The organism is Aurantimonas sp. E1-2-R+4, assembly GCF_036549515.1.
Lineage (GTDB): Bacteria > Pseudomonadota > Alphaproteobacteria > Rhizobiales > Rhizobiaceae > Aurantimonas > Aurantimonas coralicida_A.
The window spans coordinates 57213-99568 of record NZ_JAZHLK010000010.1; the positions used below are offsets into that span (position 1 = coordinate 57213).

Genomic DNA, 42356 nt, shown 5'->3' on the forward strand with positions numbered 1-42356 from the left:
TCGAGGCCGCCTCCATCAGCACGTCGTAGGAAGAGACGTCACGATCGTCCTTTTCGATCCCGAGCCCGGTCGAGGCATTGCCCTGCGGATCGAGATCGATGAGCAGCGTCCGCTTTCCGATCGCGGCAAGCGCGGTGGCGAGGTTGATGGCGGTCGTGGTCTTGCCGACACCGCCTTTTTGATTGGCTATGGTGATGATCCGCATCGGCTGCCCGCTTATCGCATCCATCGGTCGCCTCCCGCATCGTTACGATGGCTGCTCTCGCCAGCCCTCGCGGCTTGACCGAAGCCCCACCGGGTAGAGGGCCCGGCCCCGCGGGAGCATGGCGTAGCCTAACGCCGCGCGATGTTACCGATGTCGAGGATGACCGAACCATCCTCGAGGTTCGATCCATGCTTTACCACGGTGAATCGCCAATGGGCAGCCGCTTGGTTAATTTCCTGTTCATGACTGCGGCCCTTTTGAAAAAAGCACCGCGCCGACGTCCGGATATGAGGCGCCACCATCGCCAACAGCTCGGGGAGCGGCGCCAGGGCGCGCGCGGTCACCAGATCCGCCGCTGCCAGCGCCGCGCCGCAATCCTCGATTCTGGCGGCGTGAACCGTTCCGGCGAGGCCGAGCCCGCGCTGGACGGCGCGCAGAAAAGCGACTTTCTTGGCGTTGCTCTCGATCAGATCGACGCCGCCGCCTTGGTCCGCCCGCGCCGCGGCCACGACGAGACCAGGCAGACCTGCGCCGGACCCCAGGTCGACGCAGCGCTGAAACGGCGGCAGGAGGCGCTCCAGCACCAGCGAATCAGCGATGTGGCGTGACCAGACATCGCCGATCGTTGCCGGAGCGACGAGATTGATGTGCCGCTGCCAATCGGTCAGCAGGGCGACATATTGGTCCAGGCGCGCCAGCGTTTCACGTGAAACATCGTGGGTTTCGAGAAAATGAGCGCGGCCCTCCGCCTGTTGCGCCGCCACCTCGGCGGGCCGCGGCGCGGCTTTGCGCTTTGGTTTGGCCGCGGGCTGGCGCTCAGGCGGAATAGGCTTTCGCTCACGCCGCACGAACGACCTCGCTCCGCCGCATGGCGACGAGAATCAGAGCGAGAGCGGCCGGCGTCATCCCGTCGATCCGCTCCGCCTCGGCGATCGATGCCGGTCGGCGCGCGCTCAGCTTTTGCCGCAATTCGTTGGACAAGCCGATGAGAGCAGAAAAATCGAGGGCGTCCGGAATCGTCCGGTTCTCGTCCCGGCGCAGGCGCTCCTGATCCCGCCGCTGGCGATCCAGATAGACATCGTAGCCAGCTTCGATCTCGATCCGCTCACGGATTGGCCCACCGATATCCTTGAACTCCGGCCAGATGGCGGTCAGCCGGTCCAGATTGATCTCGGTTTGCGAGAGCAGCTGCCAGGCCGTACGCCGGCGCCCGTCCTGATTGACTGATAGCCCATGTCGCTGGGCTTCGGACGGCGTCAGCTGGGCCGCTTCCAGCAGCGCGCGCGCCTTGGCGAGCGCCGCCTCGCTTTCCTCAAAGGTTTGGCGGCGTTCCGCGTCGACGATGCCGAGCGACAGGCCGAGCGGCGTCAACCGGCGGTCGGCATTGTCGGCCCGGAGCGACAGGCGGAATTCGGCCCGCGAGGTGAACATCCGATAGGGCTCGGACACCCCGGTGCGGGTGAGATCGTCGATCATTACGCCGATATAGGCGTCGGCCCGGCCGATACCGACGGGCTCCGCGCCGCCGGCCAGCCGCGCCGCATTGATCCCGGCCACGATCCCCTGCGCCGCGGCTTCCTCGTAGCCCGTCGTGCCGTTGATCTGGCCGGCGAGGAACAGGCCTTCGGCGCGCCGGACCGCAAGGTGGCGATCGAGCTCGCGCGGATCGACATGATCATATTCGATGGCGTAGCCAGGCTTCAGCACCGTCACCCGCTCTAACCCCGGAATCGAGCGCAGGAATTGCAACTGCACGTCCTCGGGCAGGGAGGTCGACACACCGTTCGGGTAGATCGTATCGTCGTCGAGCCCTTCCGGCTCGAGGAAGATCTGGTGGCCGTCGCGGTCGCCGAACTTGACGATCTTGTCCTCGATCGAGGGACAATAGCGCGGCCCCGCCCCCTCGATGCGGCCGGAATAGAGGGCCGAACGGCCAATATTCTCACGGATGATCCGGTGGGTTTCCGGCGTCGTCCGGGTAATCCCGCAATCGATCTGCCGGTTGGTGATCGCCTTGGTCAGATAAGAAAACGGAACCGGGTCGGCGTCCGGGCTCTGCCGGTCGAGCCCGCTCCAGTCGATCGTGCGGCCGTCGAGCCGCGCCGGCGTGCCGGTCTTCAGCCGGCCCAGCGTCAGGCCAAGCCGCTTCAGTGTTCCCGAAAGGCCCGTCGATGGGTCCTCGCCCATGCGCCCGGCCGGGATCGTCCGATCGCCGATATGGATCAGACCCGACAGGAATGTCCCGGTCGTCAGCACCACAGCCCGGCACTGGATGACGTGGCCGTCGCCAAAAACGACCCCTGTCACCCGGTTCCGCTCGTCCAGGACAAGGTCGGCGACATCGCCTTCGACCACGTCGAGATCGGCATGGGAGGCAATCGCCGCCTGCATCGCCTCGCGGTAGAGCCGCCGGTCGGCCTGAGTCCGGGGTCCGCGCACGGCTGGCCCCTTGCGCCGGTTGAGCAGCCGGAACTGGATGCCGGCCGCGTCGGCAACCCGGCCCATCAACCCGCCCAACGCGTCGATCTCGCACACGAGATGGCCCTTGCCGATGCCGCCGATCGCCGGATTGCAGCTCATCGCGCCGATCGTATCGAAGCGGTGGGTGACCAGCGCGGTTTGCGCGCCTGCCCGCGCCGAGGCGCTCGCTGCCTCGCAGCCGGCATGGCCGCCGCCAATGATGACGACGTCGTAGTCGGAGGCGGCGGCGGGGAGGGACGGATCGCGCATGGGTCTCGGATACCGGTTGAGCAGGGCGGTGGTGCCAACCGTGAAAACGGATTCGGCATCGACAGGCAAACCATTTTTTCAATGAAGCTAAGCCTATAAAGGCTCAATCGCTCGGAGACAACGCAAGCGGAAATGCGCCGACAGGCCCGCCTTTCCTCATTTGCCGATGCAGAACTCGGAAAAGATAACGTCCAGAAGGTCCTCGACGCCGACCTGGCCGGTCAGCGCGCCGAGACGGTTGCCGGCGCGCCGCAGGGTTTCCGCACCCACTTCCGGCGGCATGTCCGGCTTCGACACGAACTGTTCGAGAATGCGCAAGGCATCGGCGACCAGCTCCTTGTGACGGGTCCGCATCGGCACCGCCTCGTCGGGATCGCCGGCAGCTTCAGCCGCCAAGGCGGCGACACGCGCGACAAGGGCAGACATTCCCTCGCCGGTCTTGGTGGAAATGGCAAAGTCGAAGGCGAAATCGTCCCATTCGCCGCCAAACCGTGCCGCAAGACCCTGCGGCTCCGGCCGGTCGGCCTTGGTGCGAACGGTGAGGATATGCCTTTGCGGCCGGGACATCCCCGCCGCGTCGTCGTCCAGAGGCGCATCCGATGCGGCGAGCATCATCGGGTGTTTCACGTGAGTCAAAAGTTCCGAGAACCGTGCGAAGCGCCCATGTCCGGATTGGGTATCGACCAGCGCCAGGACCAGATCGGCCGAATCCATAACGGCCCGCGCCCGTTCGACGCCGATCGCTTCCACCGCATCAGAGGTATCGCGGATCCCGGCCGTGTCGGAGAAACGCACCGGGACGCCGTCGAGATCGAGGGTCGCCTCGATCACGTCGCGCGTCGTACCGGGAATTTCGGTGACGATCGCAACCTCCCGATCGGCCAGCGCATTGAGCAGGCTGGACTTTCCGGCGTTCGGCGCACCGACGATCGCCACCCGATAGCCTTCGCGCAGGATTTCGCCGCGGTCCGCCTTGGCGAGATGGGTCCGCATCTCATCGACGAGCGCCGCGATCTTCGCCGCCACGCCGCCGGCAACGTCGTCGCCCACATCCCCCTCGTCGGCGAAGTCGAACGAGGCTTCGATCATTGCTCGCGCTTGGGTCAGCCGCCGCATCCAGTCCTCGTAGATCGCGCGCAGCGCCCCACCCGCCTGCGCCACCGCCATGCGGCGCTGCGCCTCGGTCTCGGCCGAGATGAGATCGGCCAGCCCCTCGGCCTCGGTCAGGTCGATGCGGCCATTCTCGAAGGCGCGTCGGGTGAACTCGCCGGCAAGGGCGAGTCGCACGTCGGGAAGCGCCGTCGCAGCGTCGAGAAAGGCAGCGACGACCGCACGCCCACCATGCAGGTGAAACTCGGCGAGATCCTCGCCGGTGACGCTGCTCGGCGATGGAAAGAACAAGGCGATGCCTCGGTCGATGGTCGCGCCGGCCGCACCGCGGAACCGGCGAAGGCTGGCGCGGCGTTCATTCGGGATTCCGCCGGCAAGGCGCTCCATGACAATCCGCGCGGACGGTCCGCTGACGCGCACAACTGCGACGCCGGACGGCAGGGCGCCGGAGGACAGCGCGGCAATGGTATCGGAGGGGATCAAACGAGCGGCTCGGGGTTTTTCGGGATTGTCGAGGGGGACAAAACCAGCTTCCACCAGTGTTCGCAACCCGCAGGCGCCGAGACATTCCGAAGCGCGTTTTGGCGGTGACACACCATTGAACGGGAAGTCGCCCTCGAAATCGTCGAGAGCTTGCCTTAGGTTTCCGGGTTTGAGGGGCGAATCGACGGGATTTCCATGAGCGACGCGCGCGACAACCGGCTCGGCGATGCCGTCAGCCCGTATCTCCTGCAGCATCGGGACAACCCGGTCGATTGGCGGGAATGGTCCGACGCCACGCTGGCCGAGGCGCACGCGCTCGACCGGCCGATCCTCTTGTCGGTCGGCTACGCGGCCTGTCACTGGTGCCATGTCATGGCACATGAGAGTTTCGAGGACGCGGGCGTAGCGGCGGCGATGAACCGCGACTTCGTCAATGTGAAAGTGGATCGCGAAGAGCGGCCGGACATCGACCATCTCTACATGACCGCGCTGCAGGCGATGGGCGAACAGGGCGGCTGGCCGATGACCATGTTCCTGACGCCGGAGGGCCAGCCGTTCTTCGGCGGCACCTATTTTCCCAAGGACGCCCGCTATGGCCGTCCCGGCTTTGTCCAGGTGCTGGAGGCCATCGCCAAGGCCTGGCGCGAGAAGCGCGCGGATCTGACGACAAGTGCGGGCGCGATCTCCGGGCGGCTGAGCGAATTCCTGTCGCGTTCGGCGGCACCGGGACCGCTGGCCGACCTCGATCTGGCGGGCCCGGCGGAGCGCATCGGCCAGATGATCGATCCGGCCCAAGGCGGGCTTCGCGGCGCGCCGAAGTTTCCCAACGCGCCGTTTATGGAAATCCTGGCGCGGTCGGCTTTTGAGACCGGCTCCCCGGAACATCGCCAGGCCTTTCTCAAAACCGTCGGTGCGCTCTCGCTCGGTGGCATCTACGACCATCTCGGCGGCGGCCTGCATCGCTATTCGACTGACGACCGCTGGCTGGTGCCGCATTTCGAGAAGATGCTCTACGACAATGCCCAGTTCCTGCGTCATCTCGGCTGGGCCTACAGGATGACCGGCGACGACCTGTTTCGATCCCGTATCGACGAGACGATCGGCTGGCTTCGGCGTGAGATGCGTCTCGACGGCGGTGGGCTCGCGGCATCGCTCGATGCCGACAGTCCAAACGCCGACGGCCATTCGGAGGAGGGCGCCTTCTATGTCTGGTCGGCGGCTCAGATCGACGGTCTGCTCGGTGATCGCGCTGCGCCGTTCAAAGCCGCCTTCGACGTCGACGAGGCCGGCAACTGGGAGGGTCATTCGATCCTGCATCGCGTGCATCCAGGTGCCGCGTCGAGTGACCCGGACTTTGCCGCAGAACGCCAGATTCTCCTCGAGAAAAGAGCCGACCGGCCTCGGCCCGGCCGCGACGACAAGGTGCTCGCCGACTGGAACGGTCTGATGATCCGGGCACTGGCCGAAATCGGTGGCGCTTTCGGGAACGACGATGCGCTGGCCCTGGCGGGCGATGCCTTCGATTTCGTCGTCCAGGAAATGATCGTCGACGGTCGCCTGCGCCATGCCGCGCGAGCCGGACGAACGACCGGTCTGGCGCTGTCCTCTGACTATGGCGCCTTGATCCAGGCCGCGGTCGCGTTGTTCGCGGCAACCCTCGACGCGCGTTATCTCGATCGCGCCCGCTGGTTCGCCGACGAGCTCGAACGCTGGCACACCGATAGCGACGGCGGACATTATCTGAACGCTTCCGACGCCTCGGATGTCATGATTCGCCTGCGCGGCGACCAGGACGACGCGATTCCCGGCGGCACCGCGCTTGTCATCGAAGGGCTTGCGATGCTCGCCCAGGCCAGCGGCGCGATCGAGATCGGCGAACGCGCCGAGCGGGCGGCCCTGCTAGCCGCCGGGCGCGTCGGCCAGGAAGCCACCGGCTTTCCCGGCATTGTCGCGGCCACGGGCCGGCTACGCCGCGGCAGCGAACTCTGCGTGATCGGCATGCCAGACGATCCGGGATTCCCCGAGATGCTCGCAAAGGCGCATCACAGCGTCGACCTCGATCGCCTCGATCTGATCCTGGCCGATCCCGATCGGCTGCCGGAGCAACTACCGACCGCCGCGATGCGGCCCTTGCGCCGGCCGGCCGCCTATTTGTGCGAGGGTCGCGTCTGTCGGCCGCCGGTCTACGATGACGCGGCGCTGGCGAAAGCGTTGAGCGGCGACAGCGATTAATACGAGGGCTCCGCTGGCGCGGTCTATGTCACCCGGCCGACGGTCGCACCGGTAGCACTGCGCAATTGCAGCGGCACTACCTCGAAGACGTGCCGCGGCGTCCCCGCGGCGGCCCAGACGGTGGCGTGCTGGAACAAATCCTCATCCATCAGTGTGGCAAGCTTGCTTGAGGCCCCCAGCGGCGAGACACCGCCGATGGCAAAGCCGGTCGCCTGACGGACGAAGTCGGCGTCGGGCCGCTCGAGCGCCTCGCCGAAATGAGCCGCCATCGAAGCCTCGTCGACCCGGTTGGCCCCCGACACCAGCAGCAGATAGGCTTGGCCGGTCGCGGCGCCCCTAAACACCAGGGATTTGACGATCTGGCCGACACTGGCGCCGACGGCCTCCGCTGCTTCCTGCGCGGAGCGGGCCGATTTCGCGGTTTCCACGACGGCAATCTTGAGGCCCTTGGCCTCGGCATCGGCCTCGACCCGCGCCACCGCGTCCGGTTTCTCTGTCATCCCCGATCCCTCCCCGGTTGCTCGCTGCAGGCTTCCCCTTCCGTGCCGTCGCAGTCAAGCCGAGGCTCAGCGCAACGAAAAACGGCGGCCCGAAAGGACCGCCGTTTCACGTGAGTCACGCCATTCGCGTCCGGCGGACAGGAACGCGATCAGGTATTCATCGAATCGAAGAAATCGGCGTTGCTCTTGGTCTGCTTGAGCTTGTCGTTCAGGAATTCGATCGCGTCGGTCGTGCCCATTGGCGACAGGATCCGGCGCAGGACGAAAATCTTCTGCAGATCGCCCTTCGGGACCAGCAAGTCTTCCTTACGGGTGCCGGACTTCAGGATGTCCATCGCCGGGTAGATACGCTTGTCGGCGACCTTGCGGTCGAGGACGATCTCCGAGTTGCCGGTGCCCTTGAATTCTTCGAAGATCACCTCGTCCATGCGGCTGCCGGTATCGATCAGCGCCGTCGCGATGATGGTCAGCGAGCCACCCTCCTCGATATTGCGCGCCGCGCCGAAGAAGCGTTTCGGCCGCTGCAGGGCGTTGGCGTCGACGCCGCCGGTCAGCACCTTGCCCGACGAGGGAACGGTGGTGTTGTAGGCGCGGCCGAGGCGGGTGATCGAATCCAGGAGGATGACGACGTCGCGGCCGTGTTCGACCAGGCGCTTGGCCTTTTCGATCACCATTTCGGCGACCTGGACGTGGCGCTGCGCCGGCTCGTCGAAGGTCGACGACACCACCTCGCCCTTCACCGAACGCTGCATGTCGGTCACTTCCTCGGGCCGCTCATCGATCAACAGAACGATCAGATAGCATTCCGGATGGTTCGCGGTAATCGAATGGGCGATGTTTTGCAGAAGTACCGTCTTGCCGGTACGCGGCTGCGCGACGATCAACGCGCGCTGGCCCTTGCCGAGCGGCGCGACGAGATCGATGACCCGGGCCGACATATCCTTCTTGGAGGTTGGATCGTCGAGCTCCATCTTGAACCGCTCGGTCGGATAGAGCGGCGTCAGATTGTCGAAGTGGCTCTTGTGGCGGATTTTCTCGGGATCGTCGAAATTGATCGTGTTGACCTTGAGCAGCGCGAAATAGCGCTCGCCGTCCTTGGGACTGCGGATCGGTCCCTCGACCGTATCGCCGGTCTTCAGCTGGAATTTGCGGATCTGCGATGGCGAAACATAGATGTCGTCCGGGCCTGGCAAGTAATTTGCCTCGGGCGAACGCAGAAAAGCGAAGCCATCCTGGAGAATTTCGACGACGCCCTCGCCGATGATTTCGACTTCCTGGGCCGCGAGTTGCTTGAGGATCGCGAACAGCAACTCCTGCTTGCGCAGAACGGAGGCGTTCTCGACCTCGTTCTCTTCGGCAAACGCGATCAATTCGGGTGCGCTTTTGTTCTTCAGGTCCTGAAGTTTCATTCGGAAATAGGCTCTTTTGGGGTTCGTGCCGACGGATCGCGTCGAAACAGATGAAGGCGACAATGGGGAAACGCTGGGGGCCGGAAACGCTAAACGGTTCTGCGGCAGGGACGAGGCGACCACAAACGGTCACGCTACGCCCGAGAAAGGCGGGATAGTCCTGTGTGATATAGCGGTGGTTGCGAGACCGCGCAAGAGGCGCGTTGGCGCCCCACGCGAAAGCCTCCTATCGCGGTTACCGCCCCGTTTCACAACCGCCGGTCGCGGTCGTCTAATCTTGCCTGTCGAACCCGAGCGCTTCAAGGGCGTGACTCACAACCGCTTCGGGCGGGACGCCGACGGATACCGTCACGCCATCCTCGTCGGCTTGCAGCGGTTCCAGATCGTCGAACTGCGACTGGAGCAGCGATTTCGGCATGTAGTGGCCAGTGCGGCGACCGATGCGCTCGCCGACACTATCCTGATCAGCAATGAGCGAGACGAAGCGCACGTTCGGGGTCGCCTCGCGCAGAACATCCCGATAGCGCCGTTTCAAGGCCGAGCAGGCGACAACGCTCGAAACGCCATGGCTGGCCTGATCGGCGATCCAGTCGCGAATGGCCGACAACCAAGGCGCCCGGTCGTCATCGTTCAACGGCTCGCCAGATTCCATCTTGGCGATGTTCTGGGCCGAGTGAAACTCGTCCGCCTCGGCGAAGGGCCAGCCAAGACGTTCCGCAAGCAGCTTTGCCGTCGTGGTCTTGCCGACGCCCGACGGACCCATGACCACAAGAGCGGTCGTTTTTTGATCCATCTGCCCGGCTTCCTCTCCTCCAAGCTGTCGTCAGCGATTAGAACGGCTTCACCACGACCAGAATGATGATCAAGATCAGGATGACCGCCGGCACTTCGTTCATCAGCCGCCAGAACTTGCCGGATTTGGTGTTCGCGTCCCGCTCGAACCGCTTGAACGAGGCGGACAGATAGCCGTGCAGGCCGGACATCACCAGGACGAGGGCGATCTTGGCATGAATCCAGCCGCCCTGGAACTCGAACACCTTCCAGGCGAGCCACAGGCCGAGCACCCAGGTCAGGATCATCGAAGGCGTCATGATGCCCTTGAGCAGCCGCCGTTCCATCACCTTGAAGGTCTCGGACTGGGGCGTGCCCGGTCCCGCTTCCGCGTGGTAGACGAATAGCCGCGGCAGATAGAGCATGCCGGCCATCCAGGCGATGATGACGAAGATGTGGAGCGCCTTGATCCAGAGCTGCCATTCGACCGGCACCAGGACGAACAGGGCTGCGACAAGCGCCAGTGCGACGACAGCGACGACGGCGGTCCGCCCGCCATTGGCCGACTTCGTCGCGGACTTGCTCGATGGTGGGGTGTTCTGGTTCATGGCTTGGTGGTCCTGATGCGATCGAGAAGGGCTTCGACATGGGCGATCGGCGCCTCGGGCGTGATGCCGTGGCCGAGATTGAAGATCAACGGCCCATCACCGAGGTTGTCGAGAATCCGGTCGACGCCGTCTTCCAGCGCCTTGCCGCCGGCGATCAGCCGCAGCGGGTCGAGATTGCCCTGGATGGCGCCAGCTTTCTGCAATTCCTTCGCCTGCGACACCGGCACCGACCAATCGAGGCCGACCGCATCGACGCCGGTCTTTTCACGATAGGTGTTCAAAAGCGATCCCGCGCCCTTGGCGAAGCCGATGATCTTCGCGCCCGGCACCGCGGCACGGACCTTTTCCACCATCCGGGCAACTGGCCGCACGGCATAGGCTTCGAACGACGCCTCGTCGAGAACGCCGGCCCAGGAATCGAAGATCTGGACGCAGTCGGCACCCGCCTGCAACTGGCGGATCAGGTAGTCGGCGCTCATCTCCGCCAGCAGATACAGCAGCGTCTCCATCTCGGCCGGGTTGCGATAGGCGAACAACCGCGCCGGGGCCTGATCCGGCGTCCCATGGCCGGCGATCATATAGGTCGCCACGGTCCAGGGCGCGCCGCAAAAGCCGATCAGCGTCGTCTCGTCGGGCAGTTCCTGGCGTAGCCGACCGACCGTCGCGATCACCGGGGCCAGATGAGTCTCGCCGCGCGATGGATCGAGATTAGCGATCTCGTCGGGGCGGATCGGCGTCAGCTTCGGGCCTTCGCCCTGGACGAAATGTAGACCGCGATCAAGCGCGTCCGGGATCACGAGAATGTCGGAAAACAGGATCGCCGCGTCGAAGCCGAAGCGCCGGATCGGCTGCAAGGTGACCTCGGTCGCAAGATCCGGATTGTAGCAGAGATCGAGGAACCCTCCGGCCTTTTCCCGGGTTGCTCGATATTCGGGAAGGTAGCGGCCGGCCTGTCTCATGAGCCACACTGGAGGGGGAAAGACGCTTTCGCCTTCCAGGACCCGGACGAGCTTGCGCTTCTGCATCAGGTTTGGGCTCCTAATAAAAAAGAAAGATTTCAAGAGAAATCGTTATTTTGATTCTATGAGTCGGTGGATAGCCGGAATTCACAAGCGGCGGTAGATGGCGGCCGTTTCACGCTCGTCCACAGCCCGAATGAGCGGTTTTGGCCCAACGGTGTGAGAAACGTTAAACTTTTAACCAATCCGCCAAATTCGTCAGGATGTTAGCGAGGCACGCGCGTTGCCGAAAACCTGTCCAAGAGCTGTGGAAAGCATGGGATGAACCTGCATCGTCCACAAATGTCCGTTCGGACGCCCACAGGCCGTGCATCGTCGCCGATTGTGGACGAAAGCCGACTTATGCGCCTCGGCCGGGATCGGCACAGAGGCGCGCCGGCTTAACTCTTCCTTAACCCACAGGCCCGGCGGATTTCCGGGGGTGGAGGCCGCCGGCCCCTTGCGAAGCGATGGCGAATCGAGTCCCGAGCGACGCCAATGGCGTTTCGGCCCTTGAGGCGCTATCAAGCCTCTCGGGCGTGAAGAAACGGTTAAAATGGGGACAAAATGGCCAAGGGCATCGTGCTCGCCTCCGGCAGCATACACCGCAAGGAACTCCTCAAGAACGCCGGGATCGACTTCACCGTCGAGCCGAGCGAGCTCGACGAGCGGGCGGTCGAGGCACCGCTGCTGCAATCGGGTGCCGGACCTGAAGACGTCGCCGCGATCCTCGCCGAGGCCAAGGCCACCGACGTTTCGGCCCGCCATCCGGGCGAGATCGTCATAGGCGCCGACCAGACCCTCTCGCTCGACGACGAGATCTTCTACAAGCCGGCCAATATGGAAGAGGCGCGGCGCACGCTCCTGAAACTCTCCGGGCGCACCCATACACTGAACAGCGCCGTCGTCCTGGTCGAGGACGGCGTGGTCACCTGGCGGCACGTCGCCATCGCTGCCATTACCCTCCGCCAACTCGATCCGGGTTTTATCGGGCGCTATCTCGCCGCCGCTGGCCAGAAGGCGACGACCAGCGTCGGCGCCTATCAGATCGAGAAGGAGGGCATTCAGTTGATGGAGCGGATCGAGGGCGACTATTTCACCATCATCGGCCTGCCGCTGCTGCCGCTCTTGAAAGAGCTGCGCGTACGGGGCGAGATCGATGGCTGATAGCGAGTCGGAGTGGACGCCGAGTCCTTACGTCAGCGGCGCGGACCGCCCGCGCGGTGAAGGCTCGATCTTCGATCCGAGCGATGTCCAGACGATCCCTGACGGCCCCAAGGCCTTCGTCACCGGCTGGCCGGTGTGGCATTCGCGCTCGCCGATGATCCATCAGAGTTGGCTCGCCGAATTCGGCCTTGCCGGTTCCTATAGCCGCGTCGGCGTGCCGCCAGAGGAGATCGCCGAATTCCTGAAGAGCCTACGCAAGAACGGCTTTGTCGGCGGCAATGTGACGATCCCGCACAAGCTCGCCGCCTTTGCCGCCGCCACGCGCCGGGACGCGGCGGCCGAGGCGATCGGCGCGGTGAACACGCTGTGGTTTGAAAAATCCGGCCGGCTCGTCGGCGGCAATACCGACGCCTATGGGTTCGCGGCCAATCTCGACGAGCGGCTGCCCGGCTGGGCCGACGCCGAGACGGCGGTGGTGCTCGGTGCCGGCGGCGCGGCACGGGCCGTGATCTTCGCGCTGTTGAAACGCGGCGTCAAATCCGTGCGGATCGTCAACCGCACCCTCGAGCGGGCCGAGGAACTGGCGGCGCGTTTCGGCCCCGGCGTCAGCGGCCATGGCGAGGCGGAGCGGGAGGCACAGCTGAAGGCCGCCGATCTTCTGGTCAACACCGTACCGATTCCGGCCAGTGACCCCGACGATGAGACGCCGGACTGGTTCGCGCCGAAGCTGCCGGACCTTGCCGCCTTGCCCGATCACGCGCTGGTCACCGACATCGTCTATGTGCCGCTCAAAACGCCGATATTGCAGGCGGCCGAGGCGCGTGGCCTTCGCCATGCCGACGGGCTCGGCATGCTCCTGCATCAGGCGGTGCCGGGCTTCGAGCGCTGGTTCGGCCGGCGCCCGGCGGTCGGCGAGGCGCTGCGCGCCAAGATCATCCGCGACATCGACAGCGGGGTCTGACGGCGATGCGAGGCCATCACGGACTGGGCGAGCGATGATCGTCCTCGGCCTCACCGGCTCGATTGGCATGGGCAAGTCGACCGCCGCCGCCATGTTCGCCGACGAGGGCGTGCCGGTGCATGATGCCGACGCTGCGGTGCATCGGCTTTATGCCGGCCGTGCCGCGCCGCTGATCGAGGCAGAATTTCCGGGAACGGTCATTGACGGCATCGTCGATCGCCAGCTTTTGGGCGCGGAAGTGCTGAACGATCCCGACGCGCTGAAACGGCTGGAAGCAATCGTCCACCCGCTGGTGCGGGCCGAGGAACAGGCGTTTCTCGCCGCCGCGCGGAAAACCGGCGCGCCTCTCGCCCTGCTCGATATTCCGTTGCTCTACGAGACCGGCGCCGAGACCCGCTGCGACAAGATCGTGGTGGTCAGCGCACCGGCGGCGATCCAGCGCGAACGGGTGCTGCGTCGGCCCGGCATGAACGAGGAAAAGTTCGCGGCGATCCTGGCCAAACAGGTGCCGGACGCCGAGAAACGCGCCCGCGCCGATTTCGTCATCGACACCGGCGGCGGCTTCGACGCCACCCGCGCGGCGGTGAAGGTGGTGGTGACGGAACTGGGCGCGGCGTCGAGTACACAGGCCCGATCGAAAAAAGAGTCCGACGTCAGGGAATAAGTCCGCGCCAGCGCTGTTGTCCTGGAGGTAAGCCGAACCCAAGCACCCTCAAGGAGACTCCCATGCGCATGCGATCCCTGCTTCTCGCCGCAGCGACCCTGTCCCTCGCCGTCCCGTTGGCCCATGCCGGAGACTATGCCGGCGGCGCCATCAAATCGATGGAGACCGACAAGGGCGAGATCCTGACCAACGCCGACGGAATGACCCTCTACACCTTCGACAAGGACACCAAGGGCGTCACCAACTGCTATGACGACTGCGCGACGAAGTGGCCGCCGGCGATGGCGGCGGATGATGCGTCGGCCGACGGCGACTACTCCCTGGTCGAACGCAAGGACGGCGGCAAGCAATGGGCCTATGACGGCATGCCGCTCTATCTGTGGCAGAACGACAAGGCGCCGGGCGAGACGACGGGCGACGGCGTCGGCGGAGTCTGGCACGTCGTCCTGGAGAACTAGTCGCAGCGATGTCCCGGTTCCTGGACGAGATGGAGACATGCGTGCCGGCGTTGCGACGCTACGCGCGGGCGCTCACGCACAATCCCGATCTCGCCGACGATCTCGTCCAGGACTGCCTCGAACGAGCGATCCGCAAGGGCCATCTGTGGAAGCCCTCGGGGCCGTTGCGGGCCTGGCTGTTTCGCGTCCTGCTGAACGTTTATCGCAACGATCTGCGGCGCCGCCGCAGGGCGCCCGATCCCATTCCCTTCGAAAACCTGCCAAGCGAGCCGCGGGCGGCGAATGTCCAGCCGGGTCGGCTGGCGCTGGCCGAGACGGCCAGGGCCATGCAGGAATTGCCGTCGGACCAGCGTGAGGCGTTGCTGCTGGTTGCCGTCGAAGAGTTGAGCTACGCCGACGCGGCGGCCGTGCTCGCTATCCCGATCGGCACGCTGATGTCGCGTCTCGGACGGGCCCGCGCGACCCTGCGCCAGATGACGCAAGCCGACGCACCGATGCTGAGGACCGTGAAATGAGCCGCGACGACGCGACGATCACCAAGGACGACCTGCAGGCCTTTGCCGACGGCGTTCTGGACGCGCGGCGCCGGGCCGAGGTCGAGCGGTATCTCGCGGACCAGCCTGCCGCTGCCCGGGAGGTCGCGGATTGGCAACAGCAAAACCAGGCGCTGCGAGCCTTGTATGGTCATGTGGCGAGCGAGTCCGTTCCGGCGCGGCTGTCGGTTCACCGCATCGTCCACGATCGCAAGCGCCCGGCCCGCAACTGGTCGGGCATGGCCGCGGCCGCCGTCCTGATCCTGGCGATTGGTGGCGCGGGCGGCTGGTATGGCCGCGATGTCCTCACTGTCGCCTCGCCCGCGCCCCTGTCGCTCGCCGGCGAGGCCGAGCAGGCCCATGCCCTTTACGCCACCGAAGTCCTCCACCCGGTGGAAGTGAGGGCCGACGAGAAAACGCACCTCGGAGCATGGCTGTCCAAGCGGCTCGATCGCGCCCTCACCGTGCCCGACCTGCGAACGATGGGTCTCGACCTTGTCGGCGGCCGGCTGTTGCCGTCGCAAGAAGGGCCGGCCGCGCAATTCATGTATGAGGACTCGGCGGGCGGCCGCGTGACGCTCTACATCGTGCCGGCTGAGAACGCGCGGGAGACCTCGTTTCGCTATTCGGCGGCCGGCCGCCTGAAATCGCTGGTGTGGACGGCCGAGGGGATCAGTTGCGCGCTGGTGGGCGCTCTGCCCCAGGACCGGCTTCGGGGCATCGCCAAGCTCGCCTACCGGCAATTGGGATAGGCTGGAGCGCGCTGCGCCAAGGTCGCGGTGGGGTCAGTGTCAGTGCGCTGGTTGCGCGCGTTGGGCGGGTATGAGTGGATACGGTCATAAGCATCTGGCCAGCGCTCATTGCTGAGATCAACGTCGTCGCTTACCATTTTGAAAACCGGCGCCGCTTGACCGGAGAGGCGTACGTTGATCGCATCAATCTGCGGACTTGTTGATTTATTAGGCGCAGAGTGAAGAGATCGAAGGCTACCCCGGCTGCCTGCGCTGAGTTAAGTTTCGTCAATGATAGAAGATTTGACCGCCATCGCGGATGACATGACCGACCTACTTCCGCTGTTCGTCGATGGCGGGAATATTTCGGGTCTCATTCTCCCAACAGAGCATTCCGCGACTTTCAAAGCCCGTGCCGTTGAAGCGAAGTCTATGCTCGACGAGGAACTCGGCTACACCAACCCATTCTCGATGAGCTTACTCCGCGCGGTGAATTCCCGCGCTGGCGGTTTCGTCGGCGGACCCTCCTACGCGTCGGTCGAAGAGGCATCGAAGATCGTCCGGGCAGCAGTTCGCGCGATCGAGCGCAAACGAATGCGGCCACCGCCACCACCACTAGGCGCTAAGCCCTATGTCGATCCAGCGCGCATTCTCGCGCTCCAAGCGATTGGAAACGGAAAGTGGGATTTTTCGCGGCTCGTGGAGCTCTGCCGTGAAATCAATGTGGCTGCGGCCAACCGTTGCCACATGTCAACGGCGATGCTCCTGCGCACAATCCTCAATCACGTGCCGCCGGTGCTTGGCTTCAACTCCTTCGCAGAAGTGGCAAACAACTATGGAGGTCAGAAGTCCTTCAAGGCCTCGGTGCAGCGCCTCGAAGGTTCACTCCGTAACATTGCTGACATGCACCTTCACTCCCAGATTAGATCACGCGAGGACGTGCCGACGGCCGTACAGGTAGATTTCGCAGCCGACCTGGATGTTCTCATTGGTGAGGTGACTCGGGTGGGTGGCGCGGGATAGGCGTGAACGGTCCGATCCCCGGAGCCGTCTGCTTTTTCCATAGGTCGAGGAACGATAGCTTATATGTAACCGCGGACTTCCTAGGAACATAAAAAGAACATGTACTTAACCCGGTGGATACCGGCCACTGCCTCCACCCCGCCCCTTGCCTCTTCCGCTCCGCTGCATGACAACAGCCCAAAGCGGGGGCTGGCATGCGGGAAATCGTCTTCGACACCGAAACCACGGGTCTCGACCCGGAGGTCGAGCGGGTGATCGAGATTGGCGGCGTCGAGTTGTGGAACCACATCCCGACCGGCAAGAGCTATCACACCTTCGTCCGCCCGGCCGGCCGCAAGATCGATCCCGGCGCCTTCGACGTCCACGGCATTTCCGACGAGTTCCTGGCCGACAAGCGGCTGTTCGAGGAAATCGCCGAGGAGTTCCTCGAGTTTTTTGCCGGCGCCCGGCTGATCGCCCACAACGCCGCCTTCGACACACGGTTTCTCAACGCCGAGCTGAAGCGCATCGGCCAGCCGCCGATCGACGCCTCACGCGTCATCGACACGCTGCCGATGGCGCGGCGCAAGTTCCCGATGGCGCCGGCAACGCTCGACGCGCTCTGCTCGCGCTTTTCGATCGACACCAGCCGCCGCGACAAGCACGGGGCGCTCTTGGATTCGGAGCTTCTCGCCGAGGTCTATATCGAGCTGATCGGTGGCCGCCAGGCGGCGCTGGGACTGGCGGTGGAGCTCGATACGGCCGGCGACGGGACGGATGGCGATTTCGGCCGGATCGAGCCGCGGCCGGTGCCGCTGCCGCCCCGGCTGACGGCGGAGGAGGCCGCGCGCCACCGCGCCTTCGTCGCGACGATGGGTGAGGAGGCGCTGTGGTGGCGGTTTCTGGAGCGCCCGCAGGCGGCAGCGACGACCGACGCCTGATCGCGCCGGCTCACAATTCTGGTTATCAAAACGCCGGCGGCATCGGGCGATGCCGCCGGCGTTTGTATTTCAAGCCTGATGGGAGGGCGTCGCCTCAGGCGGTCTGGACCTGTTGACGGGCGCGCTCCTCGGCCATGCGCTGCTGGAACAGCTGCGAGAAGTCGATCGGGTCGATCATCAGCGGCGGGAAGCCGCCATTGCGCGTCACGTCGGCCATCACCTGGCGGGCGAAGGGGAACAACAGCCGCGGGCATTCGATGAACAGCACCGGCAGGAGATGCTCCTGCGGGAAGTTCTGCAGCTTGAAGACGCCGCCATATTCCAGTTCGACATTGAACATCAGCTCGGCGCCCTCGCCGGCCTTGGCGTTCATCGTCAGCCGCACGTCGTAGTCGCCGTCGGAGCCCTCGATCGGGTTGGCGCCGACATTGACGCCGATATTGATCGCCGGCGCCTTGGTCTGGCCGCGCAACACGCCCGGCGCGTTCGGGCTCTCGAAGGAGAGATCGCGGATATACTGGGTGAGGATGTTGATGCTCGGCGGCGTCGCGGGCTGTGCGGCGCTGTCGCCGGTGGCGGCACCATTGCCGTTGCCGGTGGTCTTCTGATCGTTTGTGTCGGACATGTTGGCTCCCGTCTCGATGCTGGTCCCGGCTGATGTCGCCGCGAAGGCGCGCCCGGTGCCAGTGTTAGCGGGCCGGGCGCTATGCCAGGCCGGCAGGAAATAATGGGCGCGAGCGCTATCACGCGGTCAAGGCGAGGACAAGATGAAGGCCGACCTCGCGCCGCCGCGTCCGGCTCAGTGCAGGATGCGGCCTTGCGGCGTGTCGTCGCCATCGCGCTTGTCGTTCCAGGGCGAGGAGGCGTCGGGCCGGCGCTCGAACTCCTCACCGCTGAGATCGACCACGTCCGGCCCGCCGCCAGCCCGCGGGTCGGGCTGTGGGCCGCGGGCGCCGGAATTCCACGTGCCGGATGTCCCAGCCCCTTGCGCCACGACGACCACGCGGCTTTTCATGAAATTCCAGATCCCGTCGCGGATTTTCGGCACGAACAGCAGGAAGCCGATCGTGTCGGTGACGAGGCCGGGGGTCAAAAGCAGGATGCCGGCCATGGCAATCATCACGCCGTGGACGAGATCGCGCCCCGGCATGCGCTTGGAGCGGATGTCGGCCTGGATGCGCGCCAGCGTCGACAGGCCCTGCTGCTTCAGCAACAGCGTGCCGACGATCGCGGTCAACAGGACGAGGCCGAGCGTCGGCCACAGGCCGATCATGTTGCCGACCAGGATGAACACGGCGATCTCCAGGATCGGAATTACCAGGAGCAGGAAGGGGATCAGGGCGAAGGGCATGGTTTGGTCACTCCTTTGACGGCATAATGCCCCTCATGCGCGTTTCGGGCAGCACCGCGTCGCAAGATCAGATAGGAAGTCCCGAAACGAATTTGAATGCGTAGCCGGCCGTCTCTATATGGGGGCGAATGGCATGTGCGACGGCGAGGCGACAGAACCAATGAGTTTCGGGACGATCTTTTTCATAGTGCTTGCGGCGATCGTCCTGTTTCAGCTGCGCAGCGTTCTCGGCCGGCGTACCGGCAGCGAGCGCCCGCCCTTCGATCCTTATTCGCGGCGAGAGGGGCGGCCAGGGGAAGCCGCGCCCAACGACAATGTCGTCACCTTGCCGCACCGCCGCCTGCCCGGCGGTGATGTCGCCACGCCCCCGAATACCTACGAGGCCATCGACAAGCTGGCCGCGCCAGGCACCCCGCTCAATGGCGAATTGCGTCGCATCCGCGACGACGACCCGAATTTCGAGCCGGGGGAATTCCTCGAGGGCGCCAAGCTCGCTTATGAAATGATCGTCACCGCCTTTGCCGACGGCGACCGCAAGGTCTTGCAGAACCTCCTGTCGAGCGAGGTGTATCAGGGCTTCGAACAGGCGATCACCGACCGCGAACAGCGCGGCGAGCGCATGCAGTCCTCCTTCGTCGGCATCGATGACGCCGAGGTCGTGTCCGCCGAAAAGAAGGATCGCGAGGCGCTGGTGACGGTGCGTATCGTGGCGCAGCTGATTTCGGCCGTGCTGAAGCCGGACGGCGAGATCGTCGAGGGCGACCCCGAAGCCGTCGTCGAGGTCAAGGATGTCTGGACATTCTCGCGCGACATACGCTCGCGCGATCCGAACTGGAAGCTGGCCGGGACCGAATCCGAAGAAGACTGAACCGGAGCGGCGAGCCCTTCCATGACCCGCTTCGTGCGCCGCAGCTTTGCCGACCTGCCGGGCTGGGCCGAAGCCGATCACACCCTGGCCTTCGCCGCGTTTCGCGACAGCGCCCCTCGGCTCGTCAAGGACGAGGTGTCTGTGGGATCTCTGGACATCGCGCCGGGCGCCTTTCGGCCCGCCGCGGAAGCGGCGATGGCCGCTGGCGATCTGGATGGCGCGGCGGCGCGGTCGTTCTTCGAGACGCATTTCACCCCGCTGCGCATCCTGCCGGAAGGCACCGAGGCCGACACGCCGGGCTTCGTCACCGGCTATTACGAGCCAATCGTCGCCGCTTCGCCGGTGCGCACCGATCGGTTTCGGTTCCCGCTCTACGCGCGACCGCAGGATCTGGTGAAGATCGACGACGTATCGCGCCCGCCGGGGCTTGATCCCTCGTTCCGCTTCGCGCGTCGCACCCCTTGCGGGCTGCTCGAGGAATATCCCGACCGGGCCGCGATCGAAGCCGGCGCGCTGGCCGGCCGGGGTCTCGAAATCGCCTGGCTCGACGATCCGGTGGAGGCGTTCTTTATCCACATTCAGGGATCGGCCCGGCTGCGCCTTCCGGGCGGGCGCGAAACCCGCGTGAGCTATACCGCCAAGACCGGACATCCGTTTACCGCGATCGGCCGTAGCCTGGTCGATGAGGGCGAGCTCACGCTGGCCGAAGCCGACATGGACGGCATCAGGGGGTGGCTGGCGGCACATCCGGAGCGGCGGCAGACCCTGTTCAACCGCAATCGCTCCTTCATCTTTTTTCGGGAAATGCCGGTGAACGACCCGGCAAAGGGCCCGATCGGCGCGGCAAAGGTGCCGCTCACGGCGCTGGCCTCGATCGCCGTCGACCGGGAACTCGCGACCTTCTGCGTGCCCTATTTCATCGACGCGCCGCAGCTTGTCGTGGCCGGCGAGCCGTTCCGCCGCCTGATGATCGCGCAGGATACCGGCTCGGCCATTCTCGGACCTGCCCGCGCCGACATTTTCGTCGGTTCGGGACCGGACGCCGGCAGGATCGCCGGGCGGATTCGCCACGCGGCGGATTTTCATGTCCTGGCGCCGGCGAGGCTCGCCGAAAGTCTGGCGCGGTGAGGCGCGGAAGACGCCTCAGTGGCGAGGATGCCCGTTTGTGGGCGAGCGTCGCCCGCACGGCGATGCCGCTGAAGGGCAAGGCGCATCCGAAAATGCCAGAGGAACCGTCGCAGGATAAGCTGTCACCGGCCTTTGCCGCCGCGAGCGGACGGCAGGCGGCGGACACCGCCGCACCCGGTCCGTCGGCGATGCCGGAGCGCAGTGGCCGGCGGCTGACCCAGCACCCGATCGAAAGACCGACGCGGCGCAAGATCGCCAAGGGCCGGGTGGCGATCGAGGCGCGCATCGACCTGCACGAGATGACGCAAGAGGTCGCCCACGACGCGCTGCTCGGCTTCCTGCGCCAGGCCCAGGTGATGGGGCTGCGCCATGTGCTCGTGATCACCGGTCGCGGGGCTCGTCCGGGCGCCGCGTTCGGGTCGCGCGGGGTGTTGCGGCGGGTGGTGCCGCTGTGGTTCGCCAATCCGGAATTCCGCCCGCTGGTGTCCGGCTTCGACAGCGCCGAGCGTCATCACGGCGGCGAGGGTGCGCTCTATGTGCGGGTGAGGCGCTTCGCATGACCCCCTTTGGCGAGAAGATCCGGGTCATGCGCAAGGAGCGCGGCGTGACCCAGGGCGAAATGGCAGCGGCGCTCGGGATTTCGAGCGCCTATCTCTCGGCGCTCGAACACGGCCGGCGCGGCCGCCCGACCTGGGAACTCCTGCAGCGCATCATCGGCTATCTTAATGTGATCTGGGACGAGGCGGAGGAGCTGGAGCGGCTGGCCGAACTCTCGCATCCGAAGGTCACGGTCGAAACCGCCGGACTGAGCCCCGAGGCGACGGCGCTGGCCAACCGGCTTGCCGAGGCGATTGCGATCCTTCCCGCTGACGACATAAAGCGCCTGCTCGCCGAGCTTGAGACAGCGGCCACGCGCGCCGAGGCGGCGCTGAAGGAAAAGCGCCGGCGGCGGTAGCTGTTTTTTCACCAGGAGCCGGTTGCGACCTTCCGGCCGTCAATCGATTCACGTGAAACGGACGGCCACGGGGGCAAATTCTTAAGCGTCCGTTAACCATGACCACATCAGACTGGCACGTCCCCGCGACGACATGGTCGTGGCCAACCCTCTCGCGGTGTCACGCCCGATGTGCCGTCTTCTTGCCTATGCCGGCCCGCCCATCTTCCTCGACCGGTTGCTGGTCGAGCCGCGTGCCTCGCTGATCTCCCAGTCCCTCGCGGCGCGCGAAGCCAAGACGATCGTCAATGGCGACGGCTGCGGCATCGGCTGGTATGGCGAGCGCCCCGAGGCCGGCGTCTATCGCGGCATATCGCCGGCCTGGTCGGACGCCAATCTCGTTTCGCTCTGCCGCCAGATCCGCTCACCGCTGTTCCTGGCGCATGTGCGCTCCGCGACCTACGGCGAGGTCTCCACGGCCAATTGCCATCCCTTCGCGGACGGCCGGCATCTGTTCATGCACAATGGCCAGATCGGCGGCTATGAGCGCCTGCGCCGGCGCATCGATGATCTGATCCCGGACGCGCTCTATCCGAAGCGACGCGGGACCAGCGATTCGGAGGCGATCTTCCTGGCGGCGCTGGGACGCGGCCTCGACGACGATCCCGTCGGCGCCATCGCGGCAACCCTCACCGCGATCGGGTCGACGGTTCGCGCGACGGGTGAGACTGCACCGCTTCGCTTCGCCGCCGTCCACAGCGACGGCGAGACCCTCTGGGCCTATCGCTGGGCCAATGACGGCTTGCCGCCGTCGCTGTACTGGCGCCGCGAGGGTGACGGCATCGTCGTCGCCTCGGAGCCCTGCGACGCGGACGCCGGAAACTGGACGATCGTGCCGCCGGCCTCGGTGCTGGTGGCAAGGCGCGACGGTACCCCGCGGATCGTTCCGTTCGAGCTTGCCGCGCCGGCCCGCGCCGCCGCGTGAGACCGCGGGCACGGGCCGCCGGGCCGCCGCTTTAGAGGATGAACCGCGACAGATCGGTATCGCCGGCGATGCCGTCGAGCGCCTTGTGGACATAGGCGGCGTCGACCCGGTAGCTCTCGCCCGGCTTGTCGGGCGCCTCGAAGGAGATCTCGTCGAGCACCCGCTCCATCACCGTCTGCAGCCGCCGCGCGCCGATATTCTCGATCGAGCCATTGAGCGCGACCGCTGTGTCGGCGATGGCGTCGATGGCGTCGTCGGTGATCTCCAGATCGACATTCTCGGTCTTCATCAAGGCGATATACTGCTTGATCAGCGAGGCCTCCGTCTCGGTGAGGATGCGGCGGAAATCCTCCTTGGTCAGTGCTCTCAACTCGACGCGGATCGGTAGCCGGCCCTGCAGCTCGGGCAGAAGGTCCGACGGCTTGGAGACGTGGAACGCACCGGACGCGATGAACAGAATGTGATCGGTCTTCACCGGCCCGTGCTTGGTCGCGACCGTGGTGCCCTCGACCAGGGGCAGGAGATCGCGCTGCACGCCTTCGCGCGATACGCCTGCCGAATGCCCGTCCTTGTTCGCCACCTTGTCGATCTCGTCGAGGAACACGATGCCGTTGTTCTCGACCGCGTCGATCGCCTCGCGCACCAGCTGCTCCTGGTCGAGCAGCTTGTCGGACTCCTCGCCGATCAGGAATTCATAGCTCTGGCGCACGCTGGTGCGGCGCTGCTTGGTGCGGTTCATCGCCTTGCCGAACATCTCCGACAGATTGAGAACGCCGATATTGGCGCCCGGCATGCCGGGGATTTCCATGCCGCCCATCGGATTGCCGGTATCGGCGACCTCGATGTCGATGTCCTTGTCGTCGAGCTCGCCCGACCGCAGCTTCTTGCGGAAGGAATCGCGGGTCGCCGGCGAAGCGGTCTTGCCGACCAGCGCGTCCAGAACGCGGTCCTCGGCGCCCTGATGCGCCTTGGCCTTCACCTCCTCGCGCTTTTTCTCGCGGACCAGGCCGATGCCGATCTCGACGAGATCGCGGATGATCTGCTCGACGTCGCGGCCGACATAGCCGACTTCGGTGAACTTGGTCGCCTCGATCTTGATGAACGGCGCGCCGGCAAGCCGCGCGAGACGGCGGGAAATCTCGGTCTTGCCGACACCGGTCGGTCCGATCATCAGGATGTTCTTGGGCATCACCTCTTCGCGCAGGCTGCCTTCGAGCTGCTGGCGTCGCCAGCGATTGCGCAGCGCCACCGCGACGGCGCGCTTTGCGTCCTTCTGGCCGATGATGTGACGATCGAGTTCGGAGACGATCTCGCGGGGGGAAAAATCTGTCATGACGTCTTCTGGTTGGATGAGACGCGGAGCGCCGAGGAGGGTCGTTTTCGCCGGGGGCAAAAATATTCTGGATGCTACATGGGGGCTACAGGACGCCCTTGCCACCCGTTGCGCCCGCCCTCCGAACCGCCGCATGCGGCAAGAACACGCACAGGCGAGTGCTGAGGAGGCCGTTGTCAAGTCTACCAATCCGGCCCGGATTGGGATCAACATAGCCTGTCCGATTCGGGGACCCTCAGTGGGAATCGAGACGTGGAGATGGGAGATCGCGAGAGGCGGTGCGGCGATGCGCGGTGCGACGAGAGCGGGCGGACACGGTGTGAGCCGGCCGCAAGACCGAAGGGAACGGGCTGTTTTTCCGGAGACGGAGGCGGCATGAGCGGCGCGCTCGAACGCCTCTCGGCCGTCGCGGCGCCCTGGGATGATGAGCGCCTCGCGACACTGCTCAATAGGATCGCGGCAGATTACGGCTTCTCGCATGTGGCGGTTCTGGCGATGCCATCGACCGACGATGGCGGCATGGCGACGCGTTACCTGCTGGGCAATTGGCCGGACGACTTTGCCCGCTCCTACGAGCAACTCGGGCTGCACCGTTTCAAGCTGGTGGTGGGGGCATTGCAGGCCGATCCGATGCCCTTCGTGTGGGATATCGAGACGCTTTACGGGGCCGACGAGCCGGAGCCGACGCCGGCGGCCCAGATGTTGCTCGAGGAAGGCTATCTGGCGGGGGCGCTGTTTCCGGTTCACGGCCTGACAGCCTTCAGTGGCGCCCTGTCCTTTGCCGGCAGATCGCCCGATCTGTCGGCCCAGACGGTGCGCGAACTGCATCTGATTGCGTTCACGGTGTTCGGCATGCTGGCCGCGGCGCGATTCGAGGAAAACCGCAAGAACAACCCGCTGTCGACGCGCGAGCGCGATTGCCTGAAGCTTGCCATGCTAGGCAAGACCTCATCGGAGATCGGTACCATCCTGTCGCTGTCCGAATACACGATCTCCCAGTACCTCGCGGCGGCGACCCGCAAGGTGAACGCATCGAACCGCACCCATGCCGTCGCGCTGGCGGCGCAGCTCGGCTATTTGTCGTGAGCAGCGATCGTCATGCGGATGCGTCGGATTGAGCTAGCATGAACGTGCTTCCCAAAGGCGTCCGGCACAGTCCGGGCCATCTTTCCCGCGACGACCAGGTGGCGTTGCTCGAGGCAATCCGTGCGGTCGTCGCGGCGGCGCCGTTGTTTCAGCCGGTGATGCCGCGTACCGGCAAGCCGCTGTCCGTGCGCATGACCAATTGCGGCGGCCTCGGCTGGGTCGCCGACCGCGCCGGCTATCGCTATCAGCCCACCCATCCGGTGACCGGCGCGCCCTGGCCCGCGATGCCGCCCCAGCTTTTGCGAATCTGGGCGGAAATGTCGGGTTTCGACCATCCGCCCGAGGCCTGCCTGGTCAATTTCTACGAGACCGGCACCAAGATGGGCCTGCACCAGGATCGCGACGAAGAGGATCTGGCGGCGCCGGTGGTGTCGATTTCGCTCGGCGACGACTGCCTGTTCCGGGTCGGCGAGACCACGCGCGGCGGACGAACCACCTCGATCCGGCTGCAATCCGGCGACATCGTCGTGCTCGGCGGTGAGGGGCGCCTCGCTTTTCACGGCGTCGACCGGATCTATCCGGCCACCTCGGCGCTCTTGAAGAACGGCGGCCGCATCAATCTCACCCTCAGGCGGGTGACGCGGCCGGCATGAGCGTCCGCGCCGGCCGTCGCGAATTCTCGGAGAGCACTGGCGTCACAGCTTGCGCAGCGCGACCTGCTCGGTCAGGTGGTTCGGCCCCTTGCGCAGGATCAGGTCGGCGCGCGGGCGCGTCGGCAGGATATTCTCGTAGAGATTCTTGCCGTTGATGTTGCTCCACAGGCCTTCGGCGATCTTCAGGGCCTCGTCCTGTGACACCTGCGAATAGCGGTGGAAAAACGAGTCGGTCTCGCGGAACGCCGTCTCGCGCAGCCGCATGAAGCGCTCCACGTACCAGCGCTGGATGTCGACCTCGTCGGCGTCGATATAGATCGAATAGTCGAAGAAGTCGGAGACGAACGGCACGGCCTTGCCGTCCTTCGGCATGTCGCGGACCTGCAGGACGTTGAGCCCCTCGAAGATCAGGATGTCGGGCCGGTCGATGGTGATGCGTTCGCCTGGCACGACATCGTAGACGAAATGCGAATAGACAGGCGCCTCGACCCGCGGCACGCCGGCCTTGATCTCGGAGAGGAAGCGCAGGATCGTGCCGACGTCGTAGCTTTCGGGAAACCCCTTGCGTTGCATCAGCCCCTCGGCCTGCAGCACGGCATTGGGGTAGAGGAAGCCGTCGGTGGTGATCAGGTCCACCTTGGGCGAGGACGGCCAGCGGGCCAGAAGCTCCTTCAGGACGCGGGCAGTGGTCGACTTGCCGACCGCGACCGAGCCGGCGATGCCGATGATAAACGGCGTCTTGGGATGGGCGCCGCCCTCCGACAGGAATCGTTGACGCTGGCGGAACAGCAATTGCGACGATTCCACATGGGCATAGAGCAGCCGCGAGACGGCGAGATAGATGCGGGCGACCTCGTCGAGATCGACCGGGTCGTTCATGGAACGGAGCCGGTTGACCTCGTCCTCGGTGAGTGTCAGCGGAGCGTCGGCGCGAAACTTCGCCCATTCGGCGGCCGAGAAGACCCGATAGGGCGAAAACTTCGAGGGCGCGAGCTGGTCCATCAGCCGTTCGCCTGTCCCAGTTCCGGCGGCCGGCCGGCTTTTTCGGCGATCCCCGTTTGCGCCGTGCGCCGCTGGAGTTCGTCCATCACCGCCGCGAGCGGCACATGGCGAAGCTTCAGCGCGACCATGAGATGATAGAGGAGATCGGCCGCCTCCGAGGTCAAACGCTCGTCGTCCTGCGAAACCGCCGCGATGACCGTTTCGATCGCCTCCTCGCCGAGCTTCTTGGCGACATGACCGATACCCTTGGCGGCCAGCGAGGCGGTGTAGGAGCCGCTATCCTTGGATGCGGCACGCGCGGCGACGATCGTCTCCAGATCGGCGAGGGTGAAGTCTGTCATGATGCCCTTTCGCTATGCGGTCTTTCCAGAATGCGCAGGCGATCGTCGGCCTGAAGCTTGCTGTCGTTGAGACATCTACAGCGGCGCCGGAGCGGATGCGAATCTCGCGACCCATCGATCAGTCGACCGGGTCGAGCCGCATCGGGATCGAAGCCGCCGCCATATGCGCCTTGGCTTCGCCGATCGTATGGGTGCCGAAATGAAAGATCGAGGCGGCGAGCACCGCCGCCGCGTGGCCGTCGCGGATTCCTTCGACGAGATGATCCAGCGTGCCGACGCCGCCCGATGCGATCACCGGCACGCCAACCGCGTCCGCGACCGCACGGGTCAGATCGAGGTCGAAGCCGGATTTGGTGCCGTCGCGGTCCATCGAGGTGAGGAGAATTTCGCCGGCGCCGAGCGAGACAACCTGCCGGGCAAAGGAAACGGCGTCGATCCCGGTCGCGGTGCGCCCGCCATGGGTGAAGATCTCCCAGCGCGGCTCCTCGCCTGCCGCGGTGACGCGCCGGGCGTCGATGGCGACGACGATGCACTGGTCGCCGAACTTGTCGGCCGCCTCGGCGACGAGTTCCGGCCGGTTCACCGCGGCCGTGTTGATCGCCACCTTGTCGGCGCCGGCCAGAAGCAGGCGTCGGACGTCGGACACCGCGCGCACGCCCCCGCCGACGGTCAGCGGCATGAAACAGTGCTCGGCGGTCTGGGCGACGATGTCGAAAATCGTCTCGCGATTGTCGGAGGATGCGGTGATGTCGAGGAAGCAGAGTTCGTCCGCGCCCGCCGCGTCATAGACCTGTGCAGCGGCCACCGGATCGCCGGCATCGACAAGTCCCTCGAAATTGACGCCCTTGACGACACGGCCGTCCTTGACGTCGAGGCAGGGGATGATGCGCGCCTTGAGGCTCATAGAGCGGTCGTCTTTCTGCCAGCGCCCGTCCTGGCGCCGCCGGTGCAGGTCCGGATCATCGAAGCTGCCACGGCGGTCGAGAGTCGGCCTGGCGGCCAAGGCGATCGGATATGAAGCGGCATTGGTCGGATCCGGTGCGGTCTGAACTTTCGACCTTATGCGATGCCGCGATACAGATCGGCAAGGGCCAGCGTGACGCCGAGGCCGGTGAGAGGCAAGGTTTCCTCGCGTCCGACGATCATCTCCGGCTTGGCGAAAGCCCCTTCCTCGTCCCGGCTCCACAGCCAGACGCGGGGCTCGTCCTGGGCCAGGACGAGGTAGTGCGAAAGCGATGGGATCGCGGTGTATTCCTCGGCCTTTTCGCCGAAATCGACGGCAAGCGAGGAGGGCGAGAGGATTTCCGCCAAGAGAACCGGCGCGCGGGCGGCAAGGTCCGAACCGCTGCCGCCGGCCCGGTCGACGAAGACGTCGGGGTAGCGAATCCCGGCGGGCGTTTTCACGGCGAAATCCGCCGAGCCGATGTCGAAGGCGGCGAGGTCGAGCTTTGCAGCTAGCGCGACGATGACCGCGGATGCCAACTTGGCGTGGTTTCGCGATACGTTGACCATCATCTCGACGATCCTCCCCCGCACGAATTCGCGCTTTCCCTCGCGCCCCTCGTTCCAGCGCAGGAAGTCGTCCGCCGTTTTGATGGCCGATGCCTGGATATTCATGGTCGTCATGATAGAGCCGAACAGGTCTTCGATGAAGGCCAAATCCATCAGGTGGTTTTGGAGCGGCAATGGCGAGCGAAGCGGCGCAACGACGGACGATCGAGGCCGGCGATCTGACGGTCGCCTATCGCGATGCCGCGGCGGCCACCGAGACGGGCGCCCCGCCCCTGCTGCTGTTGCATGGCGCGGTCCAGACCAAGGCGGTGTGGTCGGCGCAGATTCCGGCGCTATCGCAGTCTCGGCGGATCGTCGCCCCCGATTTCCGCGGCCACGGTGAAACGCGCGGCGATATCGGCAGTCTCTCGGTGGAAACCCTCGCCGAGGACGGATTCCGGTTCCTCGACGCGCTGGGCATCGATCGCGTGTCGCTCGGCGGAGTGTCGCTTGGCGGTATGGTGGCACTGGAGATGGCGGCGCGACAGCCCGAGCGAATCGAAGCGCTGATCCTCGCCGACACGCCGCTCGCGCTGTCGCTGCACGGCCCGGTGCGATCGATCCTGGAAGCACTGGGGCCGCAGCGCATCCTGTCGCTGCTGTTCCGGCTTTTCGGCCAGCGCCGCACCGCGCGGCTGGGTATCGCCTCGGTTCGGGCGGCATTCGGGAAAAAATGGGTGGGAGCCGACGCAGAACGACACTTCATCGCGGGCTTCGCCACCATGCCGCCGGCGGCGATTCTCGCGACCTACGAGGCGATCGTGGCGGCGGACCCGGCGGCAATCCGCGCGCTCGACATTCCTTGTCTGGTCATTCTGGGAGATGACGAAGTGTCGCTGGTGGTCGACCACGCCGCCGAAATCGCACGGCGGATCGGCCGCGCCGACATCGTCCGCGTTAACGGCGGCCATGTCGCCAATCTCGATGCGCCGGAGGCATTCAACGAGGCGGTGGTCAGGTTTCTGGAAGAATTGCCCCCCGGATCGACACAATCCCGTTGAGGGGAACCTCCCTGCTTCACGTGAAACATTTCCGAGGCGGTCAGCCCGCTCCTTGCAGGACCTTCAGCGCTTCCCGCGCATCGATTCGCCCGTCATAGAGCGCGCGGCCGGAGATCGCGCCTTCGAGCTTGTGGGCGTCGGGCATGGTCAGCCGCACCACGTCGGCGAGCGAGGCAAGACCGCCGGACGCGATGACGGGAATGGACATGGCCTCCGCCAGATCGATGGTGGAGCCCCAGTTGATGCCGGCCAGCACGCCATCCCGGTCGATGTCGGTGTAGATGATCGCGGCAACGCCCGCGTCCTCGAACCGCCGGGCCAGATCGACGGCCGTCAGCGCGGACGTTTCCGCCCAGCCCTCCACGGCGACCTTGCCGCCCTTGGCGTCGATGCCGACGGCGATGCGGCCGGGAAAGCTGCGCGCGGCCTGTTTCACGAGATCCGGATCGCGCACCGCGACGGTGCCGAGGATCACCCGCGCCAGACCCTTCTCCAGCCAGCGTTCGATGTCCGCCAGCGTCCGGATGCCGCCGCCGAGCTGAATGTTCATGTCGGCGCCGACGGCCGCGACGATGGCTTCCACCGCGCCGCCATTGACGGCCTTGCCCTCGAAGGCGCCGTTGAGGTCGACCACGTGCAGGTGGGAAAAGCCGGCGTCGCGAAAGTCTCGCGCCTGCGCGGCCGGGTCGGCGTTGTAGACCGTTGCCTCGTCCATGAGGCCGAGCTTGAGGCGCACGCAAGCGCCGTCCTTGAGATCGATGGCGGGAAAGAGAATGGGCAAGGGTTTCAAGGCGTCCATTGGAGGAAATTGCCGATGAGAGCCAGACCGAATCTCTGGCTCTTTTCGGGGTGAAACTGGGTGCCGGCCTTGTTGCCGCTGGCGACGATCGCGGTGACCGGGCCACCATAGTCGGTCGTGGCGACGACATCGGCTTCGTTCGTCGCGGCGAGCTGATAGGAATGCACGAAATAGGCGTGCAGCCCGTCGTCGCCGGTCGCGATTCCGGCGAGCAGCGGGTGCGCATGTCTCACGTGAATCGTGTTCCAGCCGATCTGCGGGAGTTTCAGCGACGGATCGGACGGCAGCATCTTCTCGACGTCGCCGGCGATCCAGCCGAGCCCCGGCGTGATGGTCTTTTCGAGCCCGCGCGAGGCCATCAGCTGCATGCCGACGCAGATACCGAGAAACGGACGCGCCTTGGCTTCCACCGCCTCGCGCAGCGCCGCGACCATGCCGGGCACAGCGTCGAGCCCAGCCCGGCAATCGGCGAAGGCGCCGACGCCCGGCAGGACGATCCGGTCCGCCGACCGCACGGCCTCGGGGTCGGCAGTGAGCAGGATCTCGGCCTCGATGCCGGCCTCGCGGGCGGCTCGCTCGAAGGCCTTCGTCGCTGAGTGCAGATTGCCCGAGCCATAGTCGATGATCGCGATACGCTGCATTATCGCGTCCCCGTCGTGCCGAAGAATCCGCCGGTGCGGGCCGGCGCTGGTCTGTGGCGCTCGGCCGTCCACGAAGCGGCGGCGAGCGCTGGCTGTGCTGCCGGGGCGGCGAGCGGCCGGCGACCGCCGCCATAATATGTGAGTTCGGCCTCCGCCAGATCGGCGGCCTGGAACGCGGCGACCTCGCGCCAGCCCTTGCGCCGATAACGCGCGGCGCGAAGGCTCGGTCCCTCCAGCGCGATCAGAAGGCCGAGCAGGAACTGCAGGACGGCCGCCGTCAGGTCGAAGCCCTGCTCGCCGAGCATGGTGATGGCGAAGGACAGCGCCAGCGCGGCGATCCCCGCCAGCCAGAGGCGGTAGCGGAAAAGCCACAGGAAGGTGAACAGCAACGCCCAGAACGAGAACGCGTCGCGCACGAACACCGCGTCCTTCGCGCCGTCGCTTTCCGGTGGTTCAAAGACGATGAAACGGGTCAGCGCCATGGTCGTCCCGATCGCGTTGCCCGGCTCACGCCAGCGTGCCCTTGGTCGACGGGACGAGGTCGGCCTGGCGCGGATCGATCGCCACCGCGTCGCCGAGAACGCGCGCCACCGCCTTGAAGCAGGTCTCGGCGATGTGATGGGCGTTGGCCCCGGCCAGATTGGTGACGTGCAGCGTCACGCCGGCATTCTGGGCCAGCGCCTGGAAGAATTCGCGCACCAGCTCGGTGTCGAAGCCGCCGATCTTGTCGCGGGTGAAATCGGCCGAAAACACCAGGAACGGCCGGCCCGACACGTCGATCGCCGCGCGCGTCAGGCACTCGTCCATGGCCAGATCCAGCGAGGCGTAGCGGCGGATGCCGCGCCGCTCGCCGAGCGCTTGTCTGATCGCCTGGCCGAGCGCGATGCCGGTGTCCTCCACCGTGTGGTGATCGTCGATGTGGAGGTCGCCCTTGGCGGCGACGTCCATGTCGATCAGCGAATGGCGCGAGAGTTGTTCCAGCATGTGGTCGAAGAAGCCGACACCGGTCGCGATCGTCGACCGGCCGGTGCCGTCGAGATCGACGCGCACGCGGATGGCGGTTTCCTTGGTCTTTCTCTCGACGACGGCGTCGCGCCGTCCGGCTGTCTCGCCCATTTGCTGTCACCTTCTCGCGGATGTCGCCCGGCTTCTAGCACCGGGGCCGTGGCCCTGTCATGGGGGGCATGCCGGAGAGCGCCGCACATTCCCTTTGCAATCTCGTAGATTGGCACCTCGGTTCTCTATCAGCGCGCACTATTGAAAAACCCAACATGTTGGGTTAAATGCTTTCATGGTTACTGTCCTGCGTTCCCTCGGGCTGCGCGTCGTTATCTACCTCAACGATCACGAACCGGCGCACGTCCATGTCTACGGCGATGGGCAGGCCCGTATCCATCTGACCGGCGCACGGCCGATGGTGATCGAGCAAAGGCGCATGACCAGGGGCGAATTGCGCAAAGCGCTGGCGCTGGTGGCGGAACACCAGGCAGCGCTGCTCCGGCGGTGGGAGGAGATTCATGGCTGAGTTCGAACTGACAGATGCCGAGTACGACGCAGCGACGCGGCGCGGCAAGCAAGCGGGCGCCGGGCAGCCGCAGCCGGTTTCGGTCCACTACGATGCGGAAACCGGCCGGGTCGTCGTGGAATTTCTCAACGGAGCCGCTTTCATGGTCCCGGCCCGGTCCCTTCAGGGGCTCGAAAAGGCGTCGGATGCCGATCTGGCGGATGTCGAAATTCTCGGAGACGACGGCCTCCATTGGGAACGGCTCGACGCCGACTTCACCATTGCCGGCGTGATGGCCGGGGTGTTCGGAACACGCTCCTTCGTCGATGTGGCACGGAAAGGCGGCAAGGTCCGGAGCGCCGCCAAGATCGCCGCATCCCGGGCGAACGGCGCCAAGGGCGGTCGGCCGCGCAAGGCGGCTGGGTGACCCCCCACTTGGCAATTCCTTTTGCCGGGTCCACATGGGACGCGGATGAAAAGGACGCGACCATGAGCATTGAGAACCACGACCCGGTGCAGATGTACGGCACCACCATCGTCACTGTCCGCAAGGGCGGCAAGGTGGTGATCGCCGGCGACGGCCAGGTGTCGCTTGGCAACACCGTGATGAAGGGCAACGCCAGGAAAGTCCGCCGCATCGGCAAGGACGGCGCTGTGATTGCCGGCTTCGCCGGTGCCACGGCCGACGCCTTCACGCTGCTGGAGCGGCTGGAGGCCAAGCTCGAGCAATATCCCGACCAGCTGATGCGCGCCTGCGTCGAGCTCGCCAAGGACTGGCGCACTGACCGCTATCTGAGGCGTCTCGAGGCGATGATGATCGTCGCCGACAAACACGTCACGCTGACGCTAACCGGCAATGGCGACGTGCTGGAGCCTGAGCATGGCGTCATCGCCATCGGCTCGGGCGGCAATTACGCGCTCGCCGCCGCGCGCGCACTGGCCGAGACCGATTACGACGCCGAGGAGATCGCCCGCCGGGCGATGAAGATCGCCGCCGAAATCTGCATCTACACCAACGACAATGTGGTGGTTGAGAGCCTCGACACGGCGGGGTGAAGGTCGCCGGGATCGGGGCCACAGCCCGCCCGCTCGGCTGCTGGTGCAGCGATCAACCCATGAAAAAAGCCCGCGACGATCGCTCGTCGCGGGCTTTTCTGACTCACGTGGAACGGCCCGCGCCCGAGGGCGCGGACTGTGACGGCCGTAGAGCCTATTCCTCGTCGCCGCGTCCCTTCAGGGCCGCGCCGAGAATGTCGCCGAGCGAAGCGCCCGAGTCGGTCGAACCGAACTGCGCGACGGCTTCCTTTTCTTCGGCGATCTGCAGCGCCNCGCCGAGAATGTCGCCGAGCGAAGCGCCCGAGTCGGTCGAACCGAACTGCGCGACGGCTTCCTTTTCTTCGGCGATCTGCAGCGCCTTGATCGACACGCCGACGCGGCGCGCCTTCTTGTCGAACTGCGTGACGCGGGCGTCGATCTTCTGGCCGACCGAGTAACGCTCGGGGCGCTGCTCGTCGCGGTCACGGGCGATATCCGACCGGCGGATGAAGGAGGTGAGATCGGTATCGACGATCTTCACTTCCAGACCGCCGTCCTTCACCTCGGTGACCTCGCAGGTGACCACGGCGCCGCGGCGCACGTCGCCGGCTTCCGCCGCCTCGACGAACGGATCGCCGCCAACCTGCTTCATGCCCAGCGAGATGCGCTCCTTGTCGATATCGACGTCGAGCACCTGCGCCTTGACCATGTCGCCCTTGTTGAACTCCTCGATCACCTGTTCGCCCGGACGGTTCCAGTCGAGGTCGGAGAGGTGAACCATGCCGTCGACATCGCCGTCGAGTCCGATGAACAGGCCGAACTCGGTCTTGTTCTTGACCTCGCCCTCGACGATCGTGCCGATCGGGAACTGGTCGCGGAACGACTCCCAAGGATTGGAGAGCGTCTGCTTGAGACCGAGCGAGATGCGACGCTTGTTCGGGTCGACCTCGAGAACCACGACCTCGACCTCTTCCGAGGTGGAGAGGATCTTGCCCGGATGGACGTTCTTCTTCGTCCAGGACATCTCGGAGACGTGGATGAGCCCCTCGATGCCCGGCTCCAGCTCGACGAACGCGCCGTAATCGGTGATGTTCGTCACGCGGCCGGTGACCTTGACGCCCATCGGATACTTGACGCCGATGCCGTCCCAAGGATCGGCCTCGAGCTGCTTCATGCCCAGCGAGATGCGGTGCGTCTCCTGGTTGATCCGGATGATCTGGACCTTCACAGTCTGGCCGATCTGCAGGATCTCGGTCGGATGGTTGACGCGGCGCCAGGCCATGTCGGTCACATGCAACAGGCCGTCGATGCCACCGAGGTCGACGAAGGCGCCGTAGTCGGTGATGTTCTTGACGATGCCGTCGACGGTCTGACCCTCTTCGAGGTTCTGGACGATCTCGGAGCGCTGCTCCGCCCGGCTCTCTTCGAGGACGGTGCGGCGCGAGACGACGATGTTGCCGCGGCGCTTGTCCATCTTGAGGATCTGGAAGGGCTGCGGCGTGTTCATCAGCGGCGTGACGTCGCGGATCGGCCGGATGTCGACCTGGGAGCGCGGCAGGAAGGCAACGGCACCGTCGAGGTCGACGGTGAAGCCACCCTTGACCTGGTTGAAGATCTGGCCTTCGACCTTTTCACCAGCTTCGAACTGCTTCTCGAGCTTGACCCAGCTTTCCTCGCGGCGCGCCTTGTCGCGCGACAAGACGGCTTCGCCCAGCGCGTTCTCGATGCGCTCGACATAGATCTCGACGACGTCGCCGACCTTGAGATCGCTCTCCTTGCCCTTGACGCTGAATTCCTTGAGGGCGACGCGGCCTTCGACCTTCAGGCCGGCATCGATGACGGCCATGTCCTTTTCGATCGCGACGACGGTGCCCTTGACCACGGCGCCTTCGGCGACGTCCTGTTCATGGAACGAGGCTTCGAGCAGCGAGGCGAAATCTTCGCGGGACGGGTTTAAGTTAGACATTCCTACTCCTTGGGAACTCTCCCACTATCCGTGGGAAAGCGGCGCGCCGTGGGGCGAAGGCCCCGGGTCAGACATTGCGTTTCGCCCGATGTCGCGGTCCGGCCCATCCCGAAAACGGGAGAGGCCCGGAGCGGTTTCGCCGTTGCGGCACCGCGCCGTTCGGCGCGCAAGACCGCGGCCGGGCAGGATTGATCGAAGCATGGCGGGCCGTGGAGATATCCGGTGCCGAAAAAATCAGGCGGAGGACAAGCCGTTGGCCGATAGCCGAAAAGGGCGTGCCTTCTTACGAACGGCCGCCCCTACACTCCGCTCCGTCAGGCCAGGGACCGGTCGATGATCGCGCAGGCCGCACGGAACGCCGTTTCTATATCCAATTCGCTGGTATCCAGCAAGTGCGCGTCGGTCGCCGGTTTCAACGGCGCGACGCTGCGCCCGGCGTCGCGCGCGTCGCGCTCGCGGACTTCGGCGAGAATCCGCTCATAGGCGACGTCGCGGCCCTTGGCGGCGAGTTCGTCGGTCCGCCGACGCGCCCGGACCTCGGCCGAGGCGGTGACGAAGATCTTCACTCGCGCGTTCGGGCAGATCACCGTGCCGATGTCGCGCCCGTCGAGCACCGCGCCTTCCGGCCGCGACGCGAAATTGCGCTGAAACGCGGTCAGGGCCGACCGGACTTGCGGATGCACGGCGACGCGCGAGGCGAGTTCCCCGGCTTCGCGGCCGCGCAGGCTGCCGTCGTCGAGATGCGATGTATCGAGCCGCTCGGCGATCGGCCCCACCGCCGCGGCGTCGTCGAGGTCGATGCCGCAATCGTCAGCGAGCTTGCCGATGGCGCGGTAGAGCAGGCCGGTGTCGAGATAAGGCAGGTCGTAATGCTCCGCCAGCCGCTTGGCGAGAGTGCCCTTGCCGGCGGCCGCGGGTCCGTCGATGGCAATCGTCAGTGGCTCGGTCATGGGGCGTGATCCGTGTTGGACGGCAGGTCCGGCTCGATTTCGGGAACCGGCGGGTCGAGAGCGAGGGTGCCGCGCGCGTCCAGCACCAGCAGGATCGCGGCGACGACGGCGCCGAGCAGAAACGGGGCGGCGACCATGAACAGGATCAGCTCGAGTTCGCCGATCCAGCGGGCGACGCGCAGCGCGAAATCGATAACGCCACTGCCGGTGTCGAAGAGCCCCGGCGGTGCGATCTCGCCGCGCAGCGCCAGCCGCTCGGCGGCGCCCTTTTCGGTCTGATAGATCACCGCGATCACGCCGCAGAAGGCCAGGAAGGCGGGCATCGGCAAAAGCGCGGCCAGACGGCTGCCGAGCGTCCCCGACCGCGCCCGAAGATGTCGCGCGCGATAGCGGCCGTAGATGAAGGCGACCGGCGAGAAGAACACGATGGCGAAGATCGCCGCGATCATGCGCGGTTCGCCTTCTCGCGCCGGACGCCGATCTTGACATGGTTCAACGCCGCATAGGGCGGGCGCTCGAAGATTGCCGGTTCGTCGAGAAAGGCGAGCAGCATATCGAACGCGTCAACGCCCCAGAAGACCGGTCCCGCCGCCCCGTCCGCATCGTAAGGCACGAAGCTCGGAACGCCGAAGACGCCGGCGGCGAGGGCGTCTTCGGTATTCGCCCTCAGCGCGGCCTTCGAGGCTTCCGCCGTGGCGAGGGCCGGATCGAGACCCAGCCGCTCCGCCAGCGCCGTTACGCCGTCCGGCGTGTCGACGGGCTCGCCTTGCGAAAACACGAAATCGAAGGCGCCGCGCACCGTTGCCAGATCCGCGCCCGCGCCGTCATGGGCGCCTGCCAGGAGGCGCAGCGCGGCCAGCGGGTTGAAGGGGTGGCGCGGCGGAAACACCGTCTCACGGCCCAGCGTCGCCCCGAGAAACACCGCCTGGCGATAGGTATGCAGACGCTTGGCTTCGATTTCGGCCGGTCCGAGCTGGCCATGATGGGCCAGCACCGCGCCGAACAGGATTGCGCGCGGCCGCACCGCGACATCCGTCGGCAGGTCGGGCAGCCGCGCCAGAACGATATGGGCATAGGGCGACAGGAGATCGTAATAAAAGTCGAGCCGGCGTGTCATCGCTAGGCCTCCGGCGTCTCGATTTGCGCCCCGAGGCCCGTCATCATCGCCTCGAATTCGGGAAAGCTGGTGGCGATCATGCGCCCGTCATCGACGGTCACGGACTTCTCGCAGGCCATGCCGAGAACCAGAAAGCTCATGGCGATGCGGTGGTCGAGATGGGTGGCGACAGTGCCGCCGCCATAATTGCGCCCCTCGGGATCGCCGGTCACGGTCAGCCAGTCGGCGCCTTCCTCGTGGACGATGCCATTAGCGGCGAGCCCGGCGGCCACGGCGGCCAGCCGGTCGCTCTCCTTGATGCGCAATTCGTCGAGTCCGCGCATCACCGTCGTGCCCTTGGCGAAGGCGGCGGCGATCGCCAGCACCGGATATTCGTCGATCATCGACGGCGCGCGTGCTTCCGGCACCTCGATTGCAGTCAGTTCGGAATGGCGCACATTAAGGTCGGCGACGTCCTCGCCGCCGGCAACGCGCCGGTTCACGATTTCGATCGCGGCGCCCATGTCGACGAGCGTCTCGATCAGGCCGGTGCGGGTCGGGTTCATCAGGACGTTTTCGATGGTGACGTCCGAGCCCGGCACGATCAGCGCAGCGACGATCGGAAAGCCGGCCGAGGACGGATCGCCCGGCACGACGAAATCGGTAACGCCCGTGAGTGGGCCCTGGCCTTCGAGGCGGATATGCCGCACCCCGGCCGCGTCCGTCTCGACCGCGATCGTCGCGCCGAAGCCTTGCAGCATCTTTTCAGTGTGGTCGCGGGTCATCACCGGTTCGACCACGGTGGTGATTCCCGGCGCGTTCAGGCCGGCGAGGAGGACCGCGGACTTCACCTGCGCCGAGGCCATCGGCACCCGGTATTCGATCGGCGCGGCGACGCGGGACCCGCGAATCGACAGCGGCAGCCGGTCGCCCGAACGCGCTACCACTTGCGTTCCCATCAGCCGCAGCGGATCCAGCACCCGGCCCATCGGCCGCTTCGACAGCGACGCGTCGCCGACGAAGGTGGTGGCGAAGTCGTAGGTGCCGACGAGGCCCATGGTCAGCCGCGCGCCGGTGCCGGCATTGCCGAAATCCAGAACGCCCTCCGGCTCCAGCAGGCAGCCATTGCCAACGCCGTGGACCACAAAGGCATCGCCCTCCTTGGCGATCAGCGCGCCCATCGCCCGCATGGCGTTGCCGGTGGCGATCACGTCCTCGCCTTCGAGAAGCCCGGTGATCCGGGTCGTGCCGGCGGCGATCCCGCCGAACAGGAAGGCGCGATGGGAGATCGACTTGTCGCCCGGCACTGTCGTTCGGCCGGTCAGCCCGCCGGTCTTGCGAGCGCTGATCGGCCGTGGCGTCGCCGTTGCATGCATGTCTCTGGTCCCGTCTTTTTCCGGCTTCGCGTGCCTGACTTCGATCGCCTGGCAGCGGCGCGCTCTTTCTGTCGCCGTAATCGGGCTTTGACAAGGGCCGGACGAGGCCGTAAGGGACCAACCGATTTTCATCGGAGCGGAATTGCGGCAATCAGACAGCCGGCCACCTCTTCGCGGCCGCAAGGCCGCGGCGGTGACCGGCCGGATCGCGCGGCCCCTTCCTACCGAGAGCGACCTGGGCGGACGCGGACGCGCCGACCCCAATCGACGACGAGGCAATGATGGCGAAATCCGAACTCGGCACCAAGCGGACCGACCCAGAGACGGGCCGCAAATTCTACGATCTGGGCAAGGATCCGATCGTCTCCCCCTATACGGGCAAATCCTATCCGCTCTCTTTCTTCGAGGTCGAGCCGACGCGCGGCTCCGTGCCGAAGGAGAAGGTGAAGCCGAAACCGAAGGCCGCGGTCGAGGATGAGGAAGAGGAGGAGACGGTCGAGGTCGAGGGGACCGAGAACACGGTCTCTCTCACCGACGTCGAGGAGGAGGAGGAATCCACCTCCGGCAAGTCCGATCTGCCGGACGTCGACGCGACGGACGACGAGGACGACAGCGACGACAACGACACCTTCCTGGCGACCGACGACGACGATGACGATGACGACGACGTCGCCGACATCATCGGCGGCAGCCGGGACGACGACGACGATTGATCGCGACGGGCAAGACGGCGCGGTCGATTGATCGTCCGCGCCGCGCCCGCGGCTCGTCGAAATTCGCTTGATCTTCGCGGCGGGCTTGATTAAGAACCCGCCGATACCGACGCGGGCCGCACCCAGGGCTCGCCGACAGTTCGCCGGTTGTCGGCGGCGTGGGGCCATAGCTCAGCTGGGAGAGCGCTACAATGGCATTGTAGAGGTCAGCGGTTCGATCCCGCTTGGCTCCACCAAATTCCTTCCAAGACACTGATATCTCTTGGAGCCCCTGCTCATCAGCACTTTGACATCGCTCGTGCATCACAAACGTGGTACACAGGAGCATGAAAAACGTGTCCGAAACCAACCGCCTCCTGAAGCGAAAGAACGTCTGGTACTACCGTCGAAGGGTGCCGCTGCCGCTCGTCTCGAAGATCGGCAAAAAATTCATTCAGGTCAGCCTCGAAACATCGAGCTTGGCAGAGGCGAAGAAGCGGAGAACGGTCCGCGACCTCGAATGGGATACGCGCTTCGATGCGTTCGAGAACGGCGGTGACGATCCGGTGGCTGGAGATGTCGCCGACAAGCCCGAGGTCCCACTCGTCGATCTCGTTCGCCGATACGTCAATCGCATCGACCACCATTCCGCCCAACGCTTGCTGGCTGACGGTCCCGCCGATTTGGCCGAGCAGCGGGCCATGCGGATGGACAACGAGCTTGAACTTCAGGCGTTGACCACGCCGGACGATCCGCACGTCGCCGAGTGGGTCTATCATGCCGAACGCCGGATGCTGGAAGACGTGAACGTCGCAGTCGCCGACAGCCTGTCAGCTTCGCAATCCGCCGAAATCGTCAGGCGGGGCCTGGTCGAGATCGCCCGCCGGAAGGCAGCCCGCCTTCACGATGATTTTTCGAAGAAGCACTTCGATCACCTCTTCGACCCCGACCGCCCAATGGAAGTCCTGTTCGGTGACCTCGCCAAGCAGCATTTGGCGATGAAGTTGGAGGAGGCGGAAGCGAACACGCAGTCCTCGAAATGGGTCGAGAAGGTCACCGCGCATGTCGCCCTCATCCGGGAAATCGTCGGCGACAAGAAGCCTGTCAGCGCGATCGACTTCGATGAAAGCCTGCGGGTTCGCAGCATCATCGCCCAGCTTCCCTCGAACCGATCGAAATTCTACCCCAAACTCTCGATCGAGAAGGCAATTCAGCAAGGCAAGAAGGATGGTCGTGCGACGATGGCATTCATCACCCAGACCGACTACCTCCGGACCTTCAAGGACATCCTCGATCTCGGGTACCTGAAGCGTCTTTTGCCGAACAATCCGGCCGCAACCCTTCAGCCGTTAAAGAAGGATCAGGTCGCCCTCGACAAGAAGCGCCTGCCGTTTTCGGAGGAGCAGGTGCGATCCGTTCTGACGTCGCCTTTCTATCATCAGTGCTCACCCGGAGCGTCCAAGCCGTACAGCAAGCCAGATCGCGACTGGCGCTTCTGGCTTCCCCTGATCTGCGCGCTGATGGGAATGCGACCTTTGGAAGTCTGCCAGCTGCTCGTCGGGGATATTCAGAAAACGCCGAAGGGGACCGATTTCATCGACGTTGCTGAAACCAAGGACGACGACGATGAAAACGTCAAAACACTGAAGACATCGGCGAGCCGCCGAAAGATCCCGATCCACCCAGAGCTGCTCAAGATCGGTTTCCTAAACTTCGTCGAAGGCCGGCGTTCGATGGTGGGTGAGAACGGACGGCTGTTCGCGCATCTGAAACCCGACGCGCACGGCAATTCCGCGTCGTACCCCATGAAGCGTTTCCGCGACCACTTCCTGCCTGCTGCGATCACGCTTCAACCGCGCCAGTCATTTTACTCATTTCGGCACTCGTTCCGTGATGCGCTGAGGCGATGCGAAGCACCAGCAAGCGCTTTGAAGGCGCTCGGAGGCTGGACAGAGGCGAAGGCCGTCAGCGACCATTACGGGACCACGCATGATCCCGACCATCAGGCCCAGTGGATCGGGAAGGTCGCCTATGAGGGCCTCGACTTGACCTTCTTATACGGGACTTACTGAGGGACCCGCCGTGAGGGAGCTCGGTTACACGCCGGTGAGCGAGGGCCGGACGACTGATGCGTTGACAGCAGCCATCATCTAAGCAAGACTTTGTCCTGTGCCATGGTCATGGAGGACTAGAAGTGGCGACTGATAGCTTATGCTGTCGGGCTGCCCTCCAGCGACCGCAGTCTGACAGTGCCCTTCATGGTCGCTGGGAGGACTGACAACATGGCTAATGCTAACAAGCACAATCTGCCTTCCGATTTGTCTGAACCGCACTTGGACCGCTGCCGAGCGTTGGGCCGGAGCCCTGCGCGTTTGCAAGGGGGTCGGACTTTTCGTTGCCTCCCTTACTTGATGCCACGCTATATCGCGGGCCCCCAAATTGAAGGGGGGTGTCAAATCGCTTCGAACCGTGCCCCCCATTTCGCTTGGAATGTTGACCCCTTTGGCGACGCTGGCGCCGACATGCAAAGGGATCCGATCGGGCCCCTTTGCATGTCGTTG

Annotated in this window: 46 protein-coding genes, 1 tRNA gene and 2 pseudogenes (1 of these 49 only partly in view); 24 read left to right on the forward strand and 25 right to left on the reverse strand. The window is 65.4% G+C overall.

Features of this window, described 5'->3' with window-relative positions:
- The 4 genes from VQ045_RS06925 to mnmE form a co-directional block, all read right to left on the reverse strand.
- On the reverse strand, nucleotides 1-229 hold the 5' end (the start) of the coding sequence (locus tag VQ045_RS06925) for a ParA family protein (protein ID WP_327648715.1). 581 nt of this gene lie to the left of the window's left edge; 229 of the gene's 810 nt are visible here — the first part of the coding sequence; its start codon is at nucleotides 227-229; its stop codon lies off the left edge, out of view.
- Between the two features lie 104 nt (nucleotides 230-333).
- On the reverse strand, nucleotides 334-1053 hold the full coding sequence (rsmG, locus tag VQ045_RS06930; RefSeq protein WP_331829583.1) for a 16S rRNA (guanine(527)-N(7))-methyltransferase RsmG: 720 nt from the start codon (nucleotides 1051-1053) through the stop codon (nucleotides 334-336).
- On the reverse strand, nucleotides 1043-2935 hold the full coding sequence (gene mnmG / locus VQ045_RS06935; protein ID WP_331829584.1) for a tRNA uridine-5-carboxymethylaminomethyl(34) synthesis enzyme MnmG: 1893 nt from the start codon (nucleotides 2933-2935) through the stop codon (nucleotides 1043-1045). Before mnmG ends, rsmG begins: the two co-directional genes overlap by 11 nt.
- A 156-nt stretch (nucleotides 2936-3091) precedes the next feature.
- Nucleotides 3092-4528 carry a tRNA uridine-5-carboxymethylaminomethyl(34) synthesis GTPase MnmE gene (gene mnmE, locus VQ045_RS06940; protein WP_331829585.1) on the reverse strand — a complete coding sequence of 479 codons (1437 nt, stop codon included), beginning with the start codon at nucleotides 4526-4528 and terminating at the stop codon, nucleotides 3092-3094.
- A gap of 195 nt (nucleotides 4529-4723) precedes the next feature.
- Between mnmE and VQ045_RS06945 the strand changes: the two genes are divergently transcribed.
- A complete protein-coding gene (locus tag VQ045_RS06945; RefSeq protein WP_331829586.1) occupies nucleotides 4724-6760 on the forward strand; it encodes a thioredoxin domain-containing protein in 2037 nt (678 codons plus the stop codon).
- Nucleotides 6761-6783: 23 nt separating this feature from the next.
- Here the strand turns inward: VQ045_RS06945 and VQ045_RS06950 are convergent, their stop codons facing one another.
- The 5 genes from VQ045_RS06950 to hemE form a co-directional block, all read right to left on the reverse strand.
- Nucleotides 6784-7260: a YbaK/EbsC family protein gene (locus VQ045_RS06950; protein ID WP_331829587.1), complete on the reverse strand. Its 477-nt coding sequence runs from the start codon at nucleotides 7258-7260 to the stop codon at nucleotides 6784-6786.
- A gap of 149 nt (nucleotides 7261-7409) precedes the next feature.
- Nucleotides 7410-8669 (reverse strand): transcription termination factor Rho, encoded by a 1260-nt coding sequence (rho, locus tag VQ045_RS06955; protein ID WP_327626195.1) that lies wholly within the window; start codon nucleotides 8667-8669, stop codon nucleotides 7410-7412.
- A 271-nt stretch (nucleotides 8670-8940) separates the two neighbouring features.
- Nucleotides 8941-9462, reverse strand: a complete 522-nt coding sequence (locus VQ045_RS06960; RefSeq protein ID WP_331829588.1) for a gluconokinase — start codon at nucleotides 9460-9462, stop codon at nucleotides 8941-8943.
- 37 nt (nucleotides 9463-9499) lie between these two features.
- A complete protein-coding gene (hemJ, locus tag VQ045_RS06965; protein WP_331829589.1) occupies nucleotides 9500-10048 on the reverse strand; it encodes a protoporphyrinogen oxidase HemJ in 549 nt (182 codons plus the stop codon).
- Nucleotides 10045-11073: a uroporphyrinogen decarboxylase gene (gene hemE, locus VQ045_RS06970; RefSeq protein WP_331829590.1), complete on the reverse strand. Its 1029-nt coding sequence runs from the start codon at nucleotides 11071-11073 to the stop codon at nucleotides 10045-10047. The genes hemJ and hemE overlap by 4 nt, the downstream gene beginning before the upstream one ends.
- 540 nt (nucleotides 11074-11613) lie before the next feature.
- Between hemE and VQ045_RS06975 the strand changes: the two genes are divergently transcribed.
- The 8 genes from VQ045_RS06975 to dnaQ all read left to right on the forward strand — a co-directional run bounded on the left by VQ045_RS06975 (nucleotide 11614) and on the right by dnaQ (nucleotide 17503).
- Nucleotides 11614-12213: a Maf-like protein gene (locus VQ045_RS06975; RefSeq protein WP_331829591.1), complete on the forward strand. Its 600-nt coding sequence runs from the start codon at nucleotides 11614-11616 to the stop codon at nucleotides 12211-12213.
- A 154-nt stretch (nucleotides 12214-12367) separates the two neighbouring features.
- Entirely contained in the window at nucleotides 12368-13174 is an 807-nt protein-coding gene (locus VQ045_RS06980; RefSeq protein ID WP_442879831.1) for a shikimate dehydrogenase, read from the forward strand.
- Nucleotides 13175-13208: 34 nt separating this feature from the next.
- Nucleotides 13209-13838 (forward strand): dephospho-CoA kinase, encoded by a 630-nt coding sequence (coaE, locus tag VQ045_RS06985; protein WP_331829592.1) that lies wholly within the window; start codon nucleotides 13209-13211, stop codon nucleotides 13836-13838.
- A 68-nt stretch (nucleotides 13839-13906) separates the two neighbouring features.
- Complete coding sequence (locus tag VQ045_RS06990; RefSeq protein ID WP_442872951.1) at nucleotides 13907-14296, forward strand: COG4315 family predicted lipoprotein; 390 nt, start codon at nucleotides 13907-13909, stop codon at nucleotides 14294-14296.
- A gap of 8 nt (nucleotides 14297-14304) precedes the next feature.
- Nucleotides 14305-14811 carry a sigma-70 family RNA polymerase sigma factor gene (locus tag VQ045_RS06995; protein WP_327648699.1) on the forward strand — a complete coding sequence of 169 codons (507 nt, stop codon included), beginning with the start codon at nucleotides 14305-14307 and terminating at the stop codon, nucleotides 14809-14811.
- Nucleotides 14808-15581, forward strand: a complete 774-nt coding sequence (locus VQ045_RS07000; protein ID WP_331829593.1) for an anti-sigma factor family protein — start codon at nucleotides 14808-14810, stop codon at nucleotides 15579-15581. Before VQ045_RS06995 ends, VQ045_RS07000 begins: the two co-directional genes overlap by 4 nt.
- Nucleotides 15582-15863: 282 nt before the next feature.
- Complete coding sequence (locus tag VQ045_RS07005; protein ID WP_331829594.1) at nucleotides 15864-16583, forward strand: hypothetical protein; 720 nt, start codon at nucleotides 15864-15866, stop codon at nucleotides 16581-16583.
- 194 nt (nucleotides 16584-16777) lie between these two features.
- A complete protein-coding gene (gene dnaQ / locus VQ045_RS07010) occupies nucleotides 16778-17503 on the forward strand; it encodes a DNA polymerase III subunit epsilon (protein WP_331829595.1) in 726 nt (241 codons plus the stop codon).
- 94 nt (nucleotides 17504-17597) lie between these two features.
- Here dnaQ and secB read toward each other — a convergent pair whose 3' ends face one another.
- Nucleotides 17598-18128 (reverse strand): protein-export chaperone SecB, encoded by a 531-nt coding sequence (gene secB, locus VQ045_RS07015; protein WP_331829596.1) that lies wholly within the window; start codon nucleotides 18126-18128, stop codon nucleotides 17598-17600.
- A 174-nt stretch (nucleotides 18129-18302) separates the two neighbouring features.
- Nucleotides 18303-18854: an FxsA family protein gene (locus VQ045_RS07020; RefSeq protein ID WP_331829597.1), complete on the reverse strand. Its 552-nt coding sequence runs from the start codon at nucleotides 18852-18854 to the stop codon at nucleotides 18303-18305.
- A gap of 160 nt (nucleotides 18855-19014) precedes the next feature.
- Between VQ045_RS07020 and VQ045_RS07025 the strand changes: the two genes are divergently transcribed.
- The 5 genes from VQ045_RS07025 to VQ045_RS07045 all read left to right on the forward strand — a co-directional run bounded on the left by VQ045_RS07025 (nucleotide 19015) and on the right by VQ045_RS07045 (nucleotide 22769).
- Complete coding sequence (locus tag VQ045_RS07025; protein ID WP_327626069.1) at nucleotides 19015-19722, forward strand: Tim44/TimA family putative adaptor protein; 708 nt, start codon at nucleotides 19015-19017, stop codon at nucleotides 19720-19722.
- A gap of 21 nt (nucleotides 19723-19743) precedes the next feature.
- Nucleotides 19744-20850 (forward strand): murein transglycosylase A, encoded by a 1107-nt coding sequence (gene mltA / locus VQ045_RS07030; RefSeq protein ID WP_331829598.1) that lies wholly within the window; start codon nucleotides 19744-19746, stop codon nucleotides 20848-20850.
- Nucleotides 20847-21410, forward strand: coding sequence for a Smr/MutS family protein (locus VQ045_RS07035; protein WP_331829599.1), 564 nt, complete (start codon nucleotides 20847-20849; stop codon nucleotides 21408-21410). Before mltA ends, VQ045_RS07035 begins: the two co-directional genes overlap by 4 nt.
- Nucleotides 21407-21805, forward strand: coding sequence for a helix-turn-helix domain-containing protein (locus VQ045_RS07040; protein ID WP_331829600.1), 399 nt, complete (start codon nucleotides 21407-21409; stop codon nucleotides 21803-21805). Before VQ045_RS07035 ends, VQ045_RS07040 begins: the two co-directional genes overlap by 4 nt.
- Nucleotides 21806-21974: 169 nt before the next feature.
- Nucleotides 21975-22769: a class II glutamine amidotransferase gene (locus VQ045_RS07045; protein WP_327626065.1), complete on the forward strand. Its 795-nt coding sequence runs from the start codon at nucleotides 21975-21977 to the stop codon at nucleotides 22767-22769.
- Between the two features lie 31 nt (nucleotides 22770-22800).
- Here VQ045_RS07045 and hslU read toward each other — a convergent pair whose 3' ends face one another.
- Nucleotides 22801-24102, reverse strand: coding sequence for an ATP-dependent protease ATPase subunit HslU (gene hslU, locus VQ045_RS07050; protein ID WP_331829601.1), 1302 nt, complete (start codon nucleotides 24100-24102; stop codon nucleotides 22801-22803).
- A gap of 375 nt (nucleotides 24103-24477) precedes the next feature.
- On the opposite strand from hslU, the gene VQ045_RS07055 reads away from it, so the two are divergent.
- Nucleotides 24478-25188: a helix-turn-helix transcriptional regulator gene (locus VQ045_RS07055; protein ID WP_331829602.1), complete on the forward strand. Its 711-nt coding sequence runs from the start codon at nucleotides 24478-24480 to the stop codon at nucleotides 25186-25188.
- A gap of 38 nt (nucleotides 25189-25226) precedes the next feature.
- Entirely contained in the window at nucleotides 25227-25841 is a 615-nt protein-coding gene (locus VQ045_RS07060; RefSeq protein WP_331829603.1) for an alpha-ketoglutarate-dependent dioxygenase AlkB family protein, read from the forward strand.
- A gap of 42 nt (nucleotides 25842-25883) precedes the next feature.
- Here the strand turns inward: VQ045_RS07060 and coaA are convergent, their stop codons facing one another.
- The 4 genes from coaA to VQ045_RS07080 all read right to left on the reverse strand — a co-directional run bounded on the left by coaA (nucleotide 25884) and on the right by VQ045_RS07080 (nucleotide 28849).
- Nucleotides 25884-26843: a type I pantothenate kinase gene (gene coaA, locus VQ045_RS07065; RefSeq protein ID WP_331829604.1), complete on the reverse strand. Its 960-nt coding sequence runs from the start codon at nucleotides 26841-26843 to the stop codon at nucleotides 25884-25886.
- Nucleotides 26843-27184, reverse strand: coding sequence for a phosphoribosyl-ATP diphosphatase (locus VQ045_RS07070; RefSeq protein ID WP_331829605.1), 342 nt, complete (start codon nucleotides 27182-27184; stop codon nucleotides 26843-26845). Before VQ045_RS07070 ends, coaA begins: the two co-directional genes overlap by 1 nt.
- A gap of 118 nt (nucleotides 27185-27302) precedes the next feature.
- Nucleotides 27303-28088, reverse strand: coding sequence for an imidazole glycerol phosphate synthase subunit HisF (gene hisF / locus VQ045_RS07075; protein WP_331829621.1), 786 nt, complete (start codon nucleotides 28086-28088; stop codon nucleotides 27303-27305).
- A 155-nt stretch (nucleotides 28089-28243) separates the two neighbouring features.
- On the reverse strand, nucleotides 28244-28849 hold the full coding sequence (locus tag VQ045_RS07080) for a Uma2 family endonuclease (protein ID WP_331829606.1): 606 nt from the start codon (nucleotides 28847-28849) through the stop codon (nucleotides 28244-28246).
- 20 nt (nucleotides 28850-28869) lie between these two features.
- On the opposite strand from VQ045_RS07080, the gene VQ045_RS07085 reads away from it, so the two are divergent.
- Nucleotides 28870-29736, forward strand: a complete 867-nt coding sequence (locus VQ045_RS07085) for an alpha/beta fold hydrolase (protein WP_331829607.1) — start codon at nucleotides 28870-28872, stop codon at nucleotides 29734-29736.
- Nucleotides 29737-29776: 40 nt separating this feature from the next.
- Here the strand turns inward: VQ045_RS07085 and hisA are convergent, their stop codons facing one another.
- From hisA to hisB, 4 genes are read right to left on the reverse strand one after another with little or no spacing between them, the layout of a single operon-like run.
- Complete coding sequence (gene hisA, locus VQ045_RS07090) at nucleotides 29777-30535, reverse strand: 1-(5-phosphoribosyl)-5-[(5-phosphoribosylamino)methylideneamino]imidazole-4-carboxamide isomerase (protein WP_331829608.1); 759 nt, start codon at nucleotides 30533-30535, stop codon at nucleotides 29777-29779.
- The gene (gene hisH / locus VQ045_RS07095; protein WP_331829609.1) at nucleotides 30523-31176 is read right to left on the reverse strand and encodes an imidazole glycerol phosphate synthase subunit HisH; all 654 of its coding nucleotides are present in this window, start codon (nucleotides 31174-31176) and stop codon (nucleotides 30523-30525) included. Before hisH ends, hisA begins: the two co-directional genes overlap by 13 nt.
- A complete protein-coding gene (locus VQ045_RS07100; RefSeq protein WP_331829610.1) occupies nucleotides 31176-31658 on the reverse strand; it encodes a DUF2628 domain-containing protein in 483 nt (160 codons plus the stop codon). Before VQ045_RS07100 ends, hisH begins: the two co-directional genes overlap by 1 nt.
- Before the next feature lie 25 nt (nucleotides 31659-31683).
- Entirely contained in the window at nucleotides 31684-32292 is a 609-nt protein-coding gene (gene hisB, locus VQ045_RS07105; protein WP_327648612.1) for an imidazoleglycerol-phosphate dehydratase HisB, read from the reverse strand.
- A 175-nt stretch (nucleotides 32293-32467) separates the two neighbouring features.
- Here hisB and VQ045_RS07110 point away from each other — a divergent pair, with 175 nt between their 5' ends.
- The 3 genes from VQ045_RS07110 to hslV all read left to right on the forward strand — a co-directional run bounded on the left by VQ045_RS07110 (nucleotide 32468) and on the right by hslV (nucleotide 33736).
- Nucleotides 32468-32701 carry a DUF4160 domain-containing protein gene (locus VQ045_RS07110; protein ID WP_327626052.1) on the forward strand — a complete coding sequence of 78 codons (234 nt, stop codon included), beginning with the start codon at nucleotides 32468-32470 and terminating at the stop codon, nucleotides 32699-32701.
- Nucleotides 32694-33107, forward strand: coding sequence for a DUF2442 domain-containing protein (locus tag VQ045_RS07115; RefSeq protein WP_327648611.1), 414 nt, complete (start codon nucleotides 32694-32696; stop codon nucleotides 33105-33107). The genes VQ045_RS07110 and VQ045_RS07115 overlap by 8 nt, the downstream gene beginning before the upstream one ends.
- Nucleotides 33108-33169: 62 nt before the next feature.
- Nucleotides 33170-33736, forward strand: coding sequence for an ATP-dependent protease subunit HslV (hslV, locus tag VQ045_RS07120; RefSeq protein ID WP_331829611.1), 567 nt, complete (start codon nucleotides 33170-33172; stop codon nucleotides 33734-33736).
- A gap of 250 nt (nucleotides 33737-33986) precedes the next feature.
- Here hslV and rpsA read toward each other — a convergent pair.
- The 5 genes and pseudogenes from rpsA to aroA form a co-directional block, all read right to left on the reverse strand.
- A pseudogene (gene rpsA / locus VQ045_RS07125) lies at nucleotides 33987-35681 on the reverse strand (30S ribosomal protein S1); the annotation flags it as partial.
- A 314-nt stretch (nucleotides 35682-35995) separates the two neighbouring features.
- Nucleotides 35996-36631, reverse strand: a complete 636-nt coding sequence (gene cmk, locus VQ045_RS07130; RefSeq protein ID WP_327625979.1) for a (d)CMP kinase — start codon at nucleotides 36629-36631, stop codon at nucleotides 35996-35998.
- Nucleotides 36628-37080 carry a hypothetical protein gene (locus tag VQ045_RS07135; RefSeq protein WP_331829613.1) on the reverse strand — a complete coding sequence of 151 codons (453 nt, stop codon included), beginning with the start codon at nucleotides 37078-37080 and terminating at the stop codon, nucleotides 36628-36630. Before VQ045_RS07135 ends, cmk begins: the two co-directional genes overlap by 4 nt.
- Nucleotides 37077-37748: a 2-hydroxychromene-2-carboxylate isomerase gene (locus VQ045_RS07140; protein ID WP_331829614.1), complete on the reverse strand. Its 672-nt coding sequence runs from the start codon at nucleotides 37746-37748 to the stop codon at nucleotides 37077-37079. Before VQ045_RS07140 ends, VQ045_RS07135 begins: the two co-directional genes overlap by 4 nt.
- 2 nt (nucleotides 37749-37750) lie before the next feature.
- A complete protein-coding gene (gene aroA / locus VQ045_RS07145) occupies nucleotides 37751-39103 on the reverse strand; it encodes a 3-phosphoshikimate 1-carboxyvinyltransferase (protein WP_331829615.1) in 1353 nt (450 codons plus the stop codon).
- A gap of 281 nt (nucleotides 39104-39384) precedes the next feature.
- On the opposite strand from aroA, the gene VQ045_RS07150 reads away from it, so the two are divergent.
- The 4 genes and pseudogenes from VQ045_RS07150 (at nucleotide 39385) to VQ045_RS07165 (ending at nucleotide 41867) form a co-directional block, all read left to right on the forward strand.
- Nucleotides 39385-39816, forward strand: coding sequence for a TIGR02300 family protein (locus tag VQ045_RS07150; protein ID WP_327625975.1), 432 nt, complete (start codon nucleotides 39385-39387; stop codon nucleotides 39814-39816).
- 160 nt (nucleotides 39817-39976) lie between these two features.
- Nucleotides 39977-40052, forward strand: a tRNA-Ala gene (locus VQ045_RS07155).
- 90 nt (nucleotides 40053-40142) lie between these two features.
- Nucleotides 40143-40280 (forward strand): annotated as a pseudogene (locus tag VQ045_RS21965) (DUF6538 domain-containing protein); the annotation flags it as partial.
- A gap of 471 nt (nucleotides 40281-40751) precedes the next feature.
- A complete protein-coding gene (locus VQ045_RS07165; RefSeq protein WP_331829617.1) occupies nucleotides 40752-41867 on the forward strand; it encodes a site-specific integrase in 1116 nt (371 codons plus the stop codon).
- Nucleotides 41868-42356: the final 489 nt, after the last annotated feature.

Coding starts and splice junctions, on each gene's coding strand:
- mnmG (WP_331829584.1), bottom strand. CDS start 2,935: ATGCGCGATCCGTCCCTCCCCGCCGCCGCCTCCGACTACGACGTCGTC.
- VQ045_RS06990 (WP_442872951.1), top strand. CDS start 13,907: ATGCGATCCCTGCTTCTCGCCGCAGCGACCCTGTCCCTCGCCGTCCCG.
- hemE (WP_331829590.1), bottom strand. CDS start 11,073: ATGCAGAAGCGCAAGCTCGTCCGGGTCCTGGAAGGCGAAAGCGTCTTT.
- hslU (WP_331829601.1), bottom strand. CDS start 24,102: ATGACAGATTTTTCCCCCCGCGAGATCGTCTCCGAACTCGATCGTCAC.
- VQ045_RS07100 (WP_331829610.1), bottom strand. CDS start 31,658: ATGGCGCTGACCCGTTTCATCGTCTTTGAACCACCGGAAAGCGACGGC.
- VQ045_RS07080 (WP_331829606.1), bottom strand. CDS start 28,849: ATGGATTTGGCCTTCATCGAAGACCTGTTCGGCTCTATCATGACGACC.
- VQ045_RS07085 (WP_331829607.1), top strand. CDS start 28,870: ATGGCGAGCGAAGCGGCGCAACGACGGACGATCGAGGCCGGCGATCTG.
- VQ045_RS07135 (WP_331829613.1), bottom strand. CDS start 37,080: ATGATCGCGGCGATCTTCGCCATCGTGTTCTTCTCGCCGGTCGCCTTC.
- secB (WP_331829596.1), bottom strand. CDS start 18,128: ATGTCCGACACAAACGATCAGAAGACCACCGGCAACGGCAATGGTGCC.
- VQ045_RS07045 (WP_327626065.1), top strand. CDS start 21,975: ATGTGCCGTCTTCTTGCCTATGCCGGCCCGCCCATCTTCCTCGACCGG.
- VQ045_RS07060 (WP_331829603.1), top strand. CDS start 25,227: ATGAACGTGCTTCCCAAAGGCGTCCGGCACAGTCCGGGCCATCTTTCC.
- VQ045_RS07020 (WP_331829597.1), bottom strand. CDS start 18,854: ATGCCCTTCGCCCTGATCCCCTTCCTGCTCCTGGTAATTCCGATCCTG.
- VQ045_RS07055 (WP_331829602.1), top strand. CDS start 24,478: ATGAGCGGCGCGCTCGAACGCCTCTCGGCCGTCGCGGCGCCCTGGGAT.
- hisB (WP_327648612.1), bottom strand. CDS start 32,292: ATGGGCGAGACAGCCGGACGGCGCGACGCCGTCGTCGAGAGAAAGACC.
- VQ045_RS06950 (WP_331829587.1), bottom strand. CDS start 7,260: ATGACAGAGAAACCGGACGCGGTGGCGCGGGTCGAGGCCGATGCCGAG.
- VQ045_RS06975 (WP_331829591.1), top strand. CDS start 11,614: ATGGCCAAGGGCATCGTGCTCGCCTCCGGCAGCATACACCGCAAGGAA.
- VQ045_RS06960 (WP_331829588.1), bottom strand. CDS start 9,462: ATGGATCAAAAAACGACCGCTCTTGTGGTCATGGGTCCGTCGGGCGTC.
- hisH (WP_331829609.1), bottom strand. CDS start 31,176: ATGCAGCGTATCGCGATCATCGACTATGGCTCGGGCAATCTGCACTCA.
- rho (WP_327626195.1), bottom strand. CDS start 8,669: ATGAAACTTCAGGACCTGAAGAACAAAAGCGCACCCGAATTGATCGCG.
- VQ045_RS07070 (WP_331829605.1), bottom strand. CDS start 27,184: ATGACAGACTTCACCCTCGCCGATCTGGAGACGATCGTCGCCGCGCGT.
- VQ045_RS07115 (WP_327648611.1), top strand. CDS start 32,694: ATGGCTGAGTTCGAACTGACAGATGCCGAGTACGACGCAGCGACGCGG.
- hisF (WP_331829621.1), bottom strand. CDS start 28,088: ATGAGCCTCAAGGCGCGCATCATCCCCTGCCTCGACGTCAAGGACGGC.
- coaA (WP_331829604.1), bottom strand. CDS start 26,843: ATGGACCAGCTCGCGCCCTCGAAGTTTTCGCCCTATCGGGTCTTCTCG.
- VQ045_RS07025 (WP_327626069.1), top strand. CDS start 19,015: ATGAGTTTCGGGACGATCTTTTTCATAGTGCTTGCGGCGATCGTCCTG.
- dnaQ (WP_331829595.1), top strand. CDS start 16,778: ATGCGGGAAATCGTCTTCGACACCGAAACCACGGGTCTCGACCCGGAG.
- VQ045_RS07140 (WP_331829614.1), bottom strand. CDS start 37,748: ATGACACGCCGGCTCGACTTTTATTACGATCTCCTGTCGCCCTATGCC.
- hemJ (WP_331829589.1), bottom strand. CDS start 10,048: ATGAACCAGAACACCCCACCATCGAGCAAGTCCGCGACGAAGTCGGCC.
- VQ045_RS06945 (WP_331829586.1), top strand. CDS start 4,724: ATGAGCGACGCGCGCGACAACCGGCTCGGCGATGCCGTCAGCCCGTAT.
- VQ045_RS07110 (WP_327626052.1), top strand. CDS start 32,468: ATGGTTACTGTCCTGCGTTCCCTCGGGCTGCGCGTCGTTATCTACCTC.
- mltA (WP_331829598.1), top strand. CDS start 19,744: ATGACCCGCTTCGTGCGCCGCAGCTTTGCCGACCTGCCGGGCTGGGCC.
- VQ045_RS07165 (WP_331829617.1), top strand. CDS start 40,752: ATGGAAGTCCTGTTCGGTGACCTCGCCAAGCAGCATTTGGCGATGAAG.
- VQ045_RS07000 (WP_331829593.1), top strand. CDS start 14,808: ATGAGCCGCGACGACGCGACGATCACCAAGGACGACCTGCAGGCCTTT.
- coaE (WP_331829592.1), top strand. CDS start 13,209: ATGATCGTCCTCGGCCTCACCGGCTCGATTGGCATGGGCAAGTCGACC.
- aroA (WP_331829615.1), bottom strand. CDS start 39,103: ATGCATGCAACGGCGACGCCACGGCCGATCAGCGCTCGCAAGACCGGC.
- VQ045_RS07040 (WP_331829600.1), top strand. CDS start 21,407: ATGACCCCCTTTGGCGAGAAGATCCGGGTCATGCGCAAGGAGCGCGGC.
- hslV (WP_331829611.1), top strand. CDS start 33,170: ATGAGCATTGAGAACCACGACCCGGTGCAGATGTACGGCACCACCATC.
- VQ045_RS06995 (WP_327648699.1), top strand. CDS start 14,305: ATGTCCCGGTTCCTGGACGAGATGGAGACATGCGTGCCGGCGTTGCGA.
- VQ045_RS07150 (WP_327625975.1), top strand. CDS start 39,385: ATGGCGAAATCCGAACTCGGCACCAAGCGGACCGACCCAGAGACGGGC.
- hisA (WP_331829608.1), bottom strand. CDS start 30,535: ATGGACGCCTTGAAACCCTTGCCCATTCTCTTTCCCGCCATCGATCTC.
- cmk (WP_327625979.1), bottom strand. CDS start 36,631: ATGACCGAGCCACTGACGATTGCCATCGACGGACCCGCGGCCGCCGGC.
- VQ045_RS06980 (WP_442879831.1), top strand. CDS start 12,368: ATGATCCATCAGAGTTGGCTCGCCGAATTCGGCCTTGCCGGTTCCTAT.